This is a genomic window from Streptomyces sp. MMG1121, from assembly GCF_001280015.1.
In the GTDB taxonomy this organism is placed as follows: domain Bacteria; phylum Actinomycetota; class Actinomycetes; order Streptomycetales; family Streptomycetaceae; genus Streptomyces.
Map to the genome: position 1 here is coordinate 1 of NZ_LGDV01000262.1, position 57,253 is coordinate 57,253.

Below are 57,253 nucleotides of genomic sequence, written 5' to 3' on the forward strand. Positions count from 1 at the left end.
TCGCCCCGCCCCCGGCGCGTCCGGCCGCACCCCCGGCACCCCCGCCGGCGCCCCCACCCGTACGCCCGGTCACCGTCGGGCCGTCGTCGCCGGGGTGATGGCGGCGGCAGCGCTCGTCGGTCTCGGCTGCGCCCTGCTGCTGACCGACCGCGAGCAGGTCGTCGCGAGCGCACGGCCGGCCCCGCCCGCCAGGACCGCACCGCCCGCCACCACACCCACCCCCTCGACGTCCTCGGCCGTACCCACCGCCGCCACCGACCCCGACGGCCCCGGCACCCTCCGTCAGGGCGACACCGGCCCCGAGGTCGCCGAACTGCAGAAACGCCTGCTGTGCATCCCGGACGTCTACCGCGGCGGCTCCACCGACGGCACCTACGACGCCACCCTCACCGCGGCCGTGGCCCGCTTCCAGCTCTGGTACGGCATCAGCGGCGACGAGACCGGCGTCTACGGCGACGACACACGCCGCGCGCTCGAATCGCGAACGACACCCGGCGACGGTTGGTGAGACTGGGCCGACCCCTGCCCGGGCGGCGGGCGAGAGGGCCTCACCACGGCCGTCGCGCAGGTCGCGGCCGACGCGGCCGGTCCGGTCGGTGCGGGAGCGGCGGACCGGGGCGGGAGGCGGACCGGGGCGGCGGCCCCCGGAGGCGTCGGGCGCCGGAGCGAGGGTGGGCCCGGTGGGCTCAGCGACCCGTGCCGCGCGCCGTCAGGGCCTCGCTGACCGCGCGCACGCTGCGGGCGATGTGCTGCAGTTGCAGGACCTCGGCGGCATACATCTTGATCGTGTGCTCGATGACCGACTCGGGAACTCCCAGCACCGGCAGCTCGGCGCGCGCGGTCTGCAGGGCCGTGCGCGCCACCCGGACTTCCTGCTGGACCTGGAGCTGGGCGTGCCGGGCGAGCAGTACGGGGTGGCGGATGAGCGCCGGATAGCTGGCGTAGCGCGCGGGGATCAGTTCCCGCAGCCATTTGGCCGCCGAGCGCTCCCAGTCGTACGAGCCCGGGGCCTTGACCTGACAGGGCCAGTCAGGACTGATGCGCGTGCTGGTCAGGGGCATGATCATCGCTTCCGGTGTGCGGCGTCGTGAGGGTGGTCCGACGAGTGCGGGGCGGCCCCGGCCTAGGGGATGGCCGGGGCCGCCACGGGCGCGTCGCGCAGACGGCGCGCCCCGGAACACTCCAGGCGCCGACATGGGTAGGAGACGGCGGCTGGGGGTGTCCGTCCGGGGGCCCCGGGGATCGCGAACCGGCACTGCGGGAAGGGGTGCGTGCGCATGCTGGTCCGTCGGCTTTCTCGGGGCGGTGGTGCGAGAAGTATTTATATATGCCGTTCGGTTTGCAAGACGTATGAAAACATTCATGCGCGCTTTGTGTTGGATCATCCCTGTCGTCCCCCGTCCATGGCGCGGGGGACCGCAGGATCTTCACAGTTGTGCCCGGCGCGGGTCAGTCCTTCATGAAGAACTGGTGCTGGTCGGAGAGCTGTTCGTACTTCTCCAGCCGGGCCTGGGTGCGCTCCGGGTCGGCGTCGGTCATGGCCTGGAGCAGCGCGGCCGCCAGCACGCCGGGCGCGGCATAGGAGTCGAACACCATCCGCGAACCGGTGCCGGTGGCGAAGGTGACATCGGCCTCCTCGGCCAGCGGCCCGAGCGCCAGGTCGGTGACGAGGGCGACCTTCAGACCGGCGCCGCGGGCCACCCGCAGGGCGCTGAGGGTCTCCTGGGAGTGCCGGGGCATGGCGAAGGCGAGCACCCAGGTGCCGCCGGCCTCGCGGGACTGCAGCAGCGCGTCGTAGGCCACGCTGCCGCCCCGGGTGACCAGCCGTACGTCGGGGTGGATCCGGCGGGCCGCGTACCCGAAGTACTCGGCCAGCGACACCGAGATGCGCAGGCCCAGCACGGTCAGCGGGGTGGAGCGGGACAGCGCGCGGCCGACCCGGATGATCCGGTCGGGGTCGGCGAAGTCCCGCCGCAGGTTCTCCAGGTTCGCGATCTCGGCGTCGACGGCCGCCTGCAGTTCGTTGGCCCGGTTCTCCTCGGCGGGCCCGCCCGCGAGCGTGCTCAGCGCGATCGACTGGAGTCTTTCACGCAGCGCGGGATAGCCGCTGAAGCCCACGGCGGCGGCGAAGCGGGTGACGGAGGGCTGGCTGACCCCGACCCGGTCGGCCAGCTCGGTGATCGGCAGGAACGCGGCCTCGGTGATGTGCTCGATCAGGTACTGGGCGATGCGTCGCTGACCCGGCGACAGACGGGGGCCGTCGAACAGTTCCCTGAGCCGGGAGGTCGGGGCGGCCTCCGCCTCCGGCACGGTCTTGCCCGAGGTGATCGCTGATGCCTGGGCGCGTGCCTGCTGCGGGGAGGGCACCGCTCCGCCTCCTTTGTCTGCCACAAGCACTCAACATAGCTCAACATGGCCGTGACCAGCGGGTTGAGCGGTCGGGCTCAACGCCGCAAGAGGCTGATCGAATGGCCCACGTCACCGGCCGGACGGCTGCTCGCGATCAGTTCGGCGAGCCGTCCGCGCGCCTTGGCGAGGGCCGAGTCCGACACCACCAGCAGACCGTGCACCCGGTCCGGCGCAACCCCGAGCGGATCGGCGGCGTGGATGCCGTAGTACGACGGCACACCGCTGCCCTTGTAGACCAGCCACACCCGCTCGCCCGGACGCTCCCGCCGCAGCCGGTCCGCGAGCCGGCCGAGATCCTGTCCCCAGTCCACGTTCGAGTCGTGCAGCAGCCGGTGGGTGTGGGCCGGCCCGCCGAACGCCTCGTTGGCGTACGGCAGGTAGTACGGGAACGTCCGCAGCGAACTCACCGCCGCCCACATCACCAGCACGACCGTCGCGGCGGCCGTCCGGCGTCGGCCGGGCCGCGGCACACAGGCCGCCGTCACCGCGAGGAACACCGGCACGAACAGCGCGTACCGGGTCCCGAAGTCCCGGGCCCCCGTCATCGCGGCCGCGAGCAGCACCCCGGGCGGCAGCAGCAGGTACGGCGCCGCGGGCCGCAGCCGCCGTACCGCGCAGAGCGCCACGGCGCCCGCCGCGCCGAGGGCCAGCAGGCCGAGCGGCGTCTTCACCAGCAGGGCGGCGGGCAGGTAGTACCAGCGCGAGCCGGTGTACACGTGCCCGAAGAGATAGCCCTGCCACGGGTAGTCCTCGAACGCGAACTGCACCCGCATCCCGGCCCGGTACGCGGGCGGCAGCGGCAGCAGGTCGACCAGCCGGCCGCGCAGCCCGTGCAGGGCCGGGACCGGTTCGGCGGGGGAGAACCGCAGCCGCGGGTCGACCGCCAGATAGGCGGCCCAGACGACGGCGATCGCGACCAGCGCCACGACGCCCGCACCGGCGAGCGCCGACAGGGGCCTTCGCCGCCGGCCGCCGACCGCGGCCGCGAGCAGGGACAGGGCCTCGTGCCGCCGGCTCCCGGGCGGGGCCGTGAGGGCGGACAGGGTCCTTCGCCGGCGCGCGCTCACCCGACCCCGTGCCCGTCCCGCCGCGAGGACCGACACCGCCGCGAGGGCCATCAGCACCGGCAGTGCGGGCAGCGCGCTCATCTTGGTCGCCACGGCCGCCCCCAGCGCCGCACCCGCCAGCGGCACGTACAGCACGGGCCGGCGCCGGGCCCGCCACACCAGCCAGGCGGAGGTCAGCACGAACCCGGCCGCCGGCATGTCCAGCGTGGCCAGCGAACCGTGTGCGATCAGATCGGGGCTGAAGCAGTACAGCGCGAGCGCCACCAGGCCGCCCGCCGTACCCGTCAGCTCACGGGCGAACGCGAAGGCGACCAGTCCGAACAGCAGCGTCAGCACGATCACCGGCAGCCGCGCCCAGAGCATCAGCCGCCAGGGGTCGTTGCCCGACTCGTACAGCAGATGCCGGCCCACGTCCCCCTGCGTGCCGGGGTACGACGGGTCGTAGTGCGGGTCGGCCACCGCCACCCCGGCCTCGATCAGCAGTTTGCCGAGCGGCGGATGCTCGGGGTTGTAGCGGATCCGGTGCCCGTGCAGATAGTCGGCGGCCGTCGCGACGTACACCGGCTCGTCGATGGTCGGTGTCTGCTGGACGGCCGTCGTCACCATCGCCGCGGCCATCTGGGCCAGCAGCAGCGCCGCCAGCAGCGGCACCAGCCACCGCCGGTGCCGGCGCATCCCGGCACGGCGGCCGGCCGGTGCTGCGGCGGGAGCCGTCCGGCTGAGGACCAGGTGCTGTTCGCGCGCCATCATCCGCCCCGCGGTGGCACCGGCCGCAGGGCGGCGGGAAGGGGCGTGGGCCGGATCATGGGCCCCACTGTCGCACCGCTCCCGCCGCCGCGGGCGTCACCGCTGCACGAGTCGTACCGACAGACCTTCTGCCGTGTACACGGGTACGGCCCGCAGCCCGTCGGAGTTCACCTCGATCCGGTCGAACCGGCCGCACAGCCGGGGCACGTCGAGGACCGGCAGCGTTCGGCCCAGGGCGGGCGGGCGCTCGGTGTCGAGCCGTAGCGACAGCACCGGCGAGCCGCCCAGCACCATAAGCTGACGGACCGTCAGCGGTGCCTGACGGCCCGCGCGCAGGGTGACCTCCAGCGCGCCCGCGTCCTGCGCGTAGGAACCGCGCACCCGCAGCCGTTCGGCGACCCGCAGCGTGCCGGCGCCGACCCGCACGTCCCCGTGGCCGAGCGCGTCCTCGCAGCCGGCGACCAGGGTGCCCCGGGCCAGTACGGTCCCGCCCGTGTACCGGTTGCGGCCGGTCAGTGTGAGCGTGCCGGTCCCGCGCTTGACCAGACCGCCGGACCCGTCGATGTCGTTGCGCCAGGCGTCGGCCGCCGCGAAGCCGCCCGCGGCCGCGTCCAGCGCGACGGTGACGTCCGTGTCGAAGGCGCCGTAACCGTCCGCCGCGGCGAACAGGTTCAGCCGGCCCCACTGCTCGAAGCCGTCGAGCAGCACATAGCCGGACGGCAGTGCGGTGGTGCGCAGCACCTCGCGGCGCTGGTCCGCGCTCAGGTACGGCAGCCGGGTCTCCAGCAGCACCTCCGCGCCCTTCGGTACGGTCGGCTCCACCTCGCGGCCCTGCCGGGCGAGGACGTACGTCAGCCGGGGCCGGACCGCGCGCGCGTTGGCGTCCCGGTCGGCGTACGGGTCGGAGCCGGTGTGCGCGTAGGCGTACAGCGTGTCGGCCGTGGTGCCGGTGTGTGCGGTGAAGTAGGCGAGGGCCTGGGCGCGGGCGGCGGCCTTCAGCTCGGCGTTCGCCGGATCGGCGAGGGTGGCCGCGGCGAGGGCGGTGGCCATGATCCGGCCGCCCAGGACGTCGACGGTGTGGTGCATGCCCGCCACGATCCGGGTGTGGCTCAGTTCGAGGGCCCGGGTGACCAGTTCCTGGAAGCGCTCCGGGACGGCGTACGCGTAGGCCAGTGCGGCCAGGTGGAAGGCGTTGGTGTGGCCGCTCGGGAAGCCGCCGTCGTCGGTGGCGGAGGTGCCGCGCTGGCGCAGCAGCTGCGGGGCGACGGCCACGGGGGAGTCGTAGACCGGGAAGCCGAACGCGTCGGTCCTGCCGGTGTCGACGACCTCGCTGTCCTCGTTCAGCCGCCACGGACGCGGGTACTGGTAGGCGTACTTGGCGGGGTTGCCGGAGGCGTACGGGCCGCGCACGGTGTCGACCAGCTCGGCGACCTTGCCGAGCGCGGAGTCGTGGGCGCCCGCGCCGAGCGCCGAGCCCGCGGGGGCGTCGGCCGGGACGGCGTCGTTGACCGTGGCCGCGGGCGTGCCGTCGGGCGCGCCGGTGATCGAAGTGACCGCCCTGGCACCGGACTTGTACAGGCCGGCCAGCGGGCCGAGGCCGGCGATCAGCGCGTAGCTCTGGTGCTGGCGGTCGTAGACGAACGCCTCTTCGGCCTGGGCGTCGGTGCGCCGTGCCGTGGTGCGGGCGCAGTAGCGCATGTCGGCGCGCAGCACCTCGGGACGCAGCGGGGTGCCGGTGTTCCAGGCGGAGCCGGTCTTCCACACCTGGGCGAAGGCGTCGAGGATCCGGACCACCGCGTTGGTCTCGGGCGTGAGGTTGGTGGCGACGTTGGTGCGGTAGTCGTCCACGAACGCGGCCGGCACCGTCTGGGCCTTGGCGTCGGCCGCCGGCAGCCAGACGGCGACGGCGGGGGCGGCGAGCACGCCCGCCGACGCGGCCAGCGAGGTGGTGAGGAACCCGCGACGGTTCAGCACGGAGGAGGGGTGCCCGGCAGGTGACGGCATGCCTGTGCCTCTCGGAAGTGGTCCACGAACGCCCGGCGCGATGTGCCGAGTTGTGCGATCCCGTGGAGAAGAGTGGAGAAGAGTGGAGATGAGGGAGGAAGAAGTTGAACGAGTGAATATCTAGGGGCGGGGTGTGACCCGTCGGGGAGGTGTGGGTGATCTCCTCCCGTGCGGCAGGTGAACGCGGGGCGCTCGGCACACAGAAACCAACAGGCGGCGCACCGGCGGGCCGGGAGACGTTCGGTGCGGCAGGGCTCACCCGAGCGCGCGGGCCAGCGCCACCGCCCCCTCGACCGGCGGCACCCGCAGCGGGCGCGGCCGGGCCGACGGCAGGGACTCGGCGAGCGCGGCGGCGAACGCGTCGTACAGCGCCGGCTGGGCGAGGACCGTGCCGCCCGCGACCACCACGTCGTCGGCCGCCGCCCCGCGCCGGGCGAGGAGAGCGACCAGCGAGGCGAGGGCACGGCCCTGGGCGGCTATCACGTCCCGGGCGAGTGCCGAGCCCGCCCCGGCGGCGGCGAAGACGGCCGGGGCGTGCCGGCCCCATGCGGCGGACGGGTCGGCGGCGCCCTCCAACGCCGCGCCCAGCGCGGGCACTTCGGGTACGCCGAACGCGTCGAGGAGCGCCGCGGCCAGCGCGTCGGGCACCTCGCCGCGGTCGTGGGCGGCCCAGCAGGCGCGCGCCGCCTCCCGGACCAGCCCGGCCGCGCCGCCCTCGTCGCCGAGGACCGCGCCCCATCCGCCGACCTGCACGGGCGTGCCGTCGGCGCGCCGGCCCACGGCCACCGAGCCGGTGCCCGCGACCAGACCGACCCCCTTCTCCAACCCGGCGGCGGGCAGGAGGAGTTCGGCGTCGCCCACGACCAGGACGGGCGCGTCGACGTGGCGGCGCAGGGCGGCGCGGATCCGCGCGCACTGGCGCGGTGTCTCGCAGGCGTGGCCGCCGACCGCCAGCGCCGACGGGCGGTGGCCGGCCGGCAGGGCGTCGGCGATCAGCCGGGCCAGCCAGTCGGCGGCGGCCACCGGCTCGTGCGGCCGCCAGCCGTCGCTCACGCGGACGTGGTCGGCGACCGGGGTGTCCCCGGCCACGGCACGCAGATGCGTCTTGGTGCCGCCCACGTCGATGCCGACCAGGACGGGCGTGGAGTCCTGCACGGGACCTCTTTCGTCGTGTGCGCCGTTTCCTGCGCGCTGTGCCGCGACGGCGGGCGAACCGTGCCGGGGTGAAGGGGAGTCGAATCGGTCGGGAAGCCCCGGGACGGGCCTCTGGCGGAGCACGGCAGGCGAGTGCCGCGAGTTCGTTAGGAAATTAACTAACGAAGTACAGTGCGTCAAGAGTCCTCGCGACCTGTGGGAGAACCGTGGAACACGACGTGGCGGTGGCGCCCCCGCTGACCGAGAGCGCGAGCGCGGTCTTCGCCGTGCTCGCCCGGGCGGGCAGCGCGACCCGGCCGCAACTGGCGAGCCTGGCCGGGCTGTCCAAACCGACGGTGTCCGCCGCCGTCGCGGAGCTGGAGGGTGCCGGGCTCGCCGGCCGCTGCGGCACCGCCTCCAGCGGCACCGGCCGCACCGCCGCCGTCTACCGGCTCGGGCCCGACGCCGGCGCCGTCCTCGCCGTCGACCTCGGCCCGGACCTCACCCGGGTCCGGGGCTGCGCCCTGGACGGCACCCTGCTCGCCGAGGCCACCGGCCCCCGGACCAAGGCCGCCGACGCCGTCCGCGAGGCCCTCGGCACGCTGCCCGCCGCAGCCCCGCTGCGGGCCGTCGTCGTCGCGGTCGGCGACGTCACCACGCCGGCGAAGCACGGCGCCGGGATGCGTCCCGCGACCGCCAAGGCGGGCCCGGTCTTCGACGCCATGGCCATCGCGCTGCCGCCGGGCGTCCCCGTCCACCTGGAGAACAACGTCAACTGCGCCGCGCTCGCCGAGCTGCACGAGGGCGCCGCCCGGGGCCGGGGCACCTTCGGCTATCTGCGCGTCGGCGTGGGCGTCGGCCTCGGCATCGTCATCGGCGGCCAGGTGCTGCGCGGGGCGAACGGCGCCGCCGGCGAACTGGCCCGGCTGCCCTACCCCTGGGACGACGGCCGCGAGCCGCGCCTGGAGGCGCTGGAGGAGTACCTGGGCGCGCGCTCCCTGCTGCGCCGCGCCGCCGGGGCCTGGCGGGAGGCGCCGGACGGGCCGTGCCCCCGGACCACCGAGCGCCTGTTCACGCTCGCCGGACAGGGCGTGACCCCGGCCCGTGCGGTCGTCGCCCGGCACGCCGCCGACGTGGGGCGGCTGGCCGCCGCCGTCACCGCCGTACTGGACCCGGGGCTGATCGTGCTCGGCGGCAGCACCGGCGCGGACCCGCAGCTCCTGCCCGGCGTGCGGGCCGAACTCGCGCGGCTGAGCTGGCCCACCGAGGTGGTCAGCAGCACGGTCGGTGACCTGGGCACCGTCGTCGGCGCGGCCCGGCTCGCGGTGGCCCGCGGTGTCCGAACCGTGACCGAGCCCGGGCGATGGAGGCATTGACGGGTTCCGGCTCGTTCTGCCAATGTCCGGACAAGCGCTTTCTAGGCCGGTCGGGACGCCGGCTCGGGGAGGCCTCCGGGCCGTACGCGACGTGAGTGGCGTACGGCGACCGCACGAGGGCGTGCTCGTGCGGCACCGGCCGGACCGGCCGGGGAGCCCACCCCTCGGCAGGCGGCGCGGCCGGGCGAGGCCGCCCCCGGAAGGCGTACTTCCACCCCCTGCACCCGTGCCGCAGCGACCGGCCGGGGACCCGTCACGCACCCCCAAGGGAGGACCCGGTGGGTCACCAGATCTCGCGCAGAACCCTCATCCGCACCGCGAGCGGGCTCGCCGTCGCAGGCGCCCTCGGCCCCGCGCTCACCGCCTGCGCCGGCGGCACCGGAGCCGGCAGCGACAGCGGCGACCTGACGATGACCTGGTGGGGCAGCGACGAGCGCCACGCCGCGTACAAGAAGGCGCTCGCGACCTTCCAGCAGAACAACCCGAAGATCAAGGTCGAGACCCGATACTCGGGCTACGACGGCTACTTCGACAAGTTCAACACCCAGGTCGCCGGCGGCAGCGCCCCCGACCTGCTCCAGATGGACACCGCGCTGGTCGCCCAGTACGCCCGCAAGGGCATCCTCGCCCCGCTCGACTCCTACGCCGGCAAGTCCCTCGACCTGACCGGCTTCTCCAGGACGCTGCTGGCGGCCGGCACGGTCGACGGCAAGCTGTACGGCGTCCCGTCCGGCATCGGCGTCAACCAGCTGACCGTCAACCGCACCGGCCTGGAGAAGCTCGGCCTGGCCTTCCCGGACCCCGAGTGGACCTGGGCCGACCTGAAGAAGATCTCCGTCGACGTCCACAAGAAGAGCGGCGGCCGGATCTACGGCACCGACGACGTGGGCGGCGGCACCCTCCAGGCCTTCGAGATCTTCGCCCGCGAGAAGGGCCACCAGCTGTTCTCCGCGGACGGCAAGAAGCTCGGCTTCACCTCGGACGTCCTGCAGGAGTGGTGGGAGTACTGGGCCGAGATGCGCAAGGCGAACGCCTGCCCGCCCGCGGCCGTCACCTCCGCCGCGCACAACGACCTCACCAAGAACGCGGTCGTCATCGGCAAGGCCCTGTTCACCTTCGACACCGGTGTGTACGGCGCCGGCGGCTCCCTCACCGACGCCGCCCTCGACTTCCTGCCCACCCCGCAGGGCGACTGGTCAGGTGCCCGGGAAGGCAACTACGTCAACGGCGGTGTGCTGCTCAGCGCCACCAAGACCAGTGCGAAGGTCGCCGACTCCGTGAAGATCATGTCGTTTTTCGCCCAGGACGCGACGGCGATCAGGGACATGCAGCTGCTGCGCGGGATCCCGCCGACCGACAAGGCCCGCACGCTCATCAAGGCGGGTCTGAACGACACGGACAAGCGGAACATGGCGATGGCCGACTACATCTCCCGGCGCGTCGGCAGGGCCCACGACGTCCTGGACGCTCCGCAGCCGCCGCCGCAGGGCGCCGACCAGATCTGGGACCTGCTGTTCCAGTCCAATCTGGCGATCGCCTTCGGCAAGGCGACGATCAAGTCGCAGCTCGGCACGTTCTTCGACCAGGCGGCGGGGATCCTGTCCGCCTAGGGCGCGGGACAGACACGAACACCGGGAGAGGGCCAGGGAGATGACCATGACCACCGCGCAGACCGACGCGGTCATGAAGGAGCCGACGGCTCCGGCGACCCCGTCCGACCAGCGGGAACGTGACCGCATGCGGCGCCGCCTCGCCAGACGGCGCGGCGGCGGCTGGTGGCCGTACGTCTTCCTGGCCCCCTGGTTCGTCGGCCTGCTAGGGCTGACGGTCTACCCGATGCTGGACTCGCTGTACCTGTCCTTCACGGACTTCGACCTGCTGACGCCGGCGAAGTGGATCGGCGCGCAGAACTACACGCACATGTTCTCCGACGACCCGGTCTTCAGGGACTCGGTGCACGCCACCCTGCTCTACGTCCTCGTCTCCGTCCCCCTGAAGCTGGCCCTCGCGCTCGGCGTGGCCATCCTGCTCAACCGGCCGCTGAAGGGCATCGGCGTCTACCGGGCCGCCTTCTATCTGCCGTCGCTGCTCGGCGGCGCGGTGGCCGTCGCGATCGTCTGGCGGCAGGTGTTCGGCGGGGACGGCCTGTTCAACGACTTCCTCGGCTGGTTCGGCATCAAGGGCCAGGACTGGATATCGAGTCCGGACACCTCGATCTACACGCTCATCCTGCTCGCCGTGTGGCAGTTCGGCACCCCGATGGTCATCTTCCTGGCCGGACTCAAGCAGCTGCCGAAGGACGTGTACGAGGCCGCCGCGATCGACGGCGCCGGAACGCTCACCCGGTTCTTCCGGATCACCCTCCCGCTGCTCACTCCGATCGTCTTCTTCAACCTGGTCCTGCAGATCATCGACGGGTTCAAGACGTTCACCCCCGCCTACGTCGTGAGCAACGGCACCGGCGGACCGCTCAACTCGACCATGTTGTACTCGATGTACCTGTACAAGAAGGGCTTCACCGACCTGCAGATGGGTTACGCCTCGGCGCTGGCCTGGGTGCTGTTCCTGGTCATCGCGGGCTTCACGGCGGTCAACTTCATCGCCAGCCGTTACTGGGTCCACTACGACGACTGACATCGCCCGACACCGCCTGCGCGAGGAGTTCCTCCGACCATGTCCGCGTTCTCCCCGAGCGCCTCGGCGCTCCACAAGCTTCGTTCGCTGCGCACGCTCACCGGCCCCCGCCGCGTCCTCCTGCACACTCTCCTCATCGGCGCGGCGCTCGTCATGCTCTACCCGCTGCTGTGGATGCTCAGCAGCTCGCTCAAGCCCGACACCGAGATCTTCACCCACCCCGGGCCGATCCCGGACACACTGCACCCGCAGAACTACTCCGAGGGCTGGGGCGGCTCCGGCAACTCCTTCTCGCTCTACATCACCAACTCCCTGATCGTCACGATCGGCGCGGTGATCGGAAACGTCATCTCGTGCTCGCTGGCCGCCTACGCCTTCGCGCGCTTCGAGTTCCGGGGCAAGAAGATCTGGTTCGGCCTGATGCTCGGCACGCTCATGCTGCCCCTGCAGGCCACGCTGATCCCGCAGTACACGATCTTCTACAACCTCACCTGGATCAACACCTTCCTGCCGCTGATCGTCCCCAAGTTCCTCGCCACGGACGCCTTCTTCGTCTTCCTGATGGTGCAGTTCATCCGCTCCATCCCGCGCGAGCTGGACCAGGCCGCGATGATGGACGGCGCCAACCCCCTCCAGATCTACCTCAAGATCATCCTGCCGCTGATGAAGCCCGCCCTGGTCACCACCACCATCTTCACCTTCATCTGGACCTACGACGACTTCCTCAGCCAGCTCGTCTACCTCCAGCAGAACGCCCGCTTCACCGTCCCGCTCGGCCTCACCCTGTTCCTCGACAAGACCAGCGGCTCCTCCTACGGCGCGATGTTCGCCATGTCGACACTCGCCCTCGCCCCCACGCTCATCTGCTTCCTCGTCTTCCAGAAGAGACTGGTGGAAGGCCTGGCGACCACCGGAATGAAGGGCTGACCCCGCGTGCACCTGCCCCACCAGCGCGGCCCGCTGCACGACCTGCCGGACACCCCGCAGGCGTACGACGCGGTGCTCGCCGACGTGACCGGACAAGCCCTCGCCCGCCTCACCCCCGAGGGCAGCCTCGAACACCCCGACGCCCACGACGACATCGGCGACACCTCGCTCGGCATCACCTCCCTGCTCGCCCTCGCCTGGCAGCGCGGCAAGGACCCCCGACTGCCCGAGGCCGTGCGCCGCGGCCTCGCCTTCCACCTGCGCGAGCGCACCTACACCGAGGACAACCCCGGCTACCCGAACCTGCGCCTCACCAACTCTGGCCTGCCATACGCCCGTTACGTGCTCGAAGCGGGTGCCCACCCCATCGGCGACTGGCCCAGCACGGTCTGGGCACTGCTCCAGGCGGTCAACGTCCTCGATCTGGCCGACGGCCTCCTGGACGACGAACAGCGCGCCGGAGTACGCCAGTTGGCGCACGGCTACTGGCGATGGCTGACCGAGGCGACCTTCTTCAACCCGCAGGAGGCCGGCAACCAGGCCATCGGCTGTGTGGTCGGCGGCCTCATGCTCGCCCGCCATCTGCCCGCGCCGCACGCCGAAGCGGTCCGCGCCCACGCTCTCGCCCTGTACACCGAGGAGATCCGCGCCCACCGGGTCCGCGACCGGGGCGCCCTGCTGCCACCCGAGCACGGCGGCGCCTACGACAACAACTACGGCCCGATCTCCCTGTCCTTCCTCGCCCAGGCCCACCGGGTCAGCGGCGCGCAGATGTTCGCCGAGGACGGCGACACCCTCGCCCGCTACCTCGACGCACGCCTCACCAGCGGCGGCTACGACTGCGGAGGCCCCCGCTACAGCGAACAGCACTCCGGCTTCGAATCCGTCCTCGGCCTCAGGTACTTCGGCGCGCGCATCGGCGCCGACCTCGGCCGCTACCGCGGCGACACCCGCTGGGGCCGGCACGCCGTCCAGCGCGACGGCCGCATCGACGGACACTTCGCCTTCATGCTGGTCTGGCAGATCCAGGACCCCACCCGCTGGCACCGCACCCCGTCCCCGGGCCCCGCCCGCCACCAACTGCGCTCCGGCACGGTCTCCGTGGCCTTCGACAGCCGGCTGACCCCCTCCCTGATCGAGGCCGCCGGCACCTACTACCTGCCCGCCGCCGTACGCCGACAGCACGGGTTCGGTCCGGTCGGCGACGGTTTCCTGCTGTGCCGCCCGATGGGCGAGGTGCGGGTCCGCGACGTCCGCGCCGACGGGCTCACCGCCAAGCTGGTCACCAAACCGGTCGTCGGCCGCGACCACGTCCTGCGCCACATCCGCTCGCTGTACGTCACCGACGGCACCAGCCTGTGGGTGACGGTCGCTTTGGAGCGGCTCGACGGGACGCCGTACCTGCTGTCCGGGCTGCCGTACGCCGCCGACGACGGCGACCGGGTGCGCCGCACGGCCGAGGGCGAGGTCACGTCCGCGGGCGGGCTGCGCCTCACACACCCTGCGCACTTCGGTCCCGACCACTTCGACGCCCGCACCGAACTCACCCAGGAACAGGCCGCGTTCGCGCTCGCCGCAGACCCGCGCGGCTACGGCAACCCCGACGAGGGCTGGCGTCACCTGGTCTCCTCCACCGCCCTGGAGGCCGGGGCGGCACCGGGCGCCCCCGACGGGCTGCACGTGTTCGCCGTGCGGTACGGGCCGGGGGGAGCGTTCACGCCGGTCTTCGAGCAGGGCGCGGACGGGCTCCTGGTGCGCGCCGAGGCGTTCACGGCGGTCATCGGCCCGCCGGCCGGTGACGACCGAGGAGAAACCGTCCTCACCCTGCGCCGCTGAGCGTCAGCCCCCGGGGAGCACGACGGCCGGCAGCGCGGCGGTCGGCACCACCAGGTCCGCCCGCTCCCGCGTCGCCGCCACCAGGTCGGCGTTGCGCTGGTCCGTACCCAGCACCCAGGCCACGGCCGCCTCGTGCGCCTTGCCGAACTCCTCGTGCCGCGCCACCAGCCGGCGGATCCGCTCCTCCTCGGCGATCTCGCAGAACCACACCTCGTCCAGACACGACCGCACCCGCGCCCACGAACTCTCCGCCAGCAGCAGATAGTTACCCTCGGTCACCACCAGCCGGGCGGCCGGCGGCACCGGGATTGCGCCCGCCAGGGGCTGTTCCAGGACCCGCTCGAACCCGGGCGCGTACACCACCTCGTCGCCGTCCTCGCGCAGCCGCCGCAGCAGCGCCGCGTACCCGGCCGCGTCGAAGGTGTCCGGGGCGCCCTTGCGGTCCCGGCGGCCCAGCCGGTCGAGCTCGGCGTCGGCCAGGTGGAAGCCGTCCATGGGCACGTGCGCCGCCCAGGGCGGCCCGTCCCCGTTCAGGGCCCGCACCAGATGCCCGGCGAGCGTCGTCTTGCCCGCGCCGGGACTGCCCGCGACACCGAGCACGGCACGCCGGCCGTCCCCGGCGAGGGCACGGGCACGGGTGAGGAGGTCGTCGAAGGTCAGCGGCACACCGGACAGTGTGGCACCGATGAGTTCGGGTGGATCCGGGAGCCCCCACCACGAGCGCTGCCGAGAAATAAGCCCCCGGTGTGGCGTGCGCCACTCACGCGAGTGCCGCTCGTGGGGAAGAGTGCTGGTATGAATCAGCTCGGTCTGCCCGACGGAATCCAGGCCTGTCTGTTCGATCTCGACGGTGTCGTGACCAAGACGGCCCTCGTGCACGCGGCCGCCTGGAAAGAGACGTTCGACGCGTTCCTGCGCGACTACGAAGGCGAGCGGGGGCGGCCGTTCGACGCGGTCGCCGAGTACGACGAGTACGTCGACGGACGCCCCCGCGCCGACGGCGTCCGCGCCTTCCTCGACTCGCGCGGCATCCGGCTGCCGGAGGGCAGCCCCGGGGACCCGCCGGACGCCCGCACGGTCCAGGGCGTCGGCAACCGCAAGAACGCCCTGCTCCTGGAGAAGATCCGCACCGGCGGCGTGGAGGCCTACGAGGGCACCCTGCGCTACCTGGAGGCGGTGCGCGCCGAGGGGCTGCGCACGGCGATCGTCTCCTCCAGCGCCAACTGCCGTGACGTGCTGCGCGCGGTCGGCGCCGAGCACTTCTTCGACGTGCGGATCGACGGGGTGGTCGCCGCCGAGCGGCATCTGCCGGGCAAGCCGCACCCCGACACCTTCCTCGCCGCCGCCCACGACCTCGGTGTCGAGCCGTCCCGCGCGGCCGTCTTCGAGGACGCGCTGGCCGGCATGGACGCGGGCCGCGCGGGCGGCTTCGGATACGTCGTCGGCGTCGACCGCGTCGGCCAGAGCGACGCGCTGTACGCGCACGGCGCGACCATTGTCGTGAAGGACCTGGCCGAGCTGGGAGGCAGGAAGTGATCACCAACCGGTCGTACGCCGTGGAACCGTGGGCCGTCCGCGAGACCGCCCTGGACCTCGCCGTCCTCGCCCAGAGCGAGTCGGTGTTCGCGCTGTCCAACGGCCATGTCGGCTGGCGCGGCAACCTCGACGAGGGCGAACCGCACGGCCTGCCGGGCAGCTACCTCAACGGCGTCCACGAGGTGCACCCGCTGCCGTACGCCGAGGCGGGGTACGGCTACCCGGAGTCCGGGCAGACGGTCATCAACGTCACCAACGGCAAGATCCTCCGACTGCTGGTGGACGACGAGCCGTTCGACCTGCGCTACGGCCGGCTCGCCGCCCATGAGCGGGTCCTGGACCTGCGCCGCGGGGTGCTGGAACGGACCTGCGAGTGGACCTCGCCGGCGGGCTCCACCATCCGGGTCCGCTCCACCCGGCTGGTGTCGCTGACCCAGCGCGCGGTGGCCGCGGTCGCCTACGAGGTGGAGGCCGTCGACAGTCGCAGCCGGGTGGTCATACAGTCCGAGCTGGTCGCCAACGAGACCCTGCCGGAGTCCGACGGCGACCCGCGCGCGGCGATGGCGCTCCAGTCACCGCTGGAGCAGGAGGACCACCTGGCCGCCGGCAGCCGGCTCCGGCTGGTGCACCGCACCCGGCGCAGCGGCCTCAGGGTCGCCGTGGCCGCCGACCACGTCGTCAGCGGCCCCGAGCGCACCACGACCCGCAGCGAGAGCGGCACCGACGTGGCCCGGCTGACGGTCACCTCCGTGCTGGAGCCCGGGCAGACACTGCGGGTGGAGAAGCTGGTCGCGCACGGCTGGTCCGGCACCCGCTCGCTGCCCGCGATGGCCGACCAGGTCGACGCCGCGCTCGCCGCCGCCGCACACGACGGCTGGCAGGGCCTGCTGGCGGACCAGCGGGCCTGTCTGGACGAATTCTGGGCCCGCGCGGACGTCGAGGTGGAGGGCGACGAGGAGATCCAGCAGGCGGTCCGCTTCGCCCTGTTCCACGTCCTGCAGGCCGGCACCCGCGCCGAGCAGCGGGCGATCCCGGCCAAGGGCCTGACCGGCTCCGGGTACGACGGGCACGCCTTCTGGGACACCGAGATGTTCGTGCTGCCCGTGCTCACCCACACCGCGCCCGCGGCCGTCGCCGAGGCGCTGCGCTGGCGGTACAGCACCCTGGACGAAGCCCGTGAACGGGCGGCCCAACTCGGGCTCGGCGGCGCCGCGTTCCCCTGGCGGACCATCGCCGGACCCGAGGGCTCCGCGTACTGGCCGGCCGGCACCGCGGCCTTCCACGTGAACGCCGGTGTCGCCGACGCCGTCGTCCGGTACGTCGAGGCCACCGGCGACAGCGCCTTCGAGCGCGAGGTGGGCGTGGAGCTGCTGGTGGAGACGGCCCGGCTGTGGCGCTCGCTGGGCCACCACGACACCCGCGGCGTCTTCCACATCGACGGCGTCACCGGCCCCGACGAGTACAGCGCGGTCGCCGACGACAACACCTACACCAACCTGATGGCCCGGCAGAACCTCTTCGCGGCGGCCGACGCCGTCGAACGCCATCCGGACGAGGCGGCCCGGCTCGGCGTGGACGCGGAGGAGAGCGCGGCCTGGCGGGACGCCGGCGAGGCGATGTACGTCCCCTACAACGACGAACTCGGCGTCCACGAACAGCACGCCGGGTTCACCCGCTACCAGCGCTGGGACTTCGCCGGCACCCGCGCCGACCAGTACCCGCTGCTGCTGCACTTCCCCTATTTCGACCTCTACCGCAAGCAGGTCGTCAAACAGGCCGACCTGGTGCTGGCCATGTACACGTGCGGCGACTTCTTCGACCGCGAGGGGGACGCGGAGCAGATCGCCCGGAACTTCGCCTACTACGAGCCGCTGACCGTCCGGGACTCCTCGCTGTCCGCCTGCTGCCAGGCCGTCATGGCGGCCCAGACCGGCCATCTGGACCTCGCCTACGCCTACACGGCCGAGGCGGCCCTGATGGATCTGCAGGACCTGGAGCACAACACCCGCGACGGGCTGCACATCGCCTCGCTGGCCGGCACCTGGATGGCGCTGGTGGCGGGCTTCGGCGGGCTGCGCCGCGACGGCGAGAAGCTGCGCTTCGCGCCCCGGCTGCCCGAGCGGCTGAGCCGGCTCGCCTTCAACGTCCAGTTCCGCGGCCGCAAGCTGCGCGTGGACATCGGCGCGGACAAGGCGACGTACGCGCTCCTGGCCGGTCCGCCGCTCACCCTCAGCCACCACGGCGAACCCCTGACGGTGACCACCGCCGACCCGGCCGTCCGCGCCGTACCGCCCCCCGTGCGCCGCACGTCCCCCGAACAACCACCGCACCGCGTCCCGACCGCCGGCTGAGAGCGGGTCGTGGCTCTCGCCGTCGGGTGAGGACGCCGACGTACGCGCGCGTGGGTGCGTCGGCACCGCCCGGACCGGGAGGCGTCAGTTCAGTACGCCGGACAGGAGTCCCATCAGGTCGCCCGTCGCGTCGGCGGCGAGCAGGGCGGGCAGGGCGCCCAGGGCGAGGACGGCCGCCGCGGCGGGCCACAGGTGCGCCGGGGGGCTCGTGTGGAGCGCCGCGATGCGGCGGGTGACGGCCCGGTCGGTGAAGCCCAGGGCGCAGGCGGAGCGGGCGCGGCCCGCCGTGAGCGCGGCCCGGGCCAGCGCACGGGCGGTGGCCCGGCGGTCCCCGACCGTGGCCGCGGCCTGCTCGTCCGCCCAGCGCTCCACGAGGAAGGCCACCGCCGTACGCACCGGCTGGAGCAGCGGATTGGCCGCCGCGGCCAGCGTCACCGCCGTCACCAGCGCCCCGTGCCGGTGCGCGAGATGGGCGCGCTCGTGCGCGAGCAGCACCCGCCGCTCGGCGGGCGCCAGCGCGCTCAGCATCGCCGAGGTCACCAGGATCCGGCCCGGCCGGCCCGGAATCGCGAAGGCCTGCGGCACCTCGGAGGCGGCGACGATCAGCTCGGTGCCGGCCGGCTGCCCCGCGCACAGCCGCCGCAGCGCCCGCCGTGTGGACCGCTCGGCCCGCACGGCCCGGTGTACCCGTACGGCGACGACCAGCAGCGCCGCGACCGCGCCGAGCCCGATCACCTCCGGCACGGGATCCATGAACGGACGGCCCTGTTCACGGGCCTCGCGGATCACCGGCGGTGCGTCTGCGAGCAGCGCGGTGGCGAGCAGGACCAGCGACCAGGTGGTGGCCGTGGCCGTCACCACCGCCGCCGACGCCAGCACACGCGCGGCGAGCGCCGGAGCGACCCGGCGGGCGATCACCGGGCCGACCACGGCCGGCAGCAGCGACAGCACCAGCGGGCCGTACACGTCGAACCTCATGCGCCGCCTCCGGCGAGCAGCTCGCGCAGCGCCCGCTCCTCCTCGGGGCTCAGCCCGGTGACGAACTGCTGGAGCGCGGCGATCGGGTCCGGGCCCCGGTCCAGGGCCTCGTGCATCGCCGCGGCGGTCAGCTCGGCCGCGTTCTTCGCCGGGCGGTACGCGCCGCGCCGCCCGTCCGCGTCCCGCAGCACCAGCCCCTTGTCGTACAGGCGCTTGAGGATCGTGTGCACCGTGTTGTAGGCGAGTGCCCCGTCGACCTCGGCCTGGATCTCCGCCGGGGTCAGCGGCCGCTCGGTGGCCCACAGAGCGGCCAGCACCTCGCTCTCCAGCTCCCCGGCGCTGCGTCGTTCCGCCCTGCCGCGGGACCCTGTGCCAGCCATGCCCCAACCTTACAGCGCGTAGTGCGAGGGCCGGATGGCCCCGTTCGCCCGACAAAAGCCAGCGATACGGGGTAGTTTGGCAGTGTTTTCCCTGAGGTGGTGACGATGCTCTCACCATGCTGTGGCGGTGCCTTTCCCGACTCCCGCACCTTGGCCCTACACCATGTAGGGTGACAGTGTTCCCGCACGCCGCGGGGACAAGAGGGGTGATCATGGCCGGCAGCGCGTACGTCACACCCACCAGATCCCGTCGAGAGCGTTCCCGTCGGCTGTCCGCCCCCGACCGCCCGCCCCGCGCCACCGCCGTCCCCGGGAGTGGCCGATGACGTCCACGGGCACGGAACTCGCCCCGTCCCCCGTCCGGCGCCACCTCTACTGGCACGCAGGCGTCCTGCTCGCCGTCCTGCTCGGCGCGCTCTACCTGGCCCGCCGGCACTGGCCCGCGCTGGAGAGCGGGGCCGGGCGGCTGGCCGGCGCCGATCCGGGCTGGCTCATGGTCGGCGCGACCGCGGCCCTCGGCACCTGGGGGGCCTCGGCGCTGGCCCAGCAGGGCGCGGTCCTGCGACGGCTGCCCGGCCCCCGGCTGGTCGCCGCCCAGTTCGCCGCCTGCGCCGCCAACCACCTGCTGCCCGCCGGACTCGGCGCGGGCGCGGTCAACCTGCGGTTCCTGATGCGCTGCGGGCTGCCCGCGACCCGCAGCGCCAGCGCCCTCGCCGTCAAAGCCACCGCCGGCGCCGTCGTCCGTCTGGCGCTGATCGCCCTGCTCGTCCCCTTCTGCCCGGGCCTGCTGCGCCCGCCCCACCTCTCCGCGACCGCCCTCGCATGCGTCCTGGGCGCCGTCGCCCTCCTGGCGGGCCTGCTCGCGACCCCGCTGTGGCCGCGCTGCCGCCGGGCCCTCGCGGCCGTACTCGTCGACATCCGCGCGCTGCACGCCCGCCCCGCGCGCGCGGCGGCCCTGTGGGGCGGCTCCGTCGCCTTCGCCGCTCTGCACTCCGTGGTGCTCATCGCCGTCACCCGGGCCGTCGGACTGCCCCTGCCCCCGCTCCAGGTGGCCCTGCTGTACCTCGCCGCCAGCAGCGCCGCCGCCCTGCTGCCCACCCCGGGCGGACTCGGCTCCCTGGACGCGGCGCTCGCCCTCGCCCTGACCGTCGCCGGCGCCCCCGGCGCGGCCGCCGCCTCCGCCGTGCTCGGCTACCGGCTGCTGACGGTGTGGCTGCCCCTGCTCCCGGGGCTGCTGGTGCTCGGGGCGCTGGTGCGGCGCAAGGCCCTGTGAGGGACGGGGAGTTTCCCACGGGCCCGTGTCAGGTAGGAGTCGGGTGTCTGGTGCCGCACAGGAGGGGGAGAGCCATGCCGGGGCACGACACAGCGGGGCTGCCGAGCGAGGCGTTCTTCACGCCGGGAGCATCGTCCTTCACCGAGTTCCTGGCCGCACACCGCCCGGGACTGCTGCCCACCGAGCCCACACTGCCCGCCGGAGTACGGACGCCACCCGACACGTTCCCGCACGGCACCACGGTGCTCGCCCTGACCTACGGCGACGGCGTGCTGATCGCCGGCGACCGCCGGGCCACCATGGGCAATCTCATCGCCCAGCGCGACCTGGAGAAGGTGCATCCGGCCGACGACCACACGGCCGTCGCCTTCGCCGGCACCGTCGGACTCGCCGTCGACATGGTGCGCCTGTACCAGGTCGAGCTCACCCACTTCGAGAAGATCGAGGGCACGCCGATGACCCTCGCGGGCAAGGCGACCCGGCTCGCGGCCATGATCCGGCAGAACCTCGCCCAGGCCATGCAGGGCCTCGCCGTCGTCCCGCTGCTCGCCGGGTACGACCTCACCGCGCCCGTGGGCCGCCGCGGCCGCATCTTCGGCTTCGACCCGGCCGGCGGCCTGTACGAGAAGGACGACTTCTACGCCGAGGGCTCCGGCTCCCCGTACGCCCGGGGTGCCCTGAAGAAGCTGTACCGGCCCGGCCTGACCCGCCGCGAAGCCGTCCTCGCGGCGCTCCAGGCGCTGTACGACGCGGCGGACGACGACTCGGCCACCGGCGGTCCCGACCTGAACCGCCGTATCTTCCCCGTCGTGTCGGTGATCACCGAAGACGGCTTCGAGCGGCTGGCGCAGACGGAGACCGAGGAACTGAGCCGGGAGATGATCCTGCGGCGCGGCGACCGCCCGGACGGGCTGCACGCCGCGCCCTGACCCTGGCGGACCGGGCGCTCGGGATGCGTTCGGGTTCCGCTCGGCACCGTCGCGGCCATGACACGGGAGGGGGGCCGGCCGGCGGCTCGCCCCCAGCCGCAGGTCCGTCGGTCCGCTTCAGCTCGCCGGGCCGGGCGGCTCGTGTGCCGGGGCCGTCACGGCCCGGTCTCCGGTGCGCTGCCCGCGAGGTGGGCCAGGGCTACGGAGGCGTGACAGGCGATGCCCGAGGCGATCACGTCCTCGTCGATGGTCATGCGGGGCGAGTGCAGTGACGGGGCCTCATGCGGTGCCAGGCCCGGTCCTCGGTGACCGGCAGGGCGTCCATGTCGGCGCGCAGCAGGATCGTCGGGCCGTCGGCCGCCGCGGTGAGGAGCGCGGTGCCCGAGGACAGTGTGCGGCCGGTGCGGATCTCCAGGCCGAGGCCGTCAAGGGCGTCCAGCACGAGGCGTTGTGTGTCCGGGAGGTCGAGGCCCAGCTCCGGACAGGCGTGCAGGGCGCGGCGCAGGGCGACCGCGTCGGGGGCCAGTCGGCGGGCCTCGTCGAGGAGGGAACCGGCGACGGTTTCCTGTGCGGACGGGGCGCCGTACGAAGCCCGGGGCGGAGGTGTCATACGACCGGTTCTCCTTCCCGGACCGGGCCCGTGGCGGTACCCGGCCCGCAGCGGCTTCGTGCGAGGCGGCGGCGGTACTTCTCCACGGCAGGGACCCGCGGGCCCCGACCCGACAGACCGCCTGGATCCCGCCCACGGGATCCGCAGGGGGCCGCTCGCCGACAGGACGGCGGAATTCGTCCGCTGATCAGGGGGCGACGCGCTGACATGCTCGAATGACGACAGCCCGTGAACCCGGGTGAGGGTGAGGACCGGCCTGTCAACCTGCTGCTGCCTGGCCGCCGAATGCCCGGAGGGGTTCATGGGCGACGACGACCAGGCCGACGGCTACTCGTGCAACCTGTCCCACGACCACTCGGCCCGCCGGCTGTGGGGCCTCAACGAGGTGTCGGGGGACCGCTCGGGGTCGGGCAAGTGCCTCGCGCTCGGTGCCACCGCGACGGAGGGCACCCAGCTGATCCAGTACCGGCGCAACGGCAAGCCCGACGAGGGCTGGGAGCGGATCTCCCGCTGACGGGGACCGCGGCCGCCAGCGGCCCCGCGGGCGCTCGCACCCTGGCGTCCGCACCGGGAGCGAGGTCCGAGCGCGGTCATCCCGCGGGCACGGTGACCACGAACCGCGCCCCGGGCCCGTGCCCGGGGTCGTGGGACACCTCACCCCCCGCCGACCTGGCCAGACGCCGGGCCAGTGGCAGCCCGAGGCCCGCTCCGACGTGCCCGTCGCCGGGGTCGGCCCGCTTGCCGGGCTGGAAGAGCAGCTGGGTGAAGGCGCCGGGCACGCCCGGGCCGTCGTCCGTGACCTCGATGCGGATGCCGCCGCCCTCGCGGCTCGCGGCGAGCGTGACCGTCGTACGGGCGTGGCGCACCGCGTTGGCCAGCAGCGGACTGACGATCCGTTCGAGCAGCGGCGGCTGGACCCCGGCCGTCAGCGGTCCCGGGCCGCCCGGTACGTCGACCCGCACCACGCCGGGGGCGTCGGCGTGCGCGGCGAGTCGGTGCAGCACCGTCGGTACGTCGGCGGTGCCGGGAGCCGTCGGCACGCCCTCGCGGGCCTCGTCCAGCAGGGTGTCGCAGATGGCGCGCATCGACTGCGCGGCCTCGGCGACGACCTCGTGCGAGGCCTGGGTCTCGGCGTCGCTGCGCGGGCGGGCGCGCCACCAGTCCAGCTCGGCGACGATCCGGCTGAGCGGGGTGCGCAGCTCGTGGGACAGTTCACCGGTCAGCTGCCGCTCGTGCCGCAGCACCGCCCGGATGCGGTCCAGCAGGGAGTCCAACGAGGCGCCCAGGGCGGCCAGTTCGGCCGGCCTGCCCCGGCCCGCGAAACGCTCCTCGGACCCCACCGCGCTCCACTGCGTGGCCTGGTCCGTCATGGTGCGCACCGGCCGCAGGGCCCGCCCCACCGCCAGCCGGGTCAGGGCGTAGGTGACGGCCAGCATCACCGCGTCCAGCGCGAACGAACCGAGCAGCAGCGTCCGCGCCGAACTGCGGTACGGCGCGAGGTCCAGCGCCGTGACCACGGTGGCCCGCGCCGCGGCGTCGGGCACCGGTTCCGCGCACAGCCGCACCGTGTCGGCACCCCGCACCGTGCGGCACTCGCGTCGGCCCCGGGCGGCCAGCGCGCCGGCGGCACGGGTGAGTCCGCCGGCCCCGGACGGAGGTTGCTCCAGCAGCCGGCCGTCGGCGTAGATCCACGCGTTGGTGTCCAGGAGCCGATCGCCCGAGGTCTCCAGCACCCGTACCCGGCCGTGCCGGGTGTCGACGGTCGTGGCCACGGCCGCAGCGCGGGTGCGCAGTTCGTCGTCCGCCTCGTGCTGCAGGCGATGGCGGACCACGGTGTTGAACGCCACGGTGAGGATCACCATCAGCAGCGCGGCCGTGGTCAGCGCGACCAGCGAGAGCCGCCCGCGCAGGGTGCGCGGCGCGAGCCGGGCGAAGAACGCCGGGGAACGTGCGGGGAGGCTCATGTCAGACGGTGGCCGATCCCGCGCGCGGTGGCGATGGTCAGCTCGCTGCCGGCCGCGCGCAGCTTGCGGCGCAGCCGGGTCAGGTACTGGTCCAGCGTGTTGTCGCTGACCTGCGCCCCTTCCGGCCACCCGGCGCGCAGCAGCTCGCGACGGCGCACCAGCTCCCCGCCCGCGGCCGAGAGCGCCGCCAGCAGCCGGAACTCCGTCGGGGTGAGGTCGACGCGCCGGCCGTGCACGCTGACGCTGTGCCGGACGGGGTCCAGCACCAGGCCGCCCGGAGCGGTGGGGGCGGCCGCAGGCGCGGCCCGGCGCAGGGCGGCCCGCAGCCGGGCGGCCAGTTCGGCGAGGTGGAAGGGCTTGGGCAGGTAGTCGTCGCCGCCCGCCGAGAAGCCCGACAGCCGGTCGGTCAGCCCGTGCCGCGCGGTCAGGAAGACCACCGGCGCGAGGAAGCCGCCCGCGCGCATCGCCTGGCAGACGTCGCGGCCGTCGGCGTCGGGCAGTCCGACGTCCAGCACGGCGGCCGACACGTCCGCCGTCGCCAGCCGCAGGGCGGTCGCGCCGTCGGGGGCCGGGACCGTGTCGAAGTCCTCGTCGTGCAGACCACGGCGCAGCACGTCACGCAGGGCGTGATCGTCCTCGACGATGAGGATCCTGGGGCGCATGACTCTCCACCGGCCCGTCGGCCGAATCGCTGGGGTGGGACGTGCCCGGCTCCGGGGCACGCGGGACGAAGCGGCGCGCGGGCGGCCACCGGGCCACCGCGCACACGAACAGGGCGAGCCAGCCGACGGCGAACAGCCAGCCGCCGACCACATCGGTGAACCAGTGCACGCCGAGAAAGACACGGGTCAGTCCCACGCCCGCGCCCCACAGGGCGATCAGCGCACACAGCGCGGTCCGGCCTCGCGGGGCGCGCAGGCCGAGGGCCAGGATCAGCAGGCCGGCGGTCAGCGCGGACGTGGTGGTGTGGCCGGAGGGGAACGACCAGCCGGAGGCATACGCCTGCCAGTCGTACCGGGGCGGCCGGGCCCGGCCGACCAGGTCCATCAGGCCGTACCGCACGGCCTGGCCCGCGCCGAGGCAGACCACGGCGAGCAGCGCGGCCGCCAGTCGCTGCCGTGCGGTGCGGCCCGCGACCAGCCCGGCCACGACCGCCACGACGTACGGGAGGGCACCCGTGCCCGTCGAGGTCAGCGCGCGGGCGACCGCCACCGCCACCGGCGGGCGGTGTCCGACGGACCAGGACAGCAGGCCCTGGTCCACGGACAGCGGGCCCCCGTGGCCGCCGGCCACCACCGCGGCCAGCACCCCGAACGCGGACCAGGCGATCAGGGCCACGACACCCGCGGACATCACCCGGCATCGGGACGTCATGCCGTGCCCCGCACCGGCAGCGGGCGAGGCCGGGTCCCCAGGGCGGGCGAGCGGAGGGCGACCGCGGCGGCGCAGTCGAACGCCACTGGCACCGCCACCGGTACGCACACCCCCACCGGTACGAACGCAGCCGCCCCGGACGCCGACACGTTCCCGCGCAGTCGTCGGTCGGCGGACGAGCCCGTCGGAGCGAGGTTCATCCGCGGGCCTTGCCGGCGGCCTTGCGGGCGCGCAGCAGCTCGGCGGCGAGCGGGAGCAGGGACACGACGACGATCAGCGCGATCACCGGCAGCAGGTACGTGTCGATGCTCGGGATCGAGGAGCCCAGCGCGTATCCGGCGAGCGTGAGGCCGAGGCTCCACACGAGTCCGCCCGCCATCTGCCAGAGGGTGAAGGTCCGGGCCGGTACGCCGAGCGCGCCCGCCATCGGGTTCAGCACCGTACGCACCACCGGGATGAAGCGGGCCAGCACGATCGCCTTCGCGTAGCCGTACCGCTCCAGCAGTTCCTCGGCGCGGTGCGCGCCCTCGCGCAGCTTCGCCGACCGGCTGCGGGCCAGCAGCGCACTGCCCGCCTTGCGGCCGATCAGGAACCCGCACTGCGCGCCGGCCAGCGCGCCGACGGCCGCCGCGCCGAGCAGCGGACCGAGCGAGAGGTGCAGCCCGCGGTCGGCGGAGCCCGTGCACAGCAGGCCCGCCGTGAACAGCAACGAGTCCCCGGGCAGGAAGAACCCGATCAGCAGGCCGGTCTCGGCGAAGAGCACCACACCGACGCCGAGCACACCGAAGGCGGCGAGCAGGGAGTGGGCGTCGAGCACGTTGACCGCGAGCTGCGATGCCAGGTGTGGGGGAGCGGCCATCGCCGTACGCCTTTCCTTCGGCTCTCTTCGGGATACATCCGGCTCTTCCGGGAGTACCTCTCGACTACATCCGACTACATATTTGTAGACGGTCGACCGGACTGAAGACGAACGCGGAGAGCGGATCGTTCCCGGCCTTTACCCGGCCATTGCCCGTTCATGACTGACTGGCTACACGGACGTAGTCATGATGGTCCGCGAAGGTTAGGCATGCCTTCACTAAGTAAGTCTGGGAGGGCCGCAGGTCATGTGGGACGACGCGTTTCCGAGTTTCCTGATCGGATTGAGGGAGGGACTCGAAGCCGGACTGATCGTCTCCATCCTGATCGCCACCCTGGTCCGGGCCGACGCACGCGCGCGCCTGCCCCAGGTGTGGACCGGTGTCCTGGCCGCCGTCGCGGTGGCCATGAGCTTCGGCGCGGTGCTCACCTTCACCGCCGCCTCCATGCCGCAGACCGCCCAGGAGGCGTTCGGCGGCACCCTCAGCGTGATCGCCGTCGCGTTCGTCACCGCCATGGTGTTCTGGATGCGCCGCTCGGCCCGCGGCCTGTCCGGCGAACTGAAGGAGAAGGTGACCGGCGCGCTCGCCATGGGCTCGGGCGTGCTGATCCTCACCTCCTTCCTCGCGGTGGGCCGTGAGGGCCTGGAGACCGCCCTGTTCCTGTGGACCACCGCCCAGGCGGCCGGCGAGTCCGCGGGCCCGCTGACCGGCGCCGCTGTCGGCCTGGTCCTCGCGACGGCCCTGTGCTGGGGCCTGTACCGCCGCGTGCTGAAGATCAACCTGACGAAGTTCTTCACCGCCACCGGCGCCGTCCTGATCGTCATCGCGGCCGGCGTCCTCGGCTACGGCCTGCGCGACCTCCAGGAAGGCGGCGTGCTGCCCGGCAAGACCGCCTACGCCTTCGACCTCGCGAACAGCGTCGACGCCGGCTCCTGGTACAGCACGCTCCTCCAGGGCGTCCTCAACCTCACCCCGACCATGACCTGGCTCCAGGTGGTGGCCTACGTCGCCTACCTCGCCGTCGTCATGACCCTGTTCGTGCGCGGCGTACGCACCGCCACCCCGAAGCCGGCCAGGGAACGCCCCGCGCGGGAGCCGAAGGCGGACCGGCCCGCGCGGCGCCGCCCGGTCTGGGTGCTGCCGGCCGCCGTGGTCGCCGTACCCGCCGTCATCGCCGGCCTCGTCGTCGCCCTCGCCCGGCCCAAGCCCGCCGGGGACCAGACCGTCGCCGTCTCCGAGACCGAGTGCGGCAAGGGCTTCACCGCGCCCAAGCCGGGCCGGCAGACCTTCCAGATGCGCAACACCGGCGGCAAGACCTCCGAGGTGTACCTGGTCGACCCCTCGACCAACGCGGTCTACGGCGAGATCGAGGGCCTGGCCCCCGGCACCACCCGCGACCTCGTCGCCACCGTCGCCGGCGGCACCTACGCCTGGCGCTGCGTCCCCACCGGCGGCAAGGCCGTCACCTCCAAGTCGGTCAGCGTCAGCGGCGGCGGCGCGGTCAAGCCGGTCGTGCCCGTCTCCGAGCAGGACCTCGCCGCACCCCTGAAGGCGTACAAGACGTACGTCGGCCAGGGCCTGGCCACCCTCGTCGCCCAGACCCGCACCCTCGCCGACGACATCTCGGGCAACCACCTGGACAGGGCCCGCACCGACTGGCTCACCGCGCACCGCACCTACTCCTCGCTCGGCGCCGCCTACGGAACCTTCGAGGACTTCGACAAGAAGATCAACGGCCGGGCCGACGGACTGCCGGACGGCGACCAGGACAAGGACTTCAGCGGCTTCCACCGCATCGAGTACGGCCTGTGGCACGGCCAGTCGGCCAAGGACCTGACCGGCCCCGCCCAGCAGCTCACCACGGACGCCGACGGGCTGCGCAAGGCCTTCCCCAGCCAGGACTTCGACCCCGGCGACCTGCCGCTGCGCGCACACGAGATCCTGGAGAACACCCTCCAGTTCGAGCTGACCGGCGACACCGACGAGGGCAGCGGCACCAACCTCGCGACCGCCGACGCCAACCTGGCCGGCACCCGCGAACTGCTCACCGTCCTCAAGCCGCTGCTCACCCCGCGCGCGCCCAAGCTGCTCCCGACCGTCGACGCGGACATCGCCCGCGTGCAGAAGCTGCTGGACGCCGCCCACGACGGCGATCACTGGACGCCCGTCGACAAGCTCGACGCGACCGACCGGCAGCGTCTGAACGGCGCCACCGGCCAGCTGCTGGAGGACCTCTCCGTGGTCCCGGACCTGCTCGAGATCCGGAAGTCCGCCTGATGACCGCCGCGCACCCGTACTCCGAAGGGAACCCACCGATGTCCTCCGCCGACACGCCGACCTGCCCCGTCGGCCCCGCCCGCCGCTCCTTCGTGCGGAGCGCGCTGGGCGCCGGTGCCGCGGGAGCGGTCCTGGCCGGCGGCGGCTTCGCCCTCGGCGAGAGCGGCGGCACCGCCGAGGCGCAGCCCGCGAACGCCGACGGCGCCATGAAGGTCCCCTTCCACGGCACCCACCAGGCGGGCATCGTCACCGCCGCACCGGCCGCCGCCACGTTCCTCTCCCTGGACGTCATAGCCGACGACCGGGCGGGCCTGACCGACCTGCTGAGGACCATCACCGAGCGGGCCCGCTTCCTCACCTCCGGCGGCACCCCCACCGACCTCGGTGTCGGCGCGCCGCCCTCCGACAACGGCATCCTCGGCCCCGAGGTCCCCTCGGACGGCCTCACCGTCACCGTCGGCGTCGGCGCCTCCCTCTTCGACGACCGCTACGGCCTCGCCAAGGCCAGGCCCGCCCGGCTCACCCCGATGCGGACCTTCCCGAACGACAACCTGAACGCGGCCGAGTGCCACGGCGACCTGTCCCTGCAGATCTGCGCCCAGAGCACGGACACCGTGCTGCACGCGCTGCGCGACATCGCCAAGCACACCCGCGGCGCCATGCAGATCAAGTGGCGCATCGACGGTTTCCAGAACGCCCCGCGCCCCACCGGCGCCCAGCGCAACCTGCTCGGCTTCAAGGACGGCATCGCCAACCCGGACGTCAACTCCGCGCGCGAGACGAACAAGCTGATCTGGGTCGGCGACGGCCAGGGCGAGCCGGCCTGGACCGCGGGCGGCAGCTACCAGGTGATCCGGATCATCCGGATGCTGGTCGAGTTCTGGGACCGCGTCTCGCTCAGCGAGCAGGAGCTGATGTTCGGCCGCCGCAAGGACACTGGCGCCCCGCTCGACGGCGCCAAGGAGACCGACATCCCCCAGTACGCCAAGGACCCGCAGGGCAACGCCATCCCGCTGGACGCCCACATCCGCCTCGCCAACCCGCGCACCGCGAAGAGCGACAGCTCCCGCATCCTGCGCCGCGGCTTCAACTACGACCGGGGTGTGGACAACGTCGGCAACCTCGACATGGGCCTGGTGTTCTGCTGCTACCAGCAGGACGTCAAGCGCCAGTTCGAGGCCGTGCAGACCCGGCTGATCGACGAGCCCCTGGTCGACTACATCTCCCCGACGGGCGGCGGCTACTTCTTCGCCCTGCCCGGGGTACGGGACGCCAAGGACTGGCTGGGCCGGGGCATGCTCTCCGCCTGACCGAAACTCCAGGTCAAGGGCAGGCCTTTCCCTTTTCTTTTCCTTTTCCATGGGAAAGGCCTGTCGCTCCCTTTACTGCACATGAGTTGCAAGTAGGAGAGGATGGCGCGAGGCTGCATGATGCAGCCGCACCCGTATCACCGAAGGAAAGACCCTCCCGATGACGGCCGCCCCTGGTTCCGCTCCATCCCTCCCCGCCCAGGCCGGCGGCAAGCCGTCGGCCTGGCACCGCGTCCGCGGCTCGATGACGCGGCAGGAGTGGGTCAGGGTCGGCGGGATGGCCGGCTTCGTCCTCGCGCTGCACGTCATCGGCTGGGGCATCCTGGCCGGCATCGTGGCGCCGCAGCACTTCAGCGTCGGCAAGGAGTCCTTCGGCATCGGCATCGGGGTCACGGCGTACACCCTGGGCATGCGGCACGCCTTCGACGCCGACCACATCGCGGCCATCGACAACACCACCCGCAAGCTCATGGGCGAGGGACAGCGCCCGTTGTCGGTCGGCTTCTGGTTCTCCCTCGGCCACTCCAGCATCGTCTTCGGCCTCGCCCTGCTGCTCTCGCTCGGCATGCGCACCCTGGCCGGCCCGGTCCGTGACGACAACTCCCGTCTGCACGAGGTCACCGGCCTGATCGGTACGACCGTCTCCGGCGCCTTCCTCTACCTCATCGCCGGCATCAACCTCGTCATCCTGGCCGGCATCTGGAAGGTGTTCCGCCGGATGCGCTCCGGCGACTACGACGAGGCCGCCCTGGAGCACCAGCTGAACAACCGCGGCTTCATGAACCGCCTGCTCGGCCGGGTCACCGGCTCGATCCGCAAGCCGTGGCAGATGTACCCGCTGGGCCTGCTGTTCGGCCTGGGCTTCGACACGGCCACCGAGATCGCCCTGCTGGTCCTCGCCGGCTCCGGCGCCGCCTCCGGCCTGCCCTGGTACGCCATCCTGTGCCTGCCGGTCCTGTTCGCCGCCGGCATGTCGCTGCTGGACACGATCGACGGCTCGTTCATGAACTTCGCCTACGGCTGGGCCTTCTCCAAGCCGGTGCGCAAGGTCTACTACAACCTCACCATCACCGGCCTGTCCGTCGCCGTCGCCCTGATCATCGGCACCGTGGAACTCCTCGGCCTCCTCGCCGACAAGCTGGACCTCCACGGCGCGTTCTGGGACTGGATCTCCGGCCTCGACCTCAACACCGTCGGCTTCGTCATCGTCGGCCTGTTCTTCGTCACCTGGGCCATCGCCCTGCTGGTGTGGAAGGCGGGCCGTATCGAGGAGAAGTGGACGGCGGGCCTGGCGGAACAGTCGGCGGACTGAGCCCCGTGAAGGGCGCTAGTCCAACCGGTCGATCTGGCGGAGCCGATTCGTGGCGTCCAGCGCGGCCACCTTGTACGACTCCGCCAGCGTCGGATAGTTGAACACCGCGTTGACCAGGTAGTCCACCGTGCCCCCGCAGCCCATCACGGACTGCCCGATATGGATCAGCTCCGTCGCGCCCGAGCCGAAGCAGTGCACCCCGAGCAGGGTGCGGTCCACCGGGGAGACCAGCAGCTTCAGCATCCCGTGGGAGTCACCGATGATCTGCCCGCGGGCCAGCTCCCGGTACCGGGCCACCCCCGCCTCGAAGCCGTGTGCGGGTCGGTGAAGCGGGCGGTCCCGGAGAACACCGTCACCTGGTTGCGGGCGAGCTGGTTGCGGACGGCGTCCACCTCGCGGCCGACCACGTGCCGGGTGCGCGCGGTCAGGTCGGCGACGGTGATCTCCTCCTTCAGCCGGTAGCTCTGCCCGTACAGGTCGCGCTGGGTCAGCCCCGTCAGGTACAGCACGGCCTCGCGCAGTGTCTTGGACGGGATGGTGCCGGTGTGCAGGGAGACCCCGCCGAGCATGTCGGGGCGGTCGACGACGGCGACCCGGCGGCCGAGCTTGGCCGCGGCTATGGCGGCCTTCTGGCCGCCGGGTCCGGATCCGATGACGAGCATGTCGAAGTCGGGCATCTCGGGAGTCTGACAGCCGTCCGGCCCGGTCCGTAAGGGCTCGCCGCCACCGGAAGTCGCCCGCGTTCGGGGCGGGGCCGCATGCCGGCACGCGGCCCGGTGCCCCTGTCGGTGCCTCGGTTCTCCGGACGCCCTACGGCAGCAGCTTCTCGATGGCCGCCCGGCCCTCCGTGTCCAGCTTGCGGCGGGCCCAGTCGAGGTTCTTCGGGGTGACGTCCCTGCCCGCCGCCATCACCAGGTCCTCCGCGGTGACGTCCTGGGAAGGAGCGGTGTGAAGCAGGGCGTCCGGGGTGCAGTGGTCGTCGGACGACCGGGACTCGTCGGGTGTGGTTGTCGACATGATGCCTCCTCCTCGGTCCGGATGACCGCATCCGTGCCGGTGCCGCCGAACGGGGCACACCCCCACCATTGCCCGCCACGGCGCACCCTGCATCTTCAGACGCGCAGGGGACGTCTTCCCGCACCATGGAAGAGCACGCGCTCCTAAGCTGGAAGACATCTCGCACCGCTCACCGGGAGGCCGCAGATGGCCGAGACCCCGTTCGCCGAGTACACCCGCCCCGGCCCGCGCTATCTGCCGATCGCCGAGCACGGACTCATCGGCGACCTGCGCAGTGTGGCCCTGGTCGGCACCAACGGCACGATCGACTGGTACTGCTGCCCGTCCTTCGACTCGCCCAGCGTCTTCGCAGCCGTCCTCGACGCCGAGCGCGGCGGCTCCTTCGAGCTGGCCGCGGCCGTACCCGCACGCACCAAGCAGTTCTACTTCCCCGACACCAACGTCCTGATCACCCGGTTCTTCACCGAGGACGGCGTCGGCGAGGTGCAGGACTTCATGCCCGTGACCACCGACGGCCCGGGCGAGGCCGGCCGACACCGGCTGATCCGGCGCGTGGTCTGCGTCCGCGGCACCGTCCCCTTCCGGGCGCAGATCGCCCCGCGCTTCGACTACGGCGCCGTCCCGCACACCCTGCGCACCGTCGGCGGCACCGTGCTGTTCGAGTCGGCCGAGCGGTCCCTGGCGCTGACCTCCACCGTCACCCTGGAGTGCGACGCCCGGGACGCGCGCGCCGACTTCAAGCTAGGCGAGGGCGAGACCGCGGTGTTCGCCCTCGACCAGGTCGGCGAGGCCGTGGCGCCCCGCGGCTGTGCCCGCATGGAGGCCGAGCACGAGTTCAACGCCACCGTCGCCTACTGGCGGCACTGGCTGCACCAGTCCCGCTACCGGGGCCGCTGGCGCGAGATGGTGCACCGCTCCGCCCTCACCCTGAAGCTCCTGACCTACGCCCCCACCGGCGCCATCGTCGCCGCCCCCACCACCAGCCTGCCCGAGCAGCTCGGCGGCGAGCGGAACTGGGACTACCGGTACGTGTGGGTGCGCGACGCCGCCTTCGCCGTCTACGCGCTGCTACGGCTCGGCTTCACCGGCGAGGCCGAGGCCTTCATGCGCTTTTTGACCACCCACGTCAGCCCCTGCGACGCCGACGGCGCCGCCCCGCTGCAGATCATGTACGGCATCGACGGCCGCACCGAGCTGCCCGAGCGCGAACTGCCGCATCTGGAGGGACACCAGGGCTCCGCCCCGGTCCGGGTCGGCAACGCCGCCGCCGACCAGCTCCAGCTGGACATCTACGGCGCCCTGATCGACTCGATCTACCTCTACGACAAGTGGGCCCAGCCGATCTCCAGCGAGCAGTGGGACAACGTGTGCCAGCTGGTCGACTGGGTGTGCTTCCACTGGGACCAGCCCGACGAGGGCGTGTGGGAGACCCGCGGCGGGCGCAAGAACTTCCTGTACTCGCGGCTGATGTGCTGGGTGGCGATCGAGCGGGCCATCCGCCTCGCCAACCGGCGCGGACTGCCCGCCGACCTGCCCCGCTGGGGCCAGGCCCGCGACACCATCTACCGGCGGATCATGGACCGCGGCTGGTCACAGCGGCGGGGCGCCTTCGTGCAGTACGAGGGCGGTGACGTGCTGGACGCCTCGCTGCTGATGATGCCGCTCGCCAAGTTCGTCGCCCCCACCGACCCCAAGTGGCTGTCCACCCTGGACGCCCTCGGTGAGGACCTGGTCTCCGACTCCCTCGTCTACCGCTACGACCCGCAGGCCAGTCCCGACGGGCTGCGCGGCGACGAGGGCACCTTCTCGATCTGCTCCTTCTGGTACGTCGAGGCCCTGGTCCGGGCGGGCCGGGTCGACGAGGCCCGGCTGGCCTTCGAGAAGATGCTCACCTACGCCAACCACCTCGGCCTGTACGCGGAGGAGATCGGCCGCACCGGCGAGCAGCAGGGCAACTTCCCGCAGGCCTTCACCCATCTGTCCCTGATCAGCGCCGCGTTCAACCTCGACCGCGCCCTCGGCTGAACGACGGCTTTCGCGCAGCCGAACCGGGAACCGGGAACCGGAACCGGGGACCGGCCCGGCGGAGTCCACCCGCGCCCGGTCGCCGCGCAGTCGGCTGCCGACGACGGCCGAGGCGAACGCGGTGAACTCCGCATCGCCGTCCGCCGGCCCTCGTCCTCCACCGGATCCGGCTCCGGGCCGGCCGCCGTGATCGCGGCGGCGATCTCCGCCCCCGGACGGTCGGCCGAAGCGCACCGGGCGCATCCCCGGTATCCAGGTGTGTCCTCAGCACCGTTCCCGCGGCGCTCTACGGCAGCGGCTGCTCCGCCCAGATGATCTTGCCGTGCGGGGTGTAGCGGGTGCCCCACCGGTCGGCGAGCTGCGCGACCAGGAACAGGCCCCGGCCGCCCTCGTCGGTGCTCGCCGCGTACCGCAGATGCGGCGAGGTCGTGGTGCGGTCGGAGACCTCGCAGATCAGCGAGCGGTCGCGCAGCAGCCGTACCCCGATCGGACCGCGCCCGTAGCGGATGGCGTTGGTGACCAGCTCGCTCAGGATCAGCTCCGTCGTGAAGTCCAGCTCCGCCAGCCCCCATTCCGCCAGCTGCCCGGTCACCGAGGCCCGTACCTGGGACACCGCCGCCGGATCGGACGGCACCTGCCACTGCGCCACCCGGTCGGCGCCCAGCACCCGGGTCCGGGCGACGATCAGCGCGACGTCGTCGCTCGGCCGGGCCGGCAGCCGCTCCAGCACCGTGCGGCAGGTCTCCTCCGCAGAGGCGTCCGGCGCCCGGAGCAGGGCGTCGCGCAGCAGCTCCAGGCCCTCGTCGATGTCCCGGTCCCGGTCCTCGACCAGCCCGTCGGTGTACAGCACCAGCCGGCTGCCCTCGGCCAGCTCCAGTTCGGCCGTCTCGAAAGGCAGCCCGCCCAGCCCCAGCGGTGGACCCGCCGGCACCTCCGGATACTCCACACTGCCGTCGGGACGCACCAGGGCGGGCGGCGGATGGCCGGCCCGGGCCAGGGTGCAGCGCCGCGAGACCGGGTCGTAGACCGCGTACAGACAGGTCGCGCCGATGATCGCCGCCGCGCCGTCGACGGAGGTCTCGTCCTGGTCGATCCGGCCCACCAACTCGTCCAGCAGACCGAGGAGTTCGTCGGGCGGCAGATCGAGCGACGAGAAGTTGTGCACCGCCGTGCGCAGCCGGCCCATGGTGGCCGCCGCGTGCAGCCCGTGCCCCACGACGTCCCCCACCACCAGCGCCACCCGGGCCCCGGACAGCGGCAGCACGTCGAACCAGTCGCCGCCCACCCCGGACTGCGCCGGCAGATAGCGGTAGGCGATCTCCAGCGCGCCCTGCTCGGGCAGCGTGCGCGGCAGCAGACTGCGCTGCAGGGTCACCGCCATGCTGTGCTCGCGGGTGTAGCGGCGGGCGTTGTCGATGGACACCGCTGCCCGCGCGACCAGCTCCTCGGCGAGCGCCAGCTCCTCGGAGTCGAACGGCTGCGGCTTCTCCGAACGCCAGAAGTTCGCCACGCCCAGCACCAGGCTGCCCGCGCGCAGCGGCACGGTGATCAGCGAGTGGATGCCGTACTCCACGACCTGCTCGGTGCGCTCCAGGTCCTGCGCGCGCCAGCCGGGCGCGTCGCGCAGCCGCGGCACCACGACCGACTGCCCGGTGGTCAGACTGCGCGCCTGCGGCGAGGTGGCCACGAACCGGATGTGCTCGCCGACCGGGTACAGCGGGGCGTCCTTGCGGACACCGGCGGCGGCCGAGCGGCGCAGCGCGGTGCCCGGCCGCGGCTCCTCCCCGTGCAGCACCGCGTCGAACAGGTCCACGGTCGCGAAGTCGGCGAACCGGGGCACCGCCAGCTCGGCCAGTTCCGCCGCGGTACGCGACACGTCCAGGCTGGTGCCGATGCCCACCCCGGCGTCGTACAGCATGTTCAGCCGCTCGCGCGCCACCTCGGCCCGGCCGGACACGGCGCGCAGCTCGGTCGAGTCGCGCAGCGTGGTCACGCTGCCCGCCGGACCGCCGCGCAGATCGGTGGGGCGCTGGTTGATCGCCAGCAGCCGGTCCTTGACCAGGTGCACCTCGTCCGTCGCCACCCGCCCGGAGGCCAGCAGCGCCGCCGTCTCGTCGTCCAGGCCCAGCTCCAGCACGCTGCGCCGTTCGGCGTCCGCCGGCAGGTCCAGCAGCCGGTGCGCCTCGTCGTTGGCGAGCAGCAGCCGGGCGTCGTCGCCGACGATCAGCACGCCCTCGCGGACCGCGTGCAGCACCGCGTCGTGGTGCTCGTACATCCGGGTCATCTCGTACGGTCCGAGGCCGTGCGTCTGGCGCAGCAGCCGTCTGCTGACCAGGGCCGTGCCGCCGGTCGCGAGCACGAGGGCCGCGGCGGCCGCCGCGAGCAGCAGCGGCAGTTGCTGGGCGGCGGCCCCGCCCACGTGCGCCGTGGTGATCCCCGCCGAGACCAGGCCCACCACCTTGCCGGCGTTGTCCTTCACCGGCACCACGACCTGCACGAGCGGCCCTATCGTGCCGTTGACGTGCTCGACCACCGTGCCCCCGGCCAGCGCCGGGGCGATCGTGCCGACGAACTTCTTGCCGATGCGGTCCGGTTTGGGGTGCGTGTAGCGGATGCCGTCGGTGTTCATCACGACGACGAAGTCCACGCCGGTCGCCTTGCGCACGGCCTCGGCCTTCGGCTGGAGCACGGCCGTCGGATCCGCGGTGCGCAGCGCGGCCGCCGTGCCCGGCGCGTTGGCGAACGACTGGGCGACCGCGAGTGAACGGTTCTGCGCCTCGGTGTCGCTGTCGTGCCGGACCTGGAGCACCTGAGCCACCACGGCCGAGACGACCAGCAGCAGCACGATCACCACTTGGAGGACGAAGACCTGTCCGGCGACGCTGCGTCCCGTCACCGCGGACCGCAGCACACCCACCCGGCCGTCGGGAGTACCCGAACCGTCCGGCGTCGGGTCCTTCGGTGCGCGCGGGTGCCCGAACGTCCGGGGCGGCCGGGTCGCGTTCCGGCCGGGCAGTCGCACCATGTGCCCATGTCTACACTGCGCAGCCCCGTCAGGCGAGAGCGTCGCCTGGAGTGGCGGCCGTCGCCCCCGACGGCGCGATCCGGTCACGGGCGGGACGGGGGAGCAGAACGGCGGGCGGCGAGCAGCAGCGCCACGTCGTCAGGGCGGTCGGCGGCGTGCCGCGCGGTGGCGGTGAGCCGGTCGGCGACCTCGGCCAGCGACCGCCCGCCGCGCCGCCCGGCGACGGCCCCGGCGAGCGCCAGCCGCAGCGCCGTGATGCCGTCGTCGATGTCGGCATCCGGCTGCTCCACCAGCCCGTCCGTGTACAGGGCGAGGATCGCGTCCGGCTCCAGCAGCAGCTCGGCCACCGGGTACCGGGCGTGCGGATCCACGCCGAGGACGACACCGCCGGGGATGTCCAGCAGCCGGGTACGGCCGTCGGGACAGCGCAGCAGCGGCGGCAGGTGCCCCGCCCGGGCGACCAGCGCCCGGCCGGTGGCCGGATCCAGCCGCAGGTAGCAGCAGCTGGCGAACTGACTGGGGTCGAGGTCGATCAGCAGACGGTTGGTGCCGCTCATCACCTCGTCCGGCGGCCGGTCGCCCAGCGCGAACGCGCGCACCGCACTGCGCAGCTGGCCCATCGTGGCCGCCGCCTGCACCCCGTGCCCCTGCACATCGCCGATCACCAGCGCGAGCCCGTCACCGGCCTCGACCACGTCGTACCAGTCGCCGCCCACGTCCATGCCCTGCGTGCCCGGCAGATACCGGGCCGCGGTCTCCACCCGGGGGTGCGCCGACAGCCGGTGCGGCAGCAGCGCCTGCTGGAGCCCGCGGGCGAGGGCCGCCTCGCTGTCGTAGCGCTGCGCCCGCTCCATGGCGTGCGCGATCGGCCCGGCGAGCGCGGTGAGGACCGTACGTTCCTCGGTGCTGATGTGGCGTGAACGGTCGAAGCCCAGGATGCACGAGCCCACCGACCGGCCGGAGGCGATCAGCGGCAGGAAGGCGCGGGCGCCCTCGTCGGCGTCCAGCGGGATGCCCGGATAGGCGGCCGTCAGCGACTGCATCGACTCGAAGAACAGCGGCCGGCCCGTGGTCAGGGCCTCCACGCCGGGCAGGCGTGCGTCGAGGCCCACCCCCTCGAACGGGGCCAGGAACCCCTGCGGGAAGCCGCTCTCCCAGGCCAGATACAGATGCCGCTCCTGGAGCAGATAGATCGCCAGACGCCGGCCGCCGAACGCGGGCAGCAGCTCCTGCATGACCACCGCCGCCACCTGACGGGCGGTCACCGCGTCCGTCAGCGCGATGGCCAGGGCGATCGGCCGGTACAGCGGCGCCATCGAGTGGTCGGCAGGATCCTCGGGCACATGTACCTCGGGGACCGGCCCGCCCGGCGTGTCCAGCCGGCTGGCGGGGACGAGTGTGCAGGTCAGCAGGTCCGCACCGGGATGCACGGACACGGCGAGCCAGCCGCCCCCGTCGGGCTGCTCACCAGCGCCGACCGGACGCTGCGCATGGAAGTGCACCGGATCCGGGGCCAGCAGCGCGCCGCGCAGATGGTCGTCGTACGGCGGACCGGCCAGCCACGGCATCGCCTCCCACAGCGGTCGCCCGAGCAGCCACCCCCGGTCCCGTCCCGTGAGCCGGGCCGCGGCCTCGTTGGCGTACACGATCAGCCCCAGCCGGTCCAGGCAGAACACCCCCTGCGGCAGCAGGTCGGCCGCGCCGTCCGCGGACGCGGCCGGGCCGGGCGCGAGGACCACCCCGCCGATCCGCTCCGCCTCCGCGTCCTCGGCCGCCGGCCACAGGTCCAGCAGCCGCGGCGTGCCGTCCCGGGCCCGCAGGCTCAGCGGCGCGCCCGGCGGTTTTCCGGCGGCGGTGTCGCGCAACGCCGCCAGGATCCGCTCCGCGTCGAGCGGGGCGACGGCGTCCGCGAACGCCGCGTCCGTCCCCGCGAACTGGCCGGGGCGCAGGCCGAGCAGGGCGTGCAGCCGGTCGTCCGCGCGCACCGCGCCGGTCACCGGATGCCAGCTGAACCGCCCTACCACGGGCTGCGCGGGCCGGCTCGTTGGCGGCCGTACGCACAGCGGCTCGGTCTCCCAGACGATCGCGCTCGGATCTCCGGCGGCGAGTGCCAGCAGCTCGGTGCCGAGCCCCTCGGCGAGCCGGGCGAGCAGCTCCTCGTCGAGCGGCTCCTCCGTCAGGTCCGTCACCGCCGGGCGCAGCACCATGAGCACGCCGAGCGGCTCGCGCCCGCCCGGCACCGGCACATGCACCGACCCGAACGGGAAGGGCAGGCCCGCGGCGAACTGCGGATACCGGCGCACCGTCTCGGCGGCGTTCGCCAGCACCACCCGCACACCGAGCCGGTAGGCGTCGGCCACCGGGAAGGGGCGGGCGACGTGCAGCCGCCACCAGGGGCGGAACAGCGGTCCGGGCAGCCCGGCGAGCACCGCGAGACGCAGCAGGCCCGGTGTGCCGGAGCGCAGGTACACGCCCGCGCCCCGGCCGGTCGCCGCAGCGAGGGCGGCGGTCGAGGCGTCGGCCAGCAGCGCGGCCAGCCTGGCCCGCGCACGGACCACCTGCTCGTCGCCGCTCCCAGCCATCGGCCCTACCTCGTCCTGTACGCCTTCCGGGTGGCTGACACAGCAAGAATGCGCCCGGAGGAGCGGGGAACGCACCTGGGCGGGTGGGGAGGAGCCTGGAGCCCACCTGGGCGGGTGGGGAGGGGAGTGCCTCGTCCGGTCGGCAGATGGAACGACGGCCGGGTTGACGGGCGGGGTGACGGCCGGCGGCGCGGCCACTCACGTGGCCTAGCCGCAGGTCGTCCAGGTGGCGGGCCCATCGGGCGGCTCCTAGTAATGGATTGCGTAATGTCGCGGCCGTGTGCGGCGGCGCAGATGTGGCCGCACCCGTCGACTGGAGCCGAGATGACGACCCGCTCTCCGTACCCCCCTGACGACGCCCTCATAGCCTCCTCCGCACAGGTCCCCAACGGCGTCCGCACCCCGTCCCCGCACCTTCTGCTGCGGCCGACCGCGCCGTCCTCGACGCCGATTTCCGAAGCTCCCCACCACGAGAGCCCGGACGAGGGTCCCCACGCGGTCTCGCACGAGGGTCTGTACGGGGTTGTGTACGTGGCTCCCCCCGCGGTCTCCCACCCGCCCGAGGTCCGTGACGAGACCGGGGTGGTCCACGCGGCCTTGCACGACGGCGAACCGCCGTACAGAGATCCCCTGCGCGGCCTGGTCCACGCGGCCGTGGCCGACCGTCCCCTCGCGGACGTCGTCCATCTCATCACGCTGCTGGAGAACTCGCCCGAGCACGCCGGAGCCACGACGGACGCGCTGCGCGCGATCGGCGTCGACCGGTCCGTGGAGGATCTGGCCCGCCTGGTGACCCTGCTGACCACACCGCCCCGGGGGACCGACAGCGCCGACGAGGCGATCCGTGCCGCCGCCGCGAGCCGTCCGCTGGAGGACGTCACCCGGCTGATGCAGCTGCTGTACAGCTCACCCGTGGAGCCCCACTGCGGGCAGGCCGCCGTGCGGGCGGCCGCCGCCAACCGTCCCATCGAGGAACTCGCCGAGCTGATCGGCCGGTTGGCCGCGAACCGCACCGGATGCGACATCCGCCCGCGGCCCGAGTCGGCGCACCCCGAGTTCGCCGTGGCCGCGGAGGCAGCGCCCGAGGCCGTGTCCGTGCCCGAGGCCGTGCCCGAGGCCGTATCCGTGCCCGTGTCCGTGTCCGTGCCCGTGTCCGTGCCCGAGGCGATGGCAGCGCCGGCCGCCGGTCCGCGGGACCGGTCCGCCGATGACCAGCCGGCGAAGGATCAGCCCGCGAAGGAACGGTCGGCGAAGCGCTTGCTCACGAAGGACCGGCCGGCGACGGACCAGGGCGGGCGCCGGGACCCGGACCGGGTCGGCCGGGGTTCTCTGGTCGCCGCGCGGATCGCCTGTGGCGCCGCACTGCTCGTCCTCCTGTGCGGGGTGGCCTACGTCCCGCGCTTCTGGGCCGGGCTGCCCCAGGGCGTCCACGTGGCCACCGCGCTCGCCTCGGGGCTGTGTGTGCTGCCCGCTCTCGCCCTGCCCGCCCGGACGGCACAGGTCAGGCTCGTCGCGGCGACGGCCGCGCTCGGCGTCACCGCGGCGCTCGCCGTCGGGCAGTTCCTCGGCGACCGGCTCGGCCTGCCGGAACCGTCCCGGCTGTGGGACGCGACCCTGGCCCCGCCATGGCTCGCCCTCACGGCGGCCGCGCTCGCCGCACTGGCCGCGCTGGCGGTCCTGCTGACCGGCCTGTTCACGGGCCGCGGCCGCCTCGACGACGCGGGCTGACCGTGCGCCCACGGCCCGGGCTTGGTTCGGCTCGCCGGGCGGGCCGGTCACGCGCCCTGTCCGGCTCCGCCCAGCTCAGCGCCCCGCGGGATCTGCCCGGTTGCGTGCTTCTGTCGGCTTCGGCCGGTTCCGTGCCTCCCGGGGGATCTGCGCGGTTACGTGCCTCCGTCGGCTTCGCCCAGCGCCGCGCCCCCGTCCGGCTCCGCTGCCGCGGCGTGCACCGGACGCGGACGCAGAACCAGGTGGCCGTCGACCCGGGCGGCCGCCATGGCGAACGGGAAGGTATCCGCTTCCAGGCACATCGTCACGTCCTCGGAGTGCACACCCGCCCAGCCGCGCCGCACGCCCTCGGCGAGCCGTGCGGCGGCCTCGGAACGCCGGGCCCGGTCGAGGTAGGGGCCCGGATCGGTGTCTTCCGTGCGGACGCGGTCCGCGATGTACCGGGCGCAGGCGAGATCCTCCTCGGCCCGCCCGCCGTCCCCGGTGACGACGAAGGTCACCGTCTGCGGCCGGGCCCGCCGCAGCAGCTCGGCGGTCGCGCCGGCCACCACGAAGCTCGCGCACAGCAGCAGCCCGGCGTCCGCCACGGCCAGCGCCCCGGCCGTCCCGGCGGTTGTCTTCTGCACGACCGTACGGCCCCGTACGTCCAGCGAGCGCAGCCGGGCGGGCGAATTGGCCAGGTCGAACCCCGGCACCGGCGCTCCGTCCTGGAACGCGAGCCAGCCGGGGTGAGCGGCCTTCAGCTCCAAGGCCTCCTCCTGCGTACCGGCGAACACGATCCGCTCGGCGCCCCGCCAAAACGCCCAGGCGGCCACGGTGAACGCCCGCATGACGTCGACGACCACGGCGACGTCCGGAGCGGCCGGGGTACCGGGTATCCCGGTGAACTCGGGCTGCATCGCTCCATGATGCGGCACCCGGCCTTCGTTCAGAGGTCGGTCGGCGGCAGTGGCCGGGCGGCGCGCAGGCTGCGCAGTGCGAGGAGCAGGACGCCGATGTCGTCTAGGTAGACGGGGTCGGGCAGCAGGTCGGTGGGGAGCAGCAGATACGCCACCGCGCCCCAGAACACCCAGCGCGGGCCCGTCGGCAGCCCGGCCCGCCGCAGCGTGTTCCGCGCCCGCACCAGCCGCACCAGCAGGCCGACCGCGACGGCGAGCAGCCCCGCCGCGATGACGGCGCCGACCACCAGCAGAGTGGTCGTGGAATCCATGCCGCCTCCTTTCGGCCTGCTTGCGCTTGTCTGCCCAGGGAGGGTTACGACTTCTGGTCCGTACCCGTACCCGTATCAGTGCCAGTGCCAGTGCCAGTGCCAGTGCCCGTATCCGAATCCGTATCGGGTGACTGCTGCCGCGGGCCCTTGGCCGTCAGCCTCAGCCGTTCGAACGTCCGCGTCAGCTGCTGGAGCGCGCCCGGTGTCCGGGACGCGGGACGCTGCTGCTGCGGCAGGGCGGGCGCGGGGACGTCACGGTAGGCGGCCAGGGCCGCGAGGGCCTGCTCGGCCGCGTCCTTGTACAGGTCCCGGGACTTCGTCATCGCCTCCAGCGCCTCGGCGTACCGGGCGGACAGCTGCCGTTCGCGCTCCAGTTCCTCCCGGAGAGTCATCAGGGTCCAGTTCTCGCGCAGGTCGCTCAGCGCCTCCTCGGCCCCGTGCGGCAGGGGCCGGGCCTGGGCGGCGAAGTGCCGCAGGGCCGCGAGGAGTTCGGTCGGCTGGGAACCGTCCAGGAAGACGCTGCGCACCCGGTGCTCCCGGCCGTCGTAGCCCTCCGGTGCCGGGTCCGGCGGCAGCAGCACGGCGCCGCCGCGCGGCACCTCGACACCGAGGGCCTTCAGCGCCCAGTTGACGGCGCGGAACTGGTGCGGGGCGGCCCGGTGCTCCACCACGCGGTGCCGCAGGCCGGGCGGCAGCAGCCGGGCCAACGGCAGCCGGCCCTGCTCGTCCGGGGTCATCGCCTCGTGCACGACGACGTTGACGCACCATCCCTCACGGGCCGCGTCCCGCAGCCGGCGGCGCATTTCCTTGTCGTCCGCGGGCAGCGCGTTGACCTGCCGCAGGCGCAGACCGGTGACCGTGGCGTGCTGGTCCCAGGAGCCGTCGTCGCCCTCACCGGTCCCGCGCTCGGGCCAGAACAGGGTCGCGGGCGAGGGCCAGGTCTCGTCCCAGGGCCGCTCCGCCTCCGCGACGATGCGCCACTCGTGGCCCTTCGGCCGGCCCTCGGCCGGTACGAGGGTGAGCCGGGCCCGCACGGTCACCGTGCCGTCGGCCCGCCAGCGTGCCTCGAAGATCCGTCCGCTCGCGTCCTCGGGTACGCGCGGTTCGGCGAAGTCGTCGATGTCCCCGCTCTCCTGGTGCCGGCGCAGGGTGCGCCGGACGACCTCGTCGGGGCAGGGACCGGTGTGGTGACCGCGGACCGCCCAGAGAGTCTGCGGGAAGGCGGCGCGGTCGGTGGCGGAGTTCGACATGAGTCAATCTGCTGATGAGGGCGGGTGAGCTTCCCAGTATCACCGCTCGGCGGGGAAACACGTCGTCGGGGGCCGGGAGACGGCGCGTGTCCGCGGGTGCACGCGCCCGCGCGCGTGGTGTGCGCCGTACACACGGGGTGCGTGGGGAAAACGCGTCGGGTGACCGCCGCGCGCACGTGGCCGGGCCCTCCTGCGGCGCCCACAATGGGTGGGCGAGCGGGGCCCGCCCACCCATCCGCTTGGGGCGGACCCCGCTCCTGCGGGTTCGTGTCGCGCGCGGCACGCGCGCGTGGCCGCCGTCACCGGTGAGCGTGCGACGGTCGCGGCCCCGCGCCGGACGGAGTGTCTTCCTACGGAGTGTCTTCCTAGGGAGCGAGGGGGTCGGCGCCGCGGCGCCGACCCCCTCGCTCCCTAGGATCCGGGACTTACGCCCCGCTCTCCCGCAGCATGTCCTCGCGCTCCACGAGCTTCACGCGCTCGCGGCCCTGCGGCTCGCCCAGCGCCCGCTCGGCGGCGTCCAGCTTGTACCAGCCCTCCCAGGTGGTGAAGCGGATCTCGCGCTCGGCGAGGAAGGCGTCGACGGCGTCCGGCTCGGGCGAGGACGGGGTGTGCAGGCGGCCGCCCGCGTGGTCGGCCAGCAGGTTGGCGACGGTCTCGTTGGCGTCGCCCTTGGTGTGGCCGATCAGACCGACGGGGCCGCGCCGGATCCAGCCGGTGACGTACGTGGACTGCAGGTGGGTGCCGCCCTCCTCGATGACCCGGCCGCCCTCGTCCGGGACGGTGCCCGAGTCGATGTCCCAGGGCAGCTTGGGCAGCTTCTCGGAGAGGTAGCCGACCGCGCGGTAGACCGCCGTGACGTCCCAGTCCTTGAACTCGCCGGTTCCCTTGACGTTGCCGGTGCCGTCGAGGGCGGTGCGCTCGGTGCGCAGGCCGACGACCTCGCCGTCCGCGCCGAGGATCTCCGTGGGGGACTCGAAGAAGTGCAGGAACAGCTTGTGCGGCCGGTTGCCGACGTCGCGGATCGCCCAGTTCTCCAGCGTCTTGGCGACCATGTCGGCCTGCTTGTTGCCGCGCCGGGTCTCGATCGAGCCCTCGTCGTAGTCGATGTCCTCGGGGTCGACGATGACCTCGATGTTGGGGGAGTGGTCCAGCTCGCGCAGTTCCATCGGGCTGAACTTCGCCTGGGCCGGGCCCCGGCGGCCGAAGACGTGGACCTCCAGGGCCTTGTTCGCCTTCAGGCCGTCGTAGACGTTCGGCGGTATCTCGGTCGGCAGCAGCTCGTCGGCGGTCTTGGCGAGGACGCGGGCGACGTCGAGGGCGACGTTGCCGACGCCGAGCACGGCGACCTTCTCGGCCTGGAGCGGCCAGGTGCGCGGCACGTCCGGGTGGCCGTCGTACCAGGAGACGAAGTCGGCGGCGCCGTAGGAGCCGTCCAGCTCGATGCCGGGGATCGACAGCTCGCGGTCGGCCATGGCGCCGGTGGAGAAGATCACCGCGTCGTAGAAGTCGCGCAGGTCGTCCAGGCTGATGTCGGACGGGTAGTCGACGTTACCGAAGACGCGGATCTGCGGCTTGTCGAGGACCTGGTGCAGGGCGGTGATGATGCCCTTGATGCGCGGGTGGTCGGGGGCGACGCCGTACCGGATCAGGCCGAACGGTGCGGGCATCCGCTCGAAGAGGTCGATGGACACGCCGGGGTCGGCGGCCACCTCGGACTTGAGCAGGGCGTCGGCGGCGTAGATCCCGGCGGGACCGGCACCGACGATGGCTACCCGCAGGGGGCGCGGCATGATCAGGTTCCCTTCGAACGTGGACAGGCGGCTCGATGGGGAAGCCTAAACTAAGGCAGACCTAAGTTAGTACGGGGGTCCCGTCTATGACCCCATAAGGCGATCTTATGACTTGCCCAGGATGGCCTTATGGAGTGCCGGGGGGCACTGCCCGCTCTGGAGCCGGTTCCCTCGGCTCGCCGCCCTCGGGTCGGTTCCTTCGGGGTGGTTCCCTGAGGGTGGCCCATGCCCGACCCTGTCCTCGACGCACCGAACGGTGCCGGACGGCGGCGAGGGGCGAGGGGTGAAGAAGCGTGGGCGGACGCGCGGGGACGACCGTGGCGGTGACGGGCGGCAGCGGCTTCGTCGGCAGCCACCTGGTACGACGACTGCTGGAGCGCGGCTACCGGGTGCGTACGACGGTGCGCAGTGCCGCCGACGTCCGCAAGGTCCGCCCGCTGTGGGAGCTTCAGGAGGCGTTCCCCGGTCAACTGTCGCTCCTTGAGGCCGACTTGCTGAAGGAGGGCTCGTTCGACAGGGCCTTCCAGGGCTGTGCGACCGTCTTCCACGTGGCCTCGCCCTTCCTGATGCCGGAGCGCATCCGGGACGGCCGACGGGACGTCGTGGACCCGGCGCTGCTCGGCACCCGTAACGTCCTGGCGGGCATCGAGCGGACCACGGAGATACGGACCCTGGTGTTCACCTCGACCGTCGGCGCGATCTTCGGCGACTACGCCGACGTGCTCGCGATGGAGGGCCAGGTCCTGTCGGAACGCTACTTCAACAGCACCAGCACGGTCGCGAACAACCCCTACCACTACGCCAAGACCCTTGCGGAACGCGTCGCCTGGGAGGCGGAGGCCGCTCAGGGCCGCTGGCGCATGGTGTCGGTCAACCCGGGGCTGGTCCTGGGCCCTTCGTTCACCCCCGCGTCCGACTCGGGCAGCCTCTTCCTGCTCGACGAGCTGTTCCGGGGCTACTTCTGCTACGGCGCACCGGACTTCAGTTTCACCACGGCGGACGTCCGGGACGTGGCCGACGCGCACATCGCGGCGGCGGAGAACCCGGCGGCCAGGGGCCGTTACATCGTGGCCGCCGAGACGATGGCGTCGTTCCACGAGATGTCCCGCGTCGTCCGCGCCCACCACCCCCGTGACCTGCGGCTGCCGAGCACCAGGCTGCCGCACTGGCCGGTACGCGTCCTCGGCCCCGCCTTCGGTCTCACCCAGGACTACATCCGCAAGCATCTCGGCATCCGCTTCCGCGTCGACAACCGCCGCGGCATCGACGAACTGGGCCTCACCTACCGGCCGATGGAGGAGACCCTGCTCGACCACTACGCGAGCCGGCGCGCGCATCGGCGCAGGGGCTGACCCGGACCCGGCCGGCGGACGGGGCACGTCACGCGGGCCGCACGATCCGGTGGATCGCCGATTCCCCGGCACCGTAGATCGACTCCTCACGGATCGTGGACCCCGGGCCCGGCGCGTGCACCATCATGCCGCCGCCGACATGCAGCCCCACATGCCGGTCGTCGTCGAAGAAGAGGACGAGATCACCGGGCTCGGCACCGGCGAGCGTGACCGGGGCGCCGGCGAGCGCCTGCTCGTGCGCGGCACGCGGCACCGTGACCCCGGCAGCCTTCCAGGCCGCCTGCGTCAGGCTGGAGCAGTCGTACGAGTCCGGCCCGGTCGCACCCCACACACACGGCTTCCCGATCTGTGCCCGAGCGAACGCGATGGCCTTGGCGGCCCGCAGGCCCCGGGATGCCCCGGGGGTCCAGCTGGGGGGCGGGGGTGCCGGTACGGCGAAGGCGCCCGTGTCGGTGGTGGCAGGAGTGGTGCCCAGGGGCAGGAGGGGGTCCTCAGTGACGGCCGTGGCCGAGCCGAGGGGCGAGAAGGAGCCGGTGTCGGTCGGTGGGGTGCTGGTGGTGTGTGCGGGCGAGCCCGTGTCGGTCAGGGGGGTGCTGGTGGGGTATGCGGGCGAGCCCGTCTCGGTCAGGGGGGTGCCGGAGGGGTGTGCGGGCGAGCCGGTGTCGGTCGGTGAGGCGTCGGCGGAGTACACGTGCGAGCCGATGTCCGTGACGGGTGCGGGGATCGTCCGGGACGGGAAGGGGCCGATGTCGCCCGGCCCGAGGTCCCCCACCGGCGCCGCTGACGGTGCCGCCGGCGCTACGGGCGCCACCCACTGCGGCTGCTGCCACTGACCGGTTGCCCGACCATCCGTCGCCGCGTCGGCCTGCGTGACCCGGGCGGTTCCCGTCTGCTCCGCCTGGACCACACCCGTCCGCCCCCACGGCGCGAGACCCGGCAGAGAAGACGACTGCTCCGCCCCGGCGCCCCCAACGGCCTGTGCGGGCGCGGCCGGCGTCATGAGCTGGGCCGTGTACAGGGAGAGGGTGTCGCTCGCGGCGGCGAGCTTGCGCTGGTTGTCCGCCTTCGATGCGCCGGGGGAGGGGCGGCCGGGCACGCCGGCGCCGGGCGGAATCGTGGACTGCCGGTACGGCGTGCCCTGAGCGGGGGGCGGTGCGGTGACCGGCAGGACGGCCGTCTGGACGGGACCTCGGCCGGACGGTGCTCCTTGCGCACCCGGGGTCATCAGCGCCGCTGCCTCCTGCCCGCCGGGCGCCATCAGGGTCGCCGCTGCCTGCCCGCCGAGCGGCATCAGGGCTGTCGCCTCCTGCCCACCTGGTGGCATGACAGTCGCCGTCCCTTGCCCACCCGGCACCATCAAGGCGGCTGTCCCTTGCCCACCCGGCACCATCAAGGCGGCTGTCCCTTGCCCACCCGGCACCATCAAGGCCGCCAACCCCCGGGAATCAGGGGCCGGCAAGAAGGCGTCCACGATGCCGGGCGGCGTCGGCTCCGGTGCGCTCGGGCCGTCGAACGGTTCCGCCCGGCCCGGCCCGGCCGAATCCGTTGTCGCAGCCGGGAGTTCGGCGCGTCGAGGACCCGGCAGTGCCGTGCGTCCACTGTCCGGCTCGGCACGAGGTCGGCGACCTGTCGTCTCCGACGCGGAGCCGCCCGCCGTCAGCTCGGCCACCGCGCGGTCCGCGCCCCGCTCCAGCGCCCGGGGCCGCCGGGCGGACGCGCTCGTACCCAGGGCGTCGCGTTCGCCGCCCCCGATCCGGTCCCGGGAACTCGCGGGAGGTGCCGGAGGGGCCGGCAGCCGGTCGGCGGGGAGTACGGCGGGGACCGTCGGGCCGCGCCTGGCGCGTGCCGCCTCGAACCACTGCCGAGTGATCTCGTCCAGCTCGGGGTCCGGCCGCCGGCCCGACCGCTTGGCCAGCGGAACGCCCCGTGAGCGCGTCGCCGCCATGGCCCGGGTCGCGTTGTAGTTCCCGGTCGCGTTCTCGGCCTGGTCGTAGAGGGATGCGATCCGCTGCCGAACCTCGTCGCGGCTCTCCGGCGCCATGGAAGAGGTGCTCCTTCCTTGCCCCGCAGGGCAGTTGGGCCGTTTCGTCCGGCTGAACCGGGCGGCCTCGCGTCAACCTAGCCAAGGTGTGTACCTCGTGTGAAGGATGGGGCGCGGAATGTCCGATACGTAATTGTGATGTTCGTAGTGACGTGCGAGAGGGAAGGGGCGGCGAGGGGCCGGGCGGCGGGCTGGAGCGGCTCTTCCTCCTGAACGACCCGGCGGTCCAACTCCCCTGCGCGGGCGGCCAACGGGTGCCCCGGAACGGTGCGATGCCGCGATCATGGACCGGACGCGGATCCGCCGACGATGAGGAATTCCTTCGCATGCCTGAGCCTGCCGACCCGACGATCCTCCACCCGATGCCCGGGCAGCCCCGGGTGGTGCTGCTCAAGCCGCTGGTGAAGTCCCCGCTGATCGAGGTCGGGGAGTACTCGTACTACGACGACCCGGACGATGCGACCGCCTTCGAGACACGCAACGTGCTCTACCACTACGGGCCGGAGAAGCTGATCATCGGCAAGTTCTGCGCGCTGGGCACGGGCGTGCGGTTCATCATGAACGGCGCCAACCACCGTATGGACGGCCCCTCGACCTTCCCCTTCCCCACCCTGGGCGGCTCCTGGGCCGCGCACTTCGACCTGCTCACCGGCCTGCCCAACCGCGGGGACACCGTCGTCGGCAACGACGTCTGGTTCGGCCACGGCACGACGGTCATGCCCGGCGTACGGATCGGACACGGCGCGATCATCGCCACCGGGGCCGTGGTCACCGCCGACGTGCCCGACTTCGGCATCGTCGGCGGCAACCCGGCCCGCCTCATCCGCACCCGCTACCAGGACCAGGACATCGCCCGGCTGCTGGCGGTGGCCTGGTGGGACTGGCCCGCGGAGCACATCACCGAGCACGTGCGGACGATCATGTCGGGCAGCATCGCCGACCTGGAAGCCGCAGCCCCGCAGACCTGACCGAGTGGGTTTCCGTGTCCCGTCGTCGCGCCCACATCGCGACGGCGGACCTCCCCGTCGTCGGCCACGTCCTGCCGGGCACCGCGGTCGTCGGCGGACCGGTGGCCCCTGCTCACCGGGTGGCCCGCGCCGACGACCCGACGGTGGCCGACCTCATCGAGGCCCCGTCGGCTGTGGGATCCCGGTGAATTCGCGATCCTGTTGAACACGGCGCCGCCGTCCTGCGTATGAGACGGGGGAGCTCCATGCCCGGCCCGGTGAACAGAACGGACAGAGGACGACCTTGGCACGCAACAGGCGCAGACGCCCGACCGGCGCACGACGCGCGACCTTCGCAGCGGTCGCCCTGATGCTGGGCGGCGCCGGACTCGTCGTGGCCAACGTCTACGCCTCGGCGACCGAGGGCTGGGGTGACGGGTCCGGCACGAACGCCACCGACGTCACCGGACACGTCCTGTCCGCGGGCAGGGCGACGATCGACTGCCCCGACGTAGGCAGCCGTCTGACCGCCGTACCGGACGCGGCCCGCCCCGACGTGGACCGCGAACTCGCCCTGCTGGACCGGCAGACGGCTGCCGCCTACCGGCAGCTCCAGCAGTCGGCGCCGGCCGCGGGCCGGGACTCCGGCACCGCCGACGCCACGATCATGAACCCTTTGGAGGAGAAGCGGTCGGCGGCCATCGGCCGGATCACCGACGCCCTCGACCGGGCGGGAGGCCGTCCGCAGGGCCTGGACGCCCTCGCCGCCTGCACCCTCCGCCCCGGCGACGGCAGCACCGGCGGGGCCGGTCGGGCGAGCACCGCCCCGAGCGCCGCGTCCCAGCCGGTCAACGGCGCCGGTCAGGGCGGCAACGGACCCGTCGTCTCCGACTACGCGGACATCACGTCCGTGGAGCCCGGCCTGCCGAACCCGCCTCAGCAGGCCGACGCCTCGCGCGGCACGTTCACCTCCGACTGCGGTGTCAACGCGAACGGTCTGTTCAACTCCGACAACGTCATCGTCGCGCCCGGCGTCTCCAACGGCGCCCACCACGTCCACGACTACGTCGGCAACCAGGGCAACAACGCCTTCGCCAGTGACGACGACCTGGCGAAGGCCGGCACGAGCTGCGTGGACCGGGGCGACAAGTCCTCCTACTACTGGCCGGTGCTGCGCGAGCAGAACGGCACACAGGAGCGGGACGCCGGATCCCCCGGCGGCGGTACGGAGGGCAACGCGGGCCAGATCGTCACGCCCGAGCAGGTCACGCTGACGTTCGTGGGCAACCCGCGCGGGAAGGTCACCGCCATGCCCCGGCTGCTGCGCATCATCACCGGCGACGCCAAGGCCTTCGTCAACGGCCCCGGCAACGCCAACGCCTCCTGGAGCTGCACCGGTTACGAGGACCGGCAACTGAAGGACAAGTACCCGCTGTGCCCGCCGGGCAGCGACGTCGTACGCACCTTCCGGTTCCAGAGCTGCTGGGACGGCCGCAACATCGACAGCGCCAACCACCGTACCCACGTGGCCTTCACCGCGCCCGACGGCTCCTGCCCGGCGGGCTTCCGCCCCATTCCGCAACTGGTCCAGCGCATTGTCTACGACGTCCCCGCGCCGAGCCTCGAGGACGCAGGCCGTACCGTCCCGCTCTTCGCGGTGGACTCCTTCCCCGAGCAGCTGCACAAGCCCGTCACCGACCACGGCGACTTCATCGACGTCTTCGACGACGACCTGATGCGGGAGATGGTCGACTGCATCAACTCCGGCCGCGTCTGCGGCCCCGGCGGCGGCGCCTCCGGTATGACGCCCGCGCCGACGGCGAGTTCCGGCGCCCGTACGACGACCTCCCCGGGCGAGCCGCCGAGGACCGAGGCGACGACCGGTACGACGGCCCACGCGCCCACCGGCACGACGACCGAGCCTGCCCGCAGTGGCCGGCCCACCGAGCCGACCGAGCCCACCGAGCCGGGCGCACCGAGTGCGCGGGCCACCGCCCGTGCCGGGCGGGGCAAGTCCGCGCCCCCGGCGTCGCCCCCGGCCGCCCCCACCACACAGGCTGGCCGCCCGTCGTCCCCGACCGCCCCCGCCGAGTCCGCGCAGCCGTCCCGGACCACCGCCGGATCCGTCCCACCCGCCCTGACGCAGCCCCAACCCCCCGCGACACAGGGCGGTTTGGCGGAGACCGGCGCCCACCTGTGGCCCGCGGCGCTCGGCACGCTGCTCGCCGTGTCCGGCCTGATCATGTTCCTCCGGGCCAGGCGCCTGCCCTACTGACCACGTCTCCGCCCCAAGTCACGGACACCGCCGCCCGTGCCTTCCACGACCGGAGGCTGACCGGAGCGTCAGGCCAACTCCAGCGTCTGCCTGGCGAGTTCATACGCCGGCCGCATCGCCTCGTGCTCCTCCATGTCCATGCCGCCGAGGTGCAGGACGACCGGCCCGTCGGGTGTGCTGACCGCGAGGGCGGTCTCCTTCTTCGTCTCTTCCAGGAGCTTGCTGGTGTGCCGGAGCAGCCGGCCCCGGAACGTCACTCGGTGACGAGCGGCTTGCCGTAGACCGTGGAGCTGCGCCGCACCGTCATGCCGAGGCGTTCGTACAGCGACAGCGCGCCCGTGCCGGAGTGCGTCCACAGGGTGCAGGCGGGTTCTCCCCGGCGGTGGAAGGTGCGGAACGCATCACGCAGCAGCAGGCGGGCGATGCCCCGGTCGCGGTGATCGCGTCGTACCGCGACCCGCTCGACGTACCCCCCGTCGTGTTCCGGGACATCCAGCGACAGCACGGCCCCGACCATCTGCCCGCCCGCGAAGGCCACGGGCGATGCCGCCGGTGCGAAACCGGCGCGTTCGACGGTCTCCCGCGCCCATTGCGGGTACGTCTTGCGCCGTGGCTGCCACTCGTCGAACGCGTCCTCGGTGAGCTGGTACGCGGCCTGTTCGTCACCGTGCCGGAAGGGCCGTACGGTGACGCCCGCCGGCGGCTCGGGCACCTCCGGCTCGTCCGGCAGCGCGATCTCCAGCAGCCACTCGGTGACGAGCCGGGCGTACCCGCCCGAGCGCAGGAGCGCGCCGGCCGCGCGGTCGGCGTCGGGCACCGTCTGCGCGAGCCGGTCGCTGCCCAGCTCGCGGGCCCGTGTCTCGGTCCAGGCGAGCAGCGCACCGCCGAGGCCCCGCCCCCGGTGACCGGGGTGCACCTCGACCCTGGCCCGCCGCCCCCGCACCGAGGCCCAACCGGCGGTGCCCCCGGCGGAGTCGAGCACGAGCAGGGTGGCGCCCCGCTGCGTACCGGCCGGGGTCAGTTCGGCCGCGACGCGGTCGGCGTCGGTCACCGCGCGGCCGTGCAGCGCGCACTCGCACGCGACGACCAGGCCGTGCACCGACGCGGCGTCGGCGGCGGTGGAGGGGCGGCACCGGTAGCCGGTCGGGAACGGCTGCGGCAGCAGTTCGGAGATACGCGCACTCCCGCTGGTCACGGCAGTACCTCCCGTCGTTCGCGTGCACAGCGTCCTACCCCGCCGTACGGCCCGCGAAGCCCGCCGTTTGCGAGGTGCCGCGCCCGCACGGCAGGGTGCGGGGTGTGCCTACCTTGCTCATCGTCCACCACACCCCGTCGCCCCACTGCCAGACGCTGTTCGAAGCCGTGGTCTCCGGCGCGACGACACCGGAGATCGAGGGCGTCCGCGTCGTCCGGCGCGCCGCCCTCGCCGCCACCGCCTCCGACGTCCTGGAAGCCGACGGCTATCTGCTCGGCACACCCGCGAACCTGGGCTATATGTCGGGCGCGCTCAAGCACTTCTTCGACCAGGTCTACTACCCCTGCCTGGACGAGACCCGGGGCCGGCCCTTCGGCTACTACGTCCACGGCGGCAATGACGTCACCGGGGCCGTCCGCGCCGTCGAGGCGGTCACCACCGGCCTCGGCTGGCGTCGCGCGGCCGAGCCGGTGACCGTCACCGGCGCGCCCGGCAAGGCCGACACACAGGCGTGCTGGGAGCTGGGGGCCACGGTCGCGGCGGGGCTGATGCCCGACGCGTGAGGGCGGCCGGGCGCGCGGCCACCGCAGTGACCTTCGCACGGTCACGCCCGGTGACCGATGTGTCCCCGGCGGACCGGCGTGCAGACGAAACCGGCCGGGCTGGACGTGCCACAGCCCCCTGAGCAGGCCCGCCGGGTGGTGCCGTACCGCCACGGCGAGCGCGGGTCGCCCTCCCGGTCCGCGTCATGGTGGTGGCGCCCGGGCTCGGCCACCCCGTGGTCCGGGCGCCGAGGACCACGTCGTACCGGCGCGGCACCTAAGCGAGGGAGTCCCGGATGCGAGCGGACGGCGGTCGCACGCGGTACGGACGCTCGGCCCCGGTGCGGACGTGTCCCGGCCCGCCGAAGACCGCTGACCACCGAGGTTCAGGCATCCGGGTGGTGCGTCACCCTCCGTCAGGGCCGAACGAGTTGCGGCGGTCCGGAACCTTCCCCTCCGGCCCGAATAATCACCCTTCATGCAGCTCGTGACAGCACATGGCCCCGCGCGGCGCCCCCCGGTGGCCGTCACCGGACTGGGACTGGTCACCCCGGCGGGCATCGGGCGGAAGGCCACCTGGACGGGCCTGACCGCCGGAGTGTCCACCGCCACCGCCGACCCCGCCCTGGACGGGCTGCCCGTCGCCTTCTCCTGCCAGGTGCCCGGCCTGGACGCGGCCGGTCTGCTCGGACACCGGCTCGCCCGCCGCCTCGACCGGTTCACCACCTTCGCGCTGCTCGCCGCCCGGGAGGCCGTCGCCGACGCGGGCCTCACATCGGGCGGCTGGGACGGGGCCCGGATCGGCGTGGTCATGGGGGTCGGCACCGGATCCATGCAGAGCTGGCAGGCCGAGTTCGACCGGCTCGCCGGCCAGGTCCCCGAACGCGTCTCACCGCTGGCCCTGCCGCGCAGCGTGCCGAACATGGCCGCCGCCGAGATCGCCCTCGACCTCGGCGCGCGGGGCCCCAACATGGTCGTCAGCACCGCCTGCGCCTCCGGCACCAGCGCGATCGGACTGGCCCGGGACTGGCTGCTGTCCGGCTGCTGCGACATCGTCCTGGCCGGCGGCAGCGAATCGGCCCGGCTGCGGATGACCGCCGCCTGCTTCGCCCAGATGCGCGCGCTGTCGCGCCGCCGCGACAGTCCCGAGGCCGCCTCCCGCCCGTTCGACCGGGACCGCGACGGCTTCGTCCTCGGCGAGGGAGCGGCCGTCCTCGTCCTGGAACGCACCGAGAGCGCCCGCGCCCGGGGCGTACGGCCCGAGGCCCTGCTCGCCGGCTTCGGCGCCTCCTGCGACGCCCACCACGTCACCGCACCGCACCCCGGCGGCGACGGCGCCGCCCGCGCCCTGCGCGCCGCCCTCGCGGACGCGGACCTCGCCCCCGAGGACGTCGACCATGTCAACGCGCACGGCACCAGCACCCCGCAGGGCGACGCGGCCGAGCACAACGCGCTGCACCAGGTCTTCCGCCGGCCGCCACCCGTCACCGCCGTCAAGGGCACCATCGGGCACGCCATCGGCGGCGCCGGCGCCATCGAGGCCGCCTGCACCGTGCTCACGCTGCGCCACCAGCTGATCCCGCCCACGGCCAACCAGGACACCCTCGACCCGGACATGGACCTGGACGTCGTCGCCAAGGCGCCCCGCCCCCTGCGGATGGCCGCCGCCGTCAGCAACTCGTTCGGCTTCGGCGGGCAGAACGCCGTGCTCGCCTTCACCGCCGTCGACTAGCCCCGCCACCTCTCCCGGAAGCGCATCCCAGCCGAAAGGTCGCCCTCTTGTCGGAGTTCCCGCACCCCACCCCTCCGGCAGGCAGAGCCCGGTCCTGGCCCACCGGCGAGCAGTTCATGATCGGCGTGTTCGTCGCCGTACCCTTCCTCGCGCTCCTCGCCGCCGTACCGCTCGCCTGGCGACACGGCCTCGGCCCCACCGACCTCGCGCTCGCCGTCGCCTTCTACCTCGTCAGCGGACTCGGCGTCACCGTCGGCTTCCACCGGCACTTCACCCACGGCTCGTTCAAGGCGCGCCGCCCGCTCAGCATCGCGCTCGCGCTGGCCGGGAGCCTCGCCGTGCAGGGACCGCTCGTCACCTGGGTCGCCGACCACCGCAAACACCACAGGTTCTCCGACCGCGACGGCGACCCGCACTCGCCCTGGCGCTACGGCCACTCACCCCGAGCCCTGGCCAAGGGCATGCTCTACGCCCACCTCGGCTGGCTGTTCGGGACCGGGCACGCCTCGCCCCGGAGTTACGCGCCCGACCTCGTCCGGGACCGCACCCTGATGCTGATCTCCCGGCGGTTCGGCGTCCTGGTCCTCGCCTCGCTCACCCTGCCCGCGCTGCTGGGCGGCGCCCTGACCCGCTCCTGGCAGGGCGCGCTCACCGCGCTGTTCTGGGCCGGACTCGTCCGCATCTGCCTGGTCCACCACGTGACCTGGTCGATCAACTCCATCTGCCACGCGGCCGGCGCCCGCCCCTTCCGCAGCCGGGACCGCTCGGGCAACGTGTGGTGGCTGGCCCTCCCGTCCTTCGGCGAGTCCTGGCACAACCTCCACCACGCCGACCCCACCAGCGCCCGGCACGGCGTACTGACCGGCCAACTCGACGCCGGCGCCCGGCTGATCCGCTGGTTCGAACGCCTCGGCTGGGCCTACGACGTGCGCTGGCCGGACCGGCGCCGGGTGGCCGGGCGGCGCCGGGACCTCAGCGGATCCGTTCCGCCGCCCGGGTGAAGTGCCGGCGGGACGCGGCGGTGTCGCGGGCCGTGGCACCGTCGGCCGGCGCCGGCTCGGCGAGCGGACGTACGAACAGACTGACCGTGGCCCGCTCCGTGAAGCCGTTGCGGCGCATCAGCTCGGCCGAGGCGGTGTTACGCCGCTCCACGTCCGTGACCACGCACACCGCCCCGGCCTCCGCGAGCCGTGCACAGCACTCCTGCACCAGCCGTGAGGCCACCTTGCGCCCCTGATAGTCCGGGTCGACGGC

The 57,253-nt window shown here is 73.5% G+C and carries 46 protein-coding genes and 2 pseudogenes (1 of these 48 cut by a window edge); 23 read left to right on the forward strand and 25 right to left on the reverse strand.

Annotated features, from left to right (window positions below; genetic code table 11):
* On the forward strand, positions 1-508 hold a 508-nt coding region (locus ADK64_RS41000), incomplete at its 5' end, for a peptidoglycan-binding protein (protein ID WP_053667350.1).
* 178 nt (positions 509-686) lie between these two features.
* Here the strand turns inward: ADK64_RS41000 and ADK64_RS41005 are convergent.
* The 5 genes from ADK64_RS41005 to ADK64_RS41025 all read right to left on the reverse strand — a co-directional run bounded on the left by ADK64_RS41005 (position 687) and on the right by ADK64_RS41025 (position 7,382).
* Positions 687-1,067 carry a hypothetical protein gene (locus ADK64_RS41005; protein ID WP_078993157.1) on the reverse strand — a complete coding sequence of 127 codons (381 nt, stop codon included), beginning with the start codon at positions 1,065-1,067 and terminating at the stop codon, positions 687-689.
* Between the two features lie 382 nt (positions 1,068-1,449).
* Positions 1,450-2,367 carry a MurR/RpiR family transcriptional regulator gene (locus ADK64_RS41010; protein ID WP_053667351.1) on the reverse strand — a complete coding sequence of 306 codons (918 nt, stop codon included), beginning with the start codon at positions 2,365-2,367 and terminating at the stop codon, positions 1,450-1,452.
* A 77-nt stretch (positions 2,368-2,444) separates the two neighbouring features.
* Positions 2,445-4,226, reverse strand: a complete 1,782-nt coding sequence (locus ADK64_RS41015) for a phospholipid carrier-dependent glycosyltransferase (protein ID WP_053667352.1) — start codon at positions 4,224-4,226, stop codon at positions 2,445-2,447.
* Between the two features lie 93 nt (positions 4,227-4,319).
* Positions 4,320-6,227 (reverse strand): phosphatase PAP2 family protein, encoded by a 1,908-nt coding sequence (locus ADK64_RS41020; protein WP_053667353.1) that lies wholly within the window; start codon positions 6,225-6,227, stop codon positions 4,320-4,322.
* A gap of 255 nt (positions 6,228-6,482) precedes the next feature.
* Positions 6,483-7,382 (reverse strand): BadF/BadG/BcrA/BcrD ATPase family protein, encoded by a 900-nt coding sequence (locus ADK64_RS41025; RefSeq protein ID WP_053667354.1) that lies wholly within the window; start codon positions 7,380-7,382, stop codon positions 6,483-6,485.
* Between the two features lie 206 nt (positions 7,383-7,588).
* Here ADK64_RS41025 and ADK64_RS41030 point away from each other — a divergent pair, with 206 nt between their 5' ends.
* From ADK64_RS41030 to ADK64_RS41050, 5 genes are all read left to right on the forward strand, one after another.
* The gene (locus tag ADK64_RS41030; protein WP_053667355.1) at positions 7,589-8,737 is read left to right on the forward strand and encodes an ROK family transcriptional regulator; all 1,149 of its coding nucleotides are present in this window, start codon (positions 7,589-7,591) and stop codon (positions 8,735-8,737) included.
* 278 nt (positions 8,738-9,015) lie between these two features.
* Positions 9,016-10,347: an ABC transporter substrate-binding protein gene (locus tag ADK64_RS41035; RefSeq protein WP_053667356.1), complete on the forward strand. Its 1,332-nt coding sequence runs from the start codon at positions 9,016-9,018 to the stop codon at positions 10,345-10,347.
* Between the two features lie 46 nt (positions 10,348-10,393).
* On the forward strand, positions 10,394-11,371 hold the full coding sequence (locus ADK64_RS41040) for a carbohydrate ABC transporter permease (protein ID WP_053667476.1): 978 nt from the start codon (positions 10,394-10,396) through the stop codon (positions 11,369-11,371).
* A 39-nt stretch (positions 11,372-11,410) separates the two neighbouring features.
* Positions 11,411-12,298: a carbohydrate ABC transporter permease gene (locus ADK64_RS41045; protein WP_053667357.1), complete on the forward strand. Its 888-nt coding sequence runs from the start codon at positions 11,411-11,413 to the stop codon at positions 12,296-12,298.
* 6 nt (positions 12,299-12,304) lie between these two features.
* Positions 12,305-14,134 carry a hypothetical protein gene (locus ADK64_RS41050; RefSeq protein ID WP_053667358.1) on the forward strand — a complete coding sequence of 610 codons (1,830 nt, stop codon included), beginning with the start codon at positions 12,305-12,307 and terminating at the stop codon, positions 14,132-14,134.
* A gap of 3 nt (positions 14,135-14,137) precedes the next feature.
* Here the strand turns inward: ADK64_RS41050 and ADK64_RS41055 are convergent, their stop codons facing one another.
* The gene (locus tag ADK64_RS41055) at positions 14,138-14,800 is read right to left on the reverse strand and encodes a nucleoside/nucleotide kinase family protein (RefSeq protein ID WP_053667359.1); all 663 of its coding nucleotides are present in this window, start codon (positions 14,798-14,800) and stop codon (positions 14,138-14,140) included.
* Between the two features lie 129 nt (positions 14,801-14,929).
* On the opposite strand from ADK64_RS41055, the gene ADK64_RS41060 reads away from it, so the two are divergent.
* Together ADK64_RS41060 and ADK64_RS41065 are read left to right on the forward strand one after the other, a co-directional pair.
* On the forward strand, positions 14,930-15,670 hold the full coding sequence (locus ADK64_RS41060; protein ID WP_053667360.1) for an HAD family hydrolase: 741 nt from the start codon (positions 14,930-14,932) through the stop codon (positions 15,668-15,670).
* On the forward strand, positions 15,667-18,021 hold the full coding sequence (locus tag ADK64_RS41065; protein ID WP_053667361.1) for a glycoside hydrolase family 65 protein: 2,355 nt from the start codon (positions 15,667-15,669) through the stop codon (positions 18,019-18,021). Before ADK64_RS41060 ends, ADK64_RS41065 begins: the two co-directional genes overlap by 4 nt.
* Positions 18,022-18,105: 84 nt before the next feature.
* On the opposite strand, the gene ADK64_RS41070 is transcribed toward ADK64_RS41065, so the two are convergent.
* Together ADK64_RS41070 and ADK64_RS41075 are read right to left on the reverse strand one after the other, a co-directional pair.
* Positions 18,106-18,999, reverse strand: a complete 894-nt coding sequence (locus ADK64_RS41070; RefSeq protein ID WP_053667362.1) for a M48 family metalloprotease — start codon at positions 18,997-18,999, stop codon at positions 18,106-18,108.
* The gene (locus ADK64_RS41075) at positions 18,996-19,379 is read right to left on the reverse strand and encodes a BlaI/MecI/CopY family transcriptional regulator (RefSeq protein ID WP_078993158.1); all 384 of its coding nucleotides are present in this window, start codon (positions 19,377-19,379) and stop codon (positions 18,996-18,998) included. The genes ADK64_RS41070 and ADK64_RS41075 overlap by 4 nt, the downstream gene beginning before the upstream one ends.
* A 322-nt stretch (positions 19,380-19,701) precedes the next feature.
* On the opposite strand from ADK64_RS41075, the gene ADK64_RS41080 reads away from it, so the two are divergent.
* Together ADK64_RS41080 and prcB are read left to right on the forward strand one after the other, a co-directional pair.
* Positions 19,702-20,652, forward strand: a complete 951-nt coding sequence (locus tag ADK64_RS41080; protein ID WP_053667364.1) for a lysylphosphatidylglycerol synthase domain-containing protein — start codon at positions 19,702-19,704, stop codon at positions 20,650-20,652.
* Positions 20,653-20,726: 74 nt separating this feature from the next.
* Positions 20,727-21,581, forward strand: a complete 855-nt coding sequence (gene prcB / locus ADK64_RS41085; protein WP_053667365.1) for a proteasome subunit beta — start codon at positions 20,727-20,729, stop codon at positions 21,579-21,581.
* Between the two features lie 250 nt (positions 21,582-21,831).
* On the opposite strand, the gene ADK64_RS41090 is transcribed toward prcB, so the two are convergent.
* The gene (locus ADK64_RS41090; RefSeq protein ID WP_053667366.1) at positions 21,832-22,191 is read right to left on the reverse strand and encodes a hypothetical protein; all 360 of its coding nucleotides are present in this window, start codon (positions 22,189-22,191) and stop codon (positions 21,832-21,834) included.
* Positions 22,192-22,492: 301 nt separating this feature from the next.
* On the opposite strand from ADK64_RS41090, the gene ADK64_RS41095 reads away from it, so the two are divergent.
* Positions 22,493-22,705 (forward strand): hypothetical protein, encoded by a 213-nt coding sequence (locus ADK64_RS41095; protein ID WP_053667367.1) that lies wholly within the window; start codon positions 22,493-22,495, stop codon positions 22,703-22,705.
* Between the two features lie 76 nt (positions 22,706-22,781).
* On the opposite strand, the gene ADK64_RS41100 is transcribed toward ADK64_RS41095, so the two are convergent.
* The 4 genes from ADK64_RS41100 to ADK64_RS41115 form a co-directional block, all read right to left on the reverse strand.
* Complete coding sequence (locus ADK64_RS41100; RefSeq protein WP_053667368.1) at positions 22,782-24,155, reverse strand: sensor histidine kinase; 1,374 nt, start codon at positions 24,153-24,155, stop codon at positions 22,782-22,784.
* Positions 24,152-24,817, reverse strand: a complete 666-nt coding sequence (locus ADK64_RS41105; RefSeq protein WP_053667369.1) for a response regulator transcription factor — start codon at positions 24,815-24,817, stop codon at positions 24,152-24,154. Before ADK64_RS41105 ends, ADK64_RS41100 begins: the two co-directional genes overlap by 4 nt.
* On the reverse strand, positions 24,771-25,529 hold the full coding sequence (locus ADK64_RS41110) for a phosphatase PAP2 family protein (RefSeq protein WP_053667370.1): 759 nt from the start codon (positions 25,527-25,529) through the stop codon (positions 24,771-24,773). The genes ADK64_RS41105 and ADK64_RS41110 overlap by 47 nt, the downstream gene beginning before the upstream one ends.
* Positions 25,530-25,725: 196 nt before the next feature.
* The gene (locus ADK64_RS41115; protein WP_053667371.1) at positions 25,726-26,388 is read right to left on the reverse strand and encodes a DedA family protein; all 663 of its coding nucleotides are present in this window, start codon (positions 26,386-26,388) and stop codon (positions 25,726-25,728) included.
* 247 nt (positions 26,389-26,635) lie between these two features.
* Here ADK64_RS41115 and efeU point away from each other — a divergent pair, with 247 nt between their 5' ends.
* From efeU to ADK64_RS41130, 3 genes are all read left to right on the forward strand, one after another.
* Positions 26,636-28,666, forward strand: coding sequence for an iron uptake transporter permease EfeU (efeU, locus tag ADK64_RS41120; RefSeq protein WP_053667372.1), 2,031 nt, complete (start codon positions 26,636-26,638; stop codon positions 28,664-28,666).
* A 38-nt stretch (positions 28,667-28,704) separates the two neighbouring features.
* Positions 28,705-29,976, forward strand: coding sequence for an iron uptake transporter deferrochelatase/peroxidase subunit (efeB, locus tag ADK64_RS41125; RefSeq protein WP_053667477.1), 1,272 nt, complete (start codon positions 28,705-28,707; stop codon positions 29,974-29,976).
* A gap of 160 nt (positions 29,977-30,136) precedes the next feature.
* Entirely contained in the window at positions 30,137-31,288 is a 1,152-nt protein-coding gene (locus ADK64_RS41130; protein ID WP_199829855.1) for a HoxN/HupN/NixA family nickel/cobalt transporter, read from the forward strand.
* 15 nt (positions 31,289-31,303) lie between these two features.
* Here the strand turns inward: ADK64_RS41130 and ADK64_RS41140 are convergent.
* Positions 31,304-31,965 (reverse strand): annotated as a pseudogene (locus ADK64_RS41140) (FAD-dependent oxidoreductase).
* Between the two features lie 133 nt (positions 31,966-32,098).
* Entirely contained in the window at positions 32,099-32,305 is a 207-nt protein-coding gene (locus ADK64_RS41145) for a hypothetical protein (RefSeq protein ID WP_053667375.1), read from the reverse strand.
* Positions 32,306-32,491: 186 nt separating this feature from the next.
* Between ADK64_RS41145 and ADK64_RS41150 the strand changes: the two genes are divergently transcribed.
* Positions 32,492-34,330, forward strand: a complete 1,839-nt coding sequence (locus tag ADK64_RS41150) for a glycoside hydrolase family 15 protein (protein ID WP_053667376.1) — start codon at positions 32,492-32,494, stop codon at positions 34,328-34,330.
* Between the two features lie 286 nt (positions 34,331-34,616).
* Here the strand turns inward: ADK64_RS41150 and ADK64_RS41155 are convergent, their stop codons facing one another.
* Both ADK64_RS41155 and ADK64_RS41160 read right to left on the reverse strand, forming a co-directional pair.
* Entirely contained in the window at positions 34,617-37,355 is a 2,739-nt protein-coding gene (locus ADK64_RS41155) for a SpoIIE family protein phosphatase/ATP-binding protein (RefSeq protein WP_199829856.1), read from the reverse strand.
* Positions 37,356-37,438: 83 nt separating this feature from the next.
* Positions 37,439-39,937 (reverse strand): SpoIIE family protein phosphatase, encoded by a 2,499-nt coding sequence (locus ADK64_RS41160; RefSeq protein ID WP_053667377.1) that lies wholly within the window; start codon positions 39,935-39,937, stop codon positions 37,439-37,441.
* A 324-nt stretch (positions 39,938-40,261) separates the two neighbouring features.
* Between ADK64_RS41160 and ADK64_RS41165 the strand changes: the two genes are divergently transcribed.
* Positions 40,262-41,665, forward strand: a complete 1,404-nt coding sequence (locus ADK64_RS41165) for a hypothetical protein (protein WP_107093236.1) — start codon at positions 40,262-40,264, stop codon at positions 41,663-41,665.
* A gap of 155 nt (positions 41,666-41,820) precedes the next feature.
* On the opposite strand, the gene ADK64_RS41170 is transcribed toward ADK64_RS41165, so the two are convergent.
* From ADK64_RS41170 to ADK64_RS41185, 4 genes are all read right to left on the reverse strand, one after another.
* Positions 41,821-42,564, reverse strand: a complete 744-nt coding sequence (locus ADK64_RS41170) for a 2-phosphosulfolactate phosphatase (protein ID WP_053667378.1) — start codon at positions 42,562-42,564, stop codon at positions 41,821-41,823.
* Positions 42,565-42,593: 29 nt separating this feature from the next.
* A complete protein-coding gene (locus ADK64_RS41175) occupies positions 42,594-42,875 on the reverse strand; it encodes a DUF1232 domain-containing protein (RefSeq protein ID WP_053667379.1) in 282 nt (93 codons plus the stop codon).
* Positions 42,876-42,919: 44 nt separating this feature from the next.
* Entirely contained in the window at positions 42,920-44,125 is a 1,206-nt protein-coding gene (locus ADK64_RS41180; protein WP_053667380.1) for a hypothetical protein, read from the reverse strand.
* 425 nt (positions 44,126-44,550) lie between these two features.
* The gene (locus ADK64_RS41185) at positions 44,551-45,915 is read right to left on the reverse strand and encodes an FAD-dependent oxidoreductase (protein WP_053667381.1); all 1,365 of its coding nucleotides are present in this window, start codon (positions 45,913-45,915) and stop codon (positions 44,551-44,553) included.
* Positions 45,916-46,208: 293 nt separating this feature from the next.
* On the opposite strand from ADK64_RS41185, the gene ADK64_RS41190 reads away from it, so the two are divergent.
* Positions 46,209-47,267: an NAD-dependent epimerase/dehydratase family protein gene (locus ADK64_RS41190; RefSeq protein WP_053667382.1), complete on the forward strand. Its 1,059-nt coding sequence runs from the start codon at positions 46,209-46,211 to the stop codon at positions 47,265-47,267.
* 28 nt (positions 47,268-47,295) lie between these two features.
* Here ADK64_RS41190 and ADK64_RS49415 read toward each other — a convergent pair whose 3' ends face one another.
* Entirely contained in the window at positions 47,296-49,308 is a 2,013-nt protein-coding gene (locus ADK64_RS49415) for an NlpC/P60 family protein (protein WP_420713117.1), read from the reverse strand.
* 326 nt (positions 49,309-49,634) lie between these two features.
* Between ADK64_RS49415 and ADK64_RS41200 the strand changes: the two genes are divergently transcribed.
* From ADK64_RS41200 to ADK64_RS41205, 3 genes are all read left to right on the forward strand, one after another.
* A complete protein-coding gene (locus ADK64_RS41200; RefSeq protein WP_053667383.1) occupies positions 49,635-50,276 on the forward strand; it encodes a CatB-related O-acetyltransferase in 642 nt (213 codons plus the stop codon).
* Between the two features lie 14 nt (positions 50,277-50,290).
* Complete coding sequence (locus tag ADK64_RS46465) at positions 50,291-50,464, forward strand: hypothetical protein (protein ID WP_159046471.1); 174 nt, start codon at positions 50,291-50,293, stop codon at positions 50,462-50,464.
* 161 nt (positions 50,465-50,625) lie between these two features.
* The gene (locus tag ADK64_RS41205) at positions 50,626-52,530 is read left to right on the forward strand and encodes a DUF1996 domain-containing protein (RefSeq protein WP_053667384.1); all 1,905 of its coding nucleotides are present in this window, start codon (positions 50,626-50,628) and stop codon (positions 52,528-52,530) included.
* Between the two features lie 68 nt (positions 52,531-52,598).
* On the opposite strand, the pseudogene ADK64_RS41210 reads toward ADK64_RS41205, so the two are convergent.
* Positions 52,599-52,760: pseudogene (locus ADK64_RS41210) on the reverse strand (lipoprotein); the annotation flags it as partial.
* 23 nt (positions 52,761-52,783) lie between these two features.
* Positions 52,784-53,725 (reverse strand): GNAT family N-acetyltransferase, encoded by a 942-nt coding sequence (locus tag ADK64_RS41215; RefSeq protein WP_234384932.1) that lies wholly within the window; start codon positions 53,723-53,725, stop codon positions 52,784-52,786.
* A 104-nt stretch (positions 53,726-53,829) separates the two neighbouring features.
* On the opposite strand from ADK64_RS41215, the gene ADK64_RS41220 reads away from it, so the two are divergent.
* The 3 genes from ADK64_RS41220 to ADK64_RS41230 all read left to right on the forward strand — a co-directional run bounded on the left by ADK64_RS41220 (position 53,830) and on the right by ADK64_RS41230 (position 57,000).
* A complete protein-coding gene (locus ADK64_RS41220) occupies positions 53,830-54,288 on the forward strand; it encodes a flavodoxin family protein (RefSeq protein WP_053667386.1) in 459 nt (152 codons plus the stop codon).
* A gap of 457 nt (positions 54,289-54,745) precedes the next feature.
* Complete coding sequence (locus ADK64_RS41225; protein ID WP_053667387.1) at positions 54,746-55,999, forward strand: beta-ketoacyl-[acyl-carrier-protein] synthase family protein; 1,254 nt, start codon at positions 54,746-54,748, stop codon at positions 55,997-55,999.
* Between the two features lie 47 nt (positions 56,000-56,046).
* Positions 56,047-57,000: an acyl-CoA desaturase gene (locus ADK64_RS41230; RefSeq protein ID WP_053667388.1), complete on the forward strand. Its 954-nt coding sequence runs from the start codon at positions 56,047-56,049 to the stop codon at positions 56,998-57,000.
* Here ADK64_RS41230 and ADK64_RS41235 read toward each other — a convergent pair.
* Positions 56,972-57,253, reverse strand: the 3' portion of a protein-coding gene (locus tag ADK64_RS41235) for a GNAT family N-acetyltransferase (protein ID WP_324614511.1). The gene runs 237 nt beyond the window's last position; the window shows 282 of its 519 coding nt (coding positions 238-519); the start codon falls outside the window, past its right edge; its stop codon occupies positions 56,972-56,974. The genes ADK64_RS41230 and ADK64_RS41235 overlap by 29 nt on opposite strands.

Bases quoted from the DNA above. Each gene is read 5' to 3' on its own strand.
- ADK64_RS41005 (WP_078993157.1), bottom strand. From the start codon at position 1,067: ATGATCATGCCCCTGACCAGCACGCGCATCAGTCCTGACTGGCCCTGT.
- ADK64_RS41015 (WP_053667352.1), bottom strand. From the start codon at position 4,226: ATGATGGCGCGCGAACAGCACCTGGTCCTCAGCCGGACGGCTCCCGCC.
- ADK64_RS41020 (WP_053667353.1), bottom strand. From the start codon at position 6,227: ATGCCGTCACCTGCCGGGCACCCCTCCTCCGTGCTGAACCGTCGCGGG.
- ADK64_RS41040 (WP_053667476.1), top strand. From the start codon at position 10,394: ATGACCACCGCGCAGACCGACGCGGTCATGAAGGAGCCGACGGCTCCG.
- ADK64_RS41045 (WP_053667357.1), top strand. From the start codon at position 11,411: ATGTCCGCGTTCTCCCCGAGCGCCTCGGCGCTCCACAAGCTTCGTTCG.
- ADK64_RS41060 (WP_053667360.1), top strand. From the start codon at position 14,930: ATGAATCAGCTCGGTCTGCCCGACGGAATCCAGGCCTGTCTGTTCGAT.
- ADK64_RS41070 (WP_053667362.1), bottom strand. From the start codon at position 18,999: ATGAGGTTCGACGTGTACGGCCCGCTGGTGCTGTCGCTGCTGCCGGCC.
- ADK64_RS41075 (WP_078993158.1), bottom strand. From the start codon at position 19,379: ATGGCTGGCACAGGGTCCCGCGGCAGGGCGGAACGACGCAGCGCCGGG.
- ADK64_RS41080 (WP_053667364.1), top strand. From the start codon at position 19,702: ATGACGTCCACGGGCACGGAACTCGCCCCGTCCCCCGTCCGGCGCCAC.
- prcB (WP_053667365.1), top strand. From the start codon at position 20,727: ATGCCGGGGCACGACACAGCGGGGCTGCCGAGCGAGGCGTTCTTCACG.
- ADK64_RS41090 (WP_053667366.1), bottom strand. From the start codon at position 22,191: ATGACACCTCCGCCCCGGGCTTCGTACGGCGCCCCGTCCGCACAGGAA.
- ADK64_RS41095 (WP_053667367.1), top strand. From the start codon at position 22,493: ATGGGCGACGACGACCAGGCCGACGGCTACTCGTGCAACCTGTCCCAC.
- ADK64_RS41100 (WP_053667368.1), bottom strand. From the start codon at position 24,155: ATGAGCCTCCCCGCACGTTCCCCGGCGTTCTTCGCCCGGCTCGCGCCG.
- ADK64_RS41105 (WP_053667369.1), bottom strand. From the start codon at position 24,817: ATGCGCCCCAGGATCCTCATCGTCGAGGACGATCACGCCCTGCGTGAC.
- ADK64_RS41110 (WP_053667370.1), bottom strand. From the start codon at position 25,529: ATGACGTCCCGATGCCGGGTGATGTCCGCGGGTGTCGTGGCCCTGATC.
- ADK64_RS41115 (WP_053667371.1), bottom strand. From the start codon at position 26,388: ATGGCCGCTCCCCCACACCTGGCATCGCAGCTCGCGGTCAACGTGCTC.
- efeU (WP_053667372.1), top strand. From the start codon at position 26,636: ATGTGGGACGACGCGTTTCCGAGTTTCCTGATCGGATTGAGGGAGGGA.
- efeB (WP_053667477.1), top strand. From the start codon at position 28,705: ATGTCCTCCGCCGACACGCCGACCTGCCCCGTCGGCCCCGCCCGCCGC.
- ADK64_RS41130 (WP_199829855.1), top strand. From the start codon at position 30,137: ATGACGGCCGCCCCTGGTTCCGCTCCATCCCTCCCCGCCCAGGCCGGC.
- ADK64_RS41145 (WP_053667375.1), bottom strand. From the start codon at position 32,305: ATGTCGACAACCACACCCGACGAGTCCCGGTCGTCCGACGACCACTGC.
- ADK64_RS41150 (WP_053667376.1), top strand. From the start codon at position 32,492: ATGGCCGAGACCCCGTTCGCCGAGTACACCCGCCCCGGCCCGCGCTAT.
- ADK64_RS41155 (WP_199829856.1), bottom strand. From the start codon at position 37,355: ATGGTGCGACTGCCCGGCCGGAACGCGACCCGGCCGCCCCGGACGTTC.
- ADK64_RS41160 (WP_053667377.1), bottom strand. From the start codon at position 39,937: ATGGCTGGGAGCGGCGACGAGCAGGTGGTCCGTGCGCGGGCCAGGCTG.
- ADK64_RS41165 (WP_107093236.1), top strand. From the start codon at position 40,262: ATGACGACCCGCTCTCCGTACCCCCCTGACGACGCCCTCATAGCCTCC.
- ADK64_RS41170 (WP_053667378.1), bottom strand. From the start codon at position 42,564: ATGCAGCCCGAGTTCACCGGGATACCCGGTACCCCGGCCGCTCCGGAC.
- ADK64_RS41175 (WP_053667379.1), bottom strand. From the start codon at position 42,875: ATGGATTCCACGACCACTCTGCTGGTGGTCGGCGCCGTCATCGCGGCG.
- ADK64_RS41180 (WP_053667380.1), bottom strand. From the start codon at position 44,125: ATGTCGAACTCCGCCACCGACCGCGCCGCCTTCCCGCAGACTCTCTGG.
- ADK64_RS41185 (WP_053667381.1), bottom strand. From the start codon at position 45,915: ATGCCGCGCCCCCTGCGGGTAGCCATCGTCGGTGCCGGTCCCGCCGGG.
- ADK64_RS49415 (WP_420713117.1), bottom strand. From the start codon at position 49,308: ATGGCGCCGGAGAGCCGCGACGAGGTTCGGCAGCGGATCGCATCCCTC.
- ADK64_RS41200 (WP_053667383.1), top strand. From the start codon at position 49,635: ATGCCTGAGCCTGCCGACCCGACGATCCTCCACCCGATGCCCGGGCAG.
- ADK64_RS41205 (WP_053667384.1), top strand. From the start codon at position 50,626: ATGCTGGGCGGCGCCGGACTCGTCGTGGCCAACGTCTACGCCTCGGCG.
- ADK64_RS41225 (WP_053667387.1), top strand. From the start codon at position 54,746: ATGCAGCTCGTGACAGCACATGGCCCCGCGCGGCGCCCCCCGGTGGCC.